Source organism: Weissella paramesenteroides, assembly GCF_051903945.1.
Taxonomy (GTDB): domain Bacteria; phylum Bacillota; class Bacilli; order Lactobacillales; family Lactobacillaceae; genus Weissella; species Weissella paramesenteroides_A.
Map to the genome: position 1 here is coordinate 1 of NZ_CP192268.1, position 57,671 is coordinate 57,671.

At 38.1% G+C, this 57,671-nt stretch carries 43 protein-coding genes, 2 tRNA genes, 3 rRNA genes and 1 other annotated feature (1 of these 49 running past the window's edge); of the genes, 41 read left to right on the forward strand and 7 right to left on the reverse strand.

The window, feature by feature from the left end:
- From dnaA to ACQ4QH_RS00035, 7 genes are all read left to right on the forward strand, one after another.
- On the forward strand, positions 1 to 1,404 hold the full coding sequence (gene dnaA / locus ACQ4QH_RS00005; protein ID WP_439818795.1) for a chromosomal replication initiator protein DnaA: 1,404 nt from the start codon (positions 1 to 3) through the stop codon (positions 1,402 to 1,404).
- Positions 1,405 to 1,608: 204 nt separating this feature from the next.
- Positions 1,609 to 2,739, forward strand: coding sequence for a DNA polymerase III subunit beta (dnaN, locus tag ACQ4QH_RS00010; RefSeq protein ID WP_439818796.1), 1,131 nt, complete (start codon positions 1,609 to 1,611; stop codon positions 2,737 to 2,739).
- 189 nt (positions 2,740 to 2,928) lie between these two features.
- The gene (gene yaaA, locus ACQ4QH_RS00015) at positions 2,929 to 3,171 is read left to right on the forward strand and encodes a S4 domain-containing protein YaaA (protein WP_439818797.1); all 243 of its coding nucleotides are present in this window, start codon (positions 2,929 to 2,931) and stop codon (positions 3,169 to 3,171) included.
- Positions 3,171 to 4,322, forward strand: a complete 1,152-nt coding sequence (recF, locus tag ACQ4QH_RS00020) for a DNA replication/repair protein RecF (protein WP_439818798.1) — start codon at positions 3,171 to 3,173, stop codon at positions 4,320 to 4,322. Before yaaA ends, recF begins: the two co-directional genes overlap by 1 nt.
- Positions 4,323 to 4,345: 23 nt before the next feature.
- The gene (gene gyrB, locus ACQ4QH_RS00025; protein WP_439818799.1) at positions 4,346 to 6,292 is read left to right on the forward strand and encodes a DNA topoisomerase (ATP-hydrolyzing) subunit B; all 1,947 of its coding nucleotides are present in this window, start codon (positions 4,346 to 4,348) and stop codon (positions 6,290 to 6,292) included.
- A gap of 36 nt (positions 6,293 to 6,328) precedes the next feature.
- A complete protein-coding gene (gene gyrA, locus ACQ4QH_RS00030) occupies positions 6,329 to 8,905 on the forward strand; it encodes a DNA gyrase subunit A (protein WP_439818800.1) in 2,577 nt (858 codons plus the stop codon).
- Between the two features lie 249 nt (positions 8,906 to 9,154).
- Positions 9,155 to 10,570, forward strand: a complete 1,416-nt coding sequence (locus ACQ4QH_RS00035; RefSeq protein ID WP_439818801.1) for a C69 family dipeptidase — start codon at positions 9,155 to 9,157, stop codon at positions 10,568 to 10,570.
- A 190-nt stretch (positions 10,571 to 10,760) separates the two neighbouring features.
- Here the strand turns inward: ACQ4QH_RS00035 and ACQ4QH_RS00040 are convergent, their stop codons facing one another.
- Positions 10,761 to 10,934, reverse strand: coding sequence for a hypothetical protein (locus ACQ4QH_RS00040; RefSeq protein ID WP_439818802.1), 174 nt, complete (start codon positions 10,932 to 10,934; stop codon positions 10,761 to 10,763).
- Positions 10,935 to 11,061: 127 nt separating this feature from the next.
- Positions 11,062 to 11,282 (forward strand) — a binding site (T-box leader).
- A 368-nt stretch (positions 11,283 to 11,650) separates the two neighbouring features.
- Between ACQ4QH_RS00040 and ACQ4QH_RS00045 the strand changes: the two genes are divergently transcribed.
- Genes ACQ4QH_RS00045 through ACQ4QH_RS00060 form a run of 4 tightly spaced genes read left to right on the forward strand, consistent with a single transcriptional unit; the run spans position 11,651 to position 15,127 of the window.
- Positions 11,651 to 12,421 carry an acetoin reductase gene (locus ACQ4QH_RS00045; RefSeq protein WP_439818803.1) on the forward strand — a complete coding sequence of 257 codons (771 nt, stop codon included), beginning with the start codon at positions 11,651 to 11,653 and terminating at the stop codon, positions 12,419 to 12,421.
- Between the two features lie 49 nt (positions 12,422 to 12,470).
- Complete coding sequence (locus tag ACQ4QH_RS00050) at positions 12,471 to 13,553, forward strand: methionine ABC transporter ATP-binding protein (protein WP_439818804.1); 1,083 nt, start codon at positions 12,471 to 12,473, stop codon at positions 13,551 to 13,553.
- A complete protein-coding gene (locus tag ACQ4QH_RS00055) occupies positions 13,543 to 14,217 on the forward strand; it encodes a methionine ABC transporter permease (RefSeq protein WP_439818805.1) in 675 nt (224 codons plus the stop codon). The genes ACQ4QH_RS00050 and ACQ4QH_RS00055 overlap by 11 nt, the downstream gene beginning before the upstream one ends.
- A 46-nt stretch (positions 14,218 to 14,263) precedes the next feature.
- The gene (locus ACQ4QH_RS00060; protein WP_439818806.1) at positions 14,264 to 15,127 is read left to right on the forward strand and encodes a MetQ/NlpA family ABC transporter substrate-binding protein; all 864 of its coding nucleotides are present in this window, start codon (positions 14,264 to 14,266) and stop codon (positions 15,125 to 15,127) included.
- A gap of 56 nt (positions 15,128 to 15,183) precedes the next feature.
- Here ACQ4QH_RS00060 and ACQ4QH_RS00065 read toward each other — a convergent pair whose 3' ends face one another.
- Positions 15,184 to 15,687 (reverse strand): TetR/AcrR family transcriptional regulator, encoded by a 504-nt coding sequence (locus ACQ4QH_RS00065; protein ID WP_439818807.1) that lies wholly within the window; start codon positions 15,685 to 15,687, stop codon positions 15,184 to 15,186.
- A gap of 124 nt (positions 15,688 to 15,811) precedes the next feature.
- Here ACQ4QH_RS00065 and ACQ4QH_RS00070 point away from each other — a divergent pair, with 124 nt between their 5' ends.
- The 3 genes from ACQ4QH_RS00070 to ACQ4QH_RS00080 all read left to right on the forward strand — a co-directional run bounded on the left by ACQ4QH_RS00070 (position 15,812) and on the right by ACQ4QH_RS00080 (position 20,735).
- A complete protein-coding gene (locus tag ACQ4QH_RS00070) occupies positions 15,812 to 18,187 on the forward strand; it encodes an MMPL family transporter (protein WP_439818808.1) in 2,376 nt (791 codons plus the stop codon).
- Between the two features lie 192 nt (positions 18,188 to 18,379).
- Entirely contained in the window at positions 18,380 to 19,612 is a 1,233-nt protein-coding gene (locus ACQ4QH_RS00075) for a polysaccharide deacetylase family protein (RefSeq protein WP_439818809.1), read from the forward strand.
- Between the two features lie 154 nt (positions 19,613 to 19,766).
- Entirely contained in the window at positions 19,767 to 20,735 is a 969-nt protein-coding gene (locus ACQ4QH_RS00080) for a helix-turn-helix domain-containing protein (RefSeq protein WP_439818810.1), read from the forward strand.
- Positions 20,736 to 20,809: 74 nt separating this feature from the next.
- On the opposite strand, the gene ACQ4QH_RS00085 is transcribed toward ACQ4QH_RS00080, so the two are convergent.
- A complete protein-coding gene (locus ACQ4QH_RS00085) occupies positions 20,810 to 21,256 on the reverse strand; it encodes a GNAT family N-acetyltransferase (RefSeq protein WP_439818811.1) in 447 nt (148 codons plus the stop codon).
- Between the two features lie 158 nt (positions 21,257 to 21,414).
- Here ACQ4QH_RS00085 and ACQ4QH_RS00090 point away from each other — a divergent pair, with 158 nt between their 5' ends.
- From ACQ4QH_RS00090 to rrf, 10 genes are all read left to right on the forward strand, one after another.
- Positions 21,415 to 23,586, forward strand: coding sequence for an LTA synthase family protein (locus tag ACQ4QH_RS00090; protein WP_439819488.1), 2,172 nt, complete (start codon positions 21,415 to 21,417; stop codon positions 23,584 to 23,586).
- Between the two features lie 238 nt (positions 23,587 to 23,824).
- Complete coding sequence (locus tag ACQ4QH_RS00095; RefSeq protein ID WP_439818812.1) at positions 23,825 to 24,298, forward strand: MerR family transcriptional regulator; 474 nt, start codon at positions 23,825 to 23,827, stop codon at positions 24,296 to 24,298.
- Positions 24,299 to 24,479: 181 nt separating this feature from the next.
- Positions 24,480 to 25,745, forward strand: a complete 1,266-nt coding sequence (locus tag ACQ4QH_RS00100) for a hydroxymethylglutaryl-CoA reductase, degradative (protein ID WP_439818813.1) — start codon at positions 24,480 to 24,482, stop codon at positions 25,743 to 25,745.
- Positions 25,746 to 25,761: 16 nt separating this feature from the next.
- Positions 25,762 to 26,712, forward strand: coding sequence for an IpaB/EvcA family protein (locus ACQ4QH_RS00105; protein ID WP_439818814.1), 951 nt, complete (start codon positions 25,762 to 25,764; stop codon positions 26,710 to 26,712).
- Positions 26,713 to 26,721: 9 nt separating this feature from the next.
- Positions 26,722 to 27,423 (forward strand): NAD-dependent protein deacylase, encoded by a 702-nt coding sequence (locus ACQ4QH_RS00110; RefSeq protein ID WP_439818815.1) that lies wholly within the window; start codon positions 26,722 to 26,724, stop codon positions 27,421 to 27,423.
- Positions 27,424 to 27,944: 521 nt separating this feature from the next.
- Positions 27,945 to 29,519, forward strand: a 16S ribosomal RNA gene (locus ACQ4QH_RS00115).
- A gap of 89 nt (positions 29,520 to 29,608) precedes the next feature.
- Positions 29,609 to 29,682, forward strand: a tRNA-Ile gene (locus tag ACQ4QH_RS00120).
- A gap of 6 nt (positions 29,683 to 29,688) precedes the next feature.
- A tRNA-Ala gene (locus tag ACQ4QH_RS00125) sits at positions 29,689 to 29,761 on the forward strand.
- A gap of 201 nt (positions 29,762 to 29,962) precedes the next feature.
- Positions 29,963 to 32,878: ribosomal RNA gene (locus ACQ4QH_RS00130) — 23S ribosomal RNA — on the forward strand.
- A gap of 76 nt (positions 32,879 to 32,954) precedes the next feature.
- A 5S ribosomal RNA gene (gene rrf / locus ACQ4QH_RS00135) occupies positions 32,955 to 33,071 on the forward strand.
- Together the 16S, 23S and 5S rRNA genes with 2 tRNA genes alongside form the textbook arrangement of a ribosomal RNA operon.
- Positions 33,072 to 33,238: 167 nt before the next feature.
- On the opposite strand, the gene ACQ4QH_RS00140 is transcribed toward rrf, so the two are convergent.
- On the reverse strand, positions 33,239 to 33,841 hold the full coding sequence (locus ACQ4QH_RS00140) for a MarR family winged helix-turn-helix transcriptional regulator (RefSeq protein ID WP_439818816.1): 603 nt from the start codon (positions 33,839 to 33,841) through the stop codon (positions 33,239 to 33,241).
- Positions 33,842 to 34,076: 235 nt separating this feature from the next.
- Here ACQ4QH_RS00140 and metG point away from each other — a divergent pair, with 235 nt between their 5' ends.
- From metG to ACQ4QH_RS00175, 7 genes are all read left to right on the forward strand, one after another.
- The gene (gene metG / locus ACQ4QH_RS00145) at positions 34,077 to 36,080 is read left to right on the forward strand and encodes a methionine--tRNA ligase (RefSeq protein WP_439818817.1); all 2,004 of its coding nucleotides are present in this window, start codon (positions 34,077 to 34,079) and stop codon (positions 36,078 to 36,080) included.
- A gap of 92 nt (positions 36,081 to 36,172) precedes the next feature.
- Positions 36,173 to 38,122, forward strand: coding sequence for a cation:proton antiporter (locus tag ACQ4QH_RS00150; RefSeq protein WP_439818818.1), 1,950 nt, complete (start codon positions 36,173 to 36,175; stop codon positions 38,120 to 38,122).
- Between the two features lie 166 nt (positions 38,123 to 38,288).
- Positions 38,289 to 39,098, forward strand: a complete 810-nt coding sequence (locus ACQ4QH_RS00155) for a TatD family hydrolase (RefSeq protein WP_439818819.1) — start codon at positions 38,289 to 38,291, stop codon at positions 39,096 to 39,098.
- Positions 39,099 to 39,656: a ribonuclease M5 gene (rnmV, locus tag ACQ4QH_RS00160; protein ID WP_439818820.1), complete on the forward strand. Its 558-nt coding sequence runs from the start codon at positions 39,099 to 39,101 to the stop codon at positions 39,654 to 39,656. It abuts the gene before it with no gap.
- Positions 39,656 to 40,552, forward strand: a complete 897-nt coding sequence (rsmA, locus tag ACQ4QH_RS00165) for a 16S rRNA (adenine(1518)-N(6)/adenine(1519)-N(6))-dimethyltransferase RsmA (RefSeq protein ID WP_439818821.1) — start codon at positions 39,656 to 39,658, stop codon at positions 40,550 to 40,552. The genes rnmV and rsmA overlap by 1 nt, the downstream gene beginning before the upstream one ends.
- A 50-nt stretch (positions 40,553 to 40,602) precedes the next feature.
- The gene (locus tag ACQ4QH_RS00170) at positions 40,603 to 41,979 is read left to right on the forward strand and encodes a hemolysin family protein (RefSeq protein WP_439818822.1); all 1,377 of its coding nucleotides are present in this window, start codon (positions 40,603 to 40,605) and stop codon (positions 41,977 to 41,979) included.
- Positions 41,980 to 42,070: 91 nt separating this feature from the next.
- Positions 42,071 to 43,429: a hemolysin family protein gene (locus tag ACQ4QH_RS00175; RefSeq protein ID WP_439818823.1), complete on the forward strand. Its 1,359-nt coding sequence runs from the start codon at positions 42,071 to 42,073 to the stop codon at positions 43,427 to 43,429.
- 172 nt (positions 43,430 to 43,601) lie between these two features.
- Here ACQ4QH_RS00175 and ACQ4QH_RS00180 read toward each other — a convergent pair whose 3' ends face one another.
- Positions 43,602 to 43,850, reverse strand: a complete 249-nt coding sequence (locus ACQ4QH_RS00180; protein ID WP_002829224.1) for a Veg family protein — start codon at positions 43,848 to 43,850, stop codon at positions 43,602 to 43,604.
- 313 nt (positions 43,851 to 44,163) lie between these two features.
- Between ACQ4QH_RS00180 and ACQ4QH_RS00185 the strand changes: the two genes are divergently transcribed.
- The 3 genes from ACQ4QH_RS00185 to ACQ4QH_RS00195 all read left to right on the forward strand — a co-directional run bounded on the left by ACQ4QH_RS00185 (position 44,164) and on the right by ACQ4QH_RS00195 (position 47,149).
- Complete coding sequence (locus ACQ4QH_RS00185) at positions 44,164 to 44,637, forward strand: deaminase (RefSeq protein WP_439818824.1); 474 nt, start codon at positions 44,164 to 44,166, stop codon at positions 44,635 to 44,637.
- Positions 44,638 to 44,657: 20 nt separating this feature from the next.
- Positions 44,658 to 45,614, forward strand: coding sequence for a thymidylate synthase (locus ACQ4QH_RS00190; protein ID WP_439818825.1), 957 nt, complete (start codon positions 44,658 to 44,660; stop codon positions 45,612 to 45,614).
- Between the two features lie 188 nt (positions 45,615 to 45,802).
- Positions 45,803 to 47,149, forward strand: a complete 1,347-nt coding sequence (locus tag ACQ4QH_RS00195; RefSeq protein ID WP_439818826.1) for an LCP family protein — start codon at positions 45,803 to 45,805, stop codon at positions 47,147 to 47,149.
- 138 nt (positions 47,150 to 47,287) lie between these two features.
- Here the strand turns inward: ACQ4QH_RS00195 and ACQ4QH_RS00200 are convergent, their stop codons facing one another.
- Together ACQ4QH_RS00200 and ACQ4QH_RS00205 are read right to left on the reverse strand one after the other, a co-directional pair.
- Entirely contained in the window at positions 47,288 to 48,628 is a 1,341-nt protein-coding gene (locus tag ACQ4QH_RS00200; protein ID WP_439818827.1) for an MFS transporter, read from the reverse strand.
- Positions 48,629 to 48,640: 12 nt separating this feature from the next.
- Positions 48,641 to 50,713, reverse strand: a complete 2,073-nt coding sequence (locus ACQ4QH_RS00205) for a beta-galactosidase (protein WP_439818828.1) — start codon at positions 50,711 to 50,713, stop codon at positions 48,641 to 48,643.
- 155 nt (positions 50,714 to 50,868) lie between these two features.
- Between ACQ4QH_RS00205 and ACQ4QH_RS00210 the strand changes: the two genes are divergently transcribed.
- From ACQ4QH_RS00210 to ACQ4QH_RS00240, 7 genes are all read left to right on the forward strand, one after another.
- On the forward strand, positions 50,869 to 51,747 hold the full coding sequence (locus tag ACQ4QH_RS00210; RefSeq protein ID WP_439818829.1) for a helix-turn-helix domain-containing protein: 879 nt from the start codon (positions 50,869 to 50,871) through the stop codon (positions 51,745 to 51,747).
- Positions 51,748 to 51,940: 193 nt separating this feature from the next.
- Positions 51,941 to 52,873: a phosphate/phosphite/phosphonate ABC transporter substrate-binding protein gene (locus ACQ4QH_RS00215; protein WP_439818830.1), complete on the forward strand. Its 933-nt coding sequence runs from the start codon at positions 51,941 to 51,943 to the stop codon at positions 52,871 to 52,873.
- A gap of 123 nt (positions 52,874 to 52,996) precedes the next feature.
- Positions 52,997 to 53,761 (forward strand): phosphonate ABC transporter ATP-binding protein, encoded by a 765-nt coding sequence (gene phnC / locus ACQ4QH_RS00220; RefSeq protein ID WP_251939410.1) that lies wholly within the window; start codon positions 52,997 to 52,999, stop codon positions 53,759 to 53,761.
- A 3-nt stretch (positions 53,762 to 53,764) separates the two neighbouring features.
- Positions 53,765 to 54,547 (forward strand): phosphonate ABC transporter, permease protein PhnE, encoded by a 783-nt coding sequence (gene phnE, locus ACQ4QH_RS00225; protein ID WP_002829216.1) that lies wholly within the window; start codon positions 53,765 to 53,767, stop codon positions 54,545 to 54,547.
- Complete coding sequence (gene phnE, locus ACQ4QH_RS00230; RefSeq protein ID WP_439818831.1) at positions 54,547 to 55,341, forward strand: phosphonate ABC transporter, permease protein PhnE; 795 nt, start codon at positions 54,547 to 54,549, stop codon at positions 55,339 to 55,341. The genes phnE (ACQ4QH_RS00225) and phnE (ACQ4QH_RS00230) overlap by 1 nt, the downstream gene beginning before the upstream one ends.
- An 80-nt stretch (positions 55,342 to 55,421) precedes the next feature.
- Complete coding sequence (locus ACQ4QH_RS00235) at positions 55,422 to 56,975, forward strand: bifunctional metallophosphatase/5'-nucleotidase (protein WP_439818832.1); 1,554 nt, start codon at positions 55,422 to 55,424, stop codon at positions 56,973 to 56,975.
- A gap of 161 nt (positions 56,976 to 57,136) precedes the next feature.
- A protein-coding gene (locus ACQ4QH_RS00240) for a FusB/FusC family EF-G-binding protein (RefSeq protein ID WP_439818833.1) crosses the window boundary here: on the forward strand, positions 57,137 to 57,671 show its 5' portion. Its footprint extends 110 nt past the window's final position; the window shows 535 of its 645 coding nt (coding positions 1-535); its start codon is at positions 57,137 to 57,139; its stop codon lies beyond the right edge, outside the window.

Here is a 57,671-nt window from a genome sequence, read left to right on the forward strand (position 1 = left end):
ATGGATCCTATCCAACTTTGGAACGCTATTAAAGAAGAACTGCGAAATTCAATCTCGCAAGGCTTTTCTTATACAAATTACGTTGATACACTCAAACCATTGCAACTGGTTGAAAACGAAAATAATACGGTAACCTTACAGTTGACAACTGCTTATGAACAAGTTGCATCAGAATGGTTAAACGCAAATAGTTCTTATTATCAAGCCTTCATGCAAGCTGCCATGACAGCTACATTAAAATTAACGGGACAACCAACGTTCATTATTCCTTCAGTAACGTATGTCTCTCCAACACCAACAACATTATTTGATCTACCAGAAGATGACGAAAACGTTCATCAACAAAACAATGCCAGCCTTGCATCTGAATTCGTCACACAATCTATTTTGAATCCAGAATTCCGCTTTGAAACATTTGTTTCATCAGATGAAAATCGTGAAGCCTACGCCGTAGCACAAGCTGTTGCTGATAAACCCGGTACACAATGGAATCCTTTACTTATCTATGGGGGTGTTGGTCTAGGTAAAACCCACTTAATGCAAGCAATTGGCAACAAAGTTCTAGAACGGACACCAAACGCAAACGTTAAATTTATTACTACTGAGGACTTCATTAATGACTTTACTGAAGCTTTACGTCGCGGACAAAAAGAAACTGAAGCTTTCAAACGTGAATATCGGTCAACTGATCTACTAATGGTTGACGATGTACAGTTCCTAGCTGGTAAAGAAAAAATCCAAGAAGAATTTTTCAACACATTTAATGCCATTACACGTGAAAATCATCAAATTGTACTAACATCTGATAAATTGCCAAAAGAAATCCCAGGTCTAGAAATGCGTTTAGTTACACGCTTTGGCCAAGGTTACTCGGCAAACATTACAAAGCCTGATTTACCAACACGTGTCGCCATCCTAAGAAATAAATCTGACCTTGAAAATCTCAGCATTCCAAATGATGTTATCGACGAAATTGCTGCCGCTGTAGATACCAATGTTCGTGATCTGGAAGGGGTCTTCAATCAAGTTGTCGGCAAGATGCGTTTTTCAAACGTACCAGTCACTGTTGAAACTGCTCGTACAATATTAGAAACAATGAACTTCAAAAGACAACGAGCAATTACCATTCCTATCATCCAAGAAGCAGTCGCTAACTTCTTTAACGTCACTGTCCAAGATTTAAATGGTAAAAAGCGTAATAAAGAAATCGTAGTACCACGACAAATTGCAATGTATATTGCCCGCGAATTAACACAAGACTCTTTGCCTCAAATTGGTCGTGCATTTGGTGGTAAAGATCATACAACGGTCATGCATTCAACTGAAAAAATTGAAAATGCCATCGAAAATGATAGTATTTTAGCTGAACAAGTGCAAAATATTCGTGAAGAATTGAGCAATTGATAAAAATGTCATTGTGAATAATTCACTAACTATACAAAAGTTATCCACAGGTTTGTATACATAGACCAATTCTTGGTGTAATGGTATAGGTTATAGTTATCCACAATTTCCACACCCCTTATTACTATTATTATCTTTTTTATTTATAATTAAGTAAGGCATTACGCACTTCATAATTATGTTTTTGTGCATTGAGGAGATCTTATGGAATTTACAATTAATCGAGCAGCTTTTATAAAAGCAATGAATAATGTTAATCGTGCGATTTCATCACGAACATCAATGACGATCTTAAAAGGGATCAAATTAGTTCTTGATGAAACCGGATTAATCTTAACTGGATCAAATACAGATATTTCAATTGAAATTTTAATTCCAGCTAATGATGATGAAGCTAAATTACAAATTATGGAGCCAGGTGCCATTGTTTTGCCAGCCACTTTCTTTTCAAATATTGTTAAGCGATTGCCAGGTGAAACATTTAAGTTAACCAATGCTTCTGGTTTACAAACGAAAATCACATCTGAAAATGCTGAATTTGATATTAATGGGCAAGATGCAAATAATTATCCACATTTACCTGAAGTTGAGGTACGTAATGATTTGACATTATCTGCTGATACATTAAATGAAATCATTGGTCAAACTGTTATTGCAGTTTCAAAACAATTAAGTCAACCCATTTTGACAGGTGTTCATTTTATTTTGGCAAGTGGTAATTTAACAGCAGTCGCTACTGATCGTCATCGCTTAGCCCAACGTTCTGCCGCATTCGATGATTCAGATGTTAATGCAGATATTATTGTACCTGGAGCTTCATTGACACAGTTGCAAGCCATGTTAGATGAGGTTGAGACTGTTGATGTTCGTGTTGCTGAAAATCAAGTTATTTTCCAATTAGGAGAAAATACAACTTTTTACTCACGATTATTAGAAGGAAATTATCCAGATGCGTCACGGTTAATTCCTACTGAAAAGCGAACGACTTTGACGATTAATGCTCGTGATTTGTTACAAACAATTGAACGTGCAGCTTTGTTAAGTCATGAAGGCCGTTCAAATGTTATCCAATTTGCAATCACAAGTGAAAAATCTTTAATTTCATCAAATTCACCAGAAGTTGGTCGTGTTGAGGAACAGATTTTTGCTGCTGAGACAGCCGGCGATGATTTAACCATTTCATTTAACCCAGACTATATGCGCGAAGCATTACGTTCATTTGGGGATGAACAGATTCAAATTGGTTTTAAAACAGCCCTGGACCCATTCACATTAGTACCAACAAATAATGAGACTAACTTTATTCAATTGATTACACCAGTTAGAACTTACTAAAAACATTTAAAAAGCCGAAAATTGCTAGTTTACGACGAAAAAGCAATTTTCGGCTTTTTTATTTAAACGTTGTTAAACAACCTGAGAGACGCTATGAAGCCGTAATTAGATTGTGAAAAGCTACAAAAAAGCGTATAATGTAAATAATATGGAACCGTGTAAATGCCATTTTAATTAATGGTAGGAAGGATGGAAAATTTGGCAACAGAAGTGCAAATTCAAGCACCCTTTATTACATTAGGGCAATTGTTAAAAGAAGAAAGTATTATTGCAACTGGTGGTCAGGCAAAATGGTTCTTACGAGAGAACACTGTTTTAGTGAATGAAGAGCCTGATGATCGACGTGGTCGTAAACTATATCCAGGAGACGTGATTGCAGTCCCATCTGGTGAACGTTTTGTTATTAATGGGACAGGTGCTAGTACGGACTAATGGAACTAATGTCGTTAAAACTAAACAACTTTCGAAATTATGAATCATTAGATGTTTCATTTTCATCGGGCGTTAATGTCTTTTTAGGTCCAAATGCACAAGGTAAGACCAATTTATTAGAAGCCATTTATGTTTTAGCTTTAACTCGTTCACATCGTACGTCAACTGATAAAGAATTAATTAGTTGGCAAGCAAAAGAAGCTCAAATTGCAGGTACGGTGGCGCGTCAGTATAGTGATGTACCATTATCGTTAAAATTTACAAATAAAGGTAAAAAGGCACGTATTAATCATTTAGATCAAGCAAAATTAGCTAATTATATTGGTCAATTAAACGTCATTTTATTTGCGCCAGAGGATTTAGATTTAGTAAAAGGTGCACCGAGTGTGCGACGCAATTTTATTGATCGAGAATTTAGTCAGATGAGTGCAAAATACTTATATACTGCAAATCAGTATAAAGAGGTATTAAAGCAACGCAATCGCTATTTAAAACAGTTACAAAGCAAACAAGCCTCAGATAAATTATATTTGGATGTTTTAACCGAACAATTGGTCAATTTTGCGAGCGAATTAATAACTCGTCGTGTCACATTAATTAAAAAGTTGGATGCTGCAGCCCAACCAATTCAAGCAGCAATTACACAAAATAATGAACAGTTACACATCCAGTATGTTTCACAGCTTAATAATGAATCGTTAGCTAATATTGAATCAGTTAAACAAGCAATGTTAACAAGATTCAAACAATTACGTGAACGTGAAATTATAATGGGGACGACATTGTTAGGACCACATCGTGATGATTTGCGTTTTGATGTTAATGAACATGATGTGGCTAATTTTGGCTCACAAGGCCAACAAAGAACGACTGCTTTAGCAGTTAAGTTAGCTGAAATTGATTTGATGAAAGAAGAGACAGGTGAATATCCAGTACTATTATTGGATGATGTTCTTTCTGAGTTAGATAGCGATCGGCAAACACATTTATTAGCTGCAATGCAAGATAAAGTGCAGACATTTATTACTACACCTTCGCTAAGTGATGTGGCACGTCAATTAATACATGAACCAAAGATATTTCATGTGGATTCAGGGCATTTAGTAGAAACTGAAGATGTTAAGGTGGACGATACTAGCGAAAATAACTAGTTGTTGAGTTTAAGGAGGGAAGCATGGCTGAAGAAGATGTATCACAAATGCATACACAGGCAGATGATTATGATGCCAGTCAAATTCAAGTTTTGGAAGGATTGGAAGCAGTTCGTAAGCGTCCAGGTATGTATATTGGATCGACATCAAGTCAAGGACTACACCATTTAGTGTGGGAAATTGTCGATAATGGTATTGATGAGGCCCTAGCAGGGTTTGCAAACCATATCACAGTAACGATTGAAAAAGATAATTCAATCACTGTTATTGATAATGGTCGTGGTATCCCGGTAGATATTCAAGTTAAGACTGGTAAGCCAGCTCTTGAAACCGTATTTACGATTTTACATGCTGGAGGAAAATTCGGCGGTGGCGGTTACAAGGTTTCAGGTGGGCTACATGGTGTTGGTGCTTCAGTTGTTAATGCGCTATCAACAAGCCTAGATGTACTGGTTGTGCGTGATGGTAAAGGCTTTGCAATGGACTTTGAACGCGGTCATGTAAAGACAGAAATGCATGAGATTTCCGTTGATGACAAACCTGTTTCACGTGGAACAATTGTTCATTTTGCGCCAGATCCAGATATTTTCCGTGAAACAACTGTATTTGATTATAAGACATTGATGAATCGTGTTCGCGAACTAGCTTTCTTGAATAAAGGACTACGTATTTCAATTACTGATATGCGTCCTGAAGAGCCAGTTGTTGAATCATTTCACTATGAAGGTGGTATTAAGGAATACGTTGATTTCTTGAATGTTAACAAAGATGTCATTTTTAATGAGCCAATTTATGTTGAAGGCATGGAAAATGATATTGATGTTGAAGTATCACTACAATATACAGACGATTTCCACAGCAATTTGCTATCATTTACCAATAATATTCACACGTATGAAGGTGGAACGCACGAAACTGGGTTCAAGTCAGCTCTAACTCGTGTTATTAACGATTATGCTCGTAAAAATAAAATACTAAAAGATAATGATGACCCACTTTCTGGAGATGATGTTCGCGAAGGATTGACAGCCATTGTGTCTGTGAAACACCCAGATCCACAATTTGAAGGTCAGACGAAAACAAAATTAGGTAATTCAGACGCACGAACAGCTGTTGATCGCATGTTCTCAGAAACATTTGCTCGTTTTATGATGGAAAATCCAACAACGGCTAAGCAAATAGTTGAAAAGGGAATTTTAGCTGGTAAGGCGCGTTTGGCAGCTAAACGTGCACGTGAGGCAACACGTAAGAAGTCAGGATTGGAAATTGCCAACTTACCTGGAAAACTTGCTGATAATACATCAAAAGACCCAGAAATTTCTGAACTATTTATCGTTGAGGGTGATTCAGCCGGTGGTTCTGCTAAGCAAGGACGTGAGCGTTTAACCCAAGCCATTCTGCCAATTCGTGGGAAAATTTTGAATGTTGAAAAGGCATCAATGGAAAAGATTTTGGGTAATGATGAAATTCGTTCATTATTTACGGCGATGGGAACGGGCTTTGGAACAGACTTTGATGTGACAAAGGCAAAGTATCATAAATTAATTATTATGACTGATGCCGATGTCGATGGGGCCCACATTCGTACATTGCTATTAACATTAATCTATCGTTATATGCGTCCACTATTGGAAGCAGGATATGTTTATATCGCACAGCCACCGCTTTACCAAGTACGTCAGGGTAAATTTATTAAATATTTGGATGCTGATTCTGAACTTGAAGCATTGTTGCCAACTTTACCAGCATCTCCTAAGCCAATTATTCAACGATACAAGGGTCTTGGGGAAATGGACGCTAGCCAATTGTGGGAAACAACCATGGATCCATCAGTTCGCCGTTTATTGCGTGTGGAAATGGATGATGCAATTGAAGCAGATATGGTTTTTTCAATGCTTATGGGTGATAAGGTTGAACCTCGTCGTAAATTCATTGAAGAAAATGCACAGTATGCTGAATTAGACGTCTAAACAGGCACACGATTACAGTAAGAGAAAGGAAGTCAAATGGCTGAAGAAGAACAAACAAACAGCCGCATTAAATCTGCTAAACTTGGCGAGCAAATGCGAACATCTTTCTTGGATTATGCCATGTCAGTTATTGTGGCACGTGCACTACCAGATGTACGAGATGGGTTAAAGCCAGTTCATCGTCGTATTTTGTATGGCATGAATGAGTTGGGTGTGACCCCTGATAAGCAACACAAGAAGTCAGCCCGTATTGTTGGGGATGTTATGGGAAAGTATCACCCACACGGAGACTCAGCGATTTATGAATCAATGGTCCGTATGGCGCAAGACTTTTCATATCGTTACATGTTGGTTGATGGTCACGGTAACTTTGGATCTGTCGATGGTGATCCAGCTGCCGCCATGCGTTATACTGAGGCGCGATTGAGCAAAATTGCGACTGAAATGTTACGTGATATCAACAAAGATACGATTGATTTCCAAGAAAACTATGATGGTACTGATCGTGAACCAGTTGTTTTACCAGCTCGTTTTCCTAACTTACTAGTTAATGGAGCAAATGGTATCGCTGTTGGAATGGCAACGAATATTCCACCTCATAATTTGGGTGAAGTTATTTCGGGACTTCATATGTTGATGAAGAATCCAGATGTGACGACAGCTGAATTAATGGAGGCTATTCCAGGACCTGATTTCCCAACGGGTGCAATCGTCATGGGAAAATCAGGTATTCGTAAGGCTTACGAAACTGGAAAAGGTGTGGTTACCGTCCGTGCAAAAACGGAAATAGAGACTGAAAAATCAGGTAAAGAACATATTATTGTGACTGAGTTACCTTATATGGTTAACAAGGCCAAATTGATTGAGCGCATTGCTGAATTGGGCCGTGATAAGCGTATTGAAGGTATCACTGGTGTTAATGATGAATCTGATCAAGAAGGAAATCGAATTGCGATTGAAATTCGTCGTGATGTGTCAGCATCTGTTGTATTGAACAATTTGTATAAAAATACGTTGATGCAAACAGGATTTAGTTTCAATATGCTTGCAGTGCAAGATGGTCGACCAAAGTTACTCAGTTTGAAGGATATGTTGGTCGCTTATCTGGATCATCAGCAAAAAGTTGTTCGTCGTCGAACAGAATTTGAATTACGTAAAGCACAGGCACGTGCCCACATTCTTGAAGGGTTACGTATTGCTTTAGATCATATTGATGCCATTATTAATATTATTCGACATTCAGAAACATCAGAAATTGCTAAGCAAAAGTTGATGGTTGACTATGCCTTATCTGACAAGCAATCACAAGCTATTTTGGATATGCGTTTGGTTCGTCTAACTGGCTTGGAACGTGACAAGATAGAAAAAGAATATCAAGGATTATTAACAGCAATTGCTGATTTCCAGGATATTTTAGCTAAACCTGAACGTATTGATGAAATTATCTACACGGAATTACTTGAAGTACAATCAAAGTATGGTGATGAACGTCGTACTGAACTACAAATTGGTGACGTCACGAGCATTGAAGATGAAGACTTAATTGAAGAAGAAGATATTATTGTTTCATTGACACATGCTGGCTATATTAAGCGCATGCTACAATCGGAGTTCCGTGCGCAAAACCGTGGTGGTCGTGGTATTCAAGGTATGGGTGTTAACGATGATGACTTTATTGATGAATTGATTGGTACGTCAACCCATGATACGTTGTTGTTCTTTACAAATTCAGGTAAAGTTTACAAGATGAAGGGATATGAGATACCAGAATATGGTCGTACGGCCAAGGGTATTCCAGTTGTCAATTTGCTCGGCATTGAATCTGGCGAGAGTATTCAAACGGTTATTAATGTCCGTGGTGATGCTAGCGAGAGTAGTGACTATCTCTTCTTCACAACACGTCAAGGTGTGGTGAAGCGTACACCAGTTAATGAATTTGGCAATATTCGTGCGCATGGTTTGAAGGCAATTAACCTACACGATGGTGATGAATTAATTAATGTTCTTGTTACTGATGGTGATCAAAATATCATTATTGGGACACATGGTGGTTATGCAGTGTCATTCAATAGTGAAGCGGTTCGTTCAATGGGACGTTCTGCTGCCGGTGTTCGTGGTATTACCTTGCGTCCTGATGATTATGTTGTGGGTGCCCAAGTATTAATTGATAACGGACATGTCCTCATTATTACTGAAAAGGGTTATGGTAAGCAAACGCTAGTCGACCAATATCCAATTAAGGGACGTGGTGGTAAAGGGATTAAAACCGCACAAGTCACAGAAAAGAACGGTCCATTAGCTGGTCTAAAGGTTGTAGATGGTAGTGAAGACATTATGCTAACGACCAATAAGGGTGTCATGATTCGCTTTACAGTTGATTCTATCTCTGAAACGGGTCGTGCCACACAAGGTGTACGTGTTATTCGTTTGGATGATGATTCATCTGTGGCAACTTTTGCCAAAGTAGAGCACGTTGTTGCCGAAGATGTCGATGCTGAAGATACTAATTTATCTGAAACATCTTCTGACTTACCAACTGCACCTGCTGAAGGTGAACAACCAGCAGAAGTAACTGAATTATTACATCGTGCTGAAAACGATGATCAAGAGTAGTATTATTTTAATTGAATTTTAGAGGCTGGAACAAAAAAATTGTTCCAGCTTTTTTGTGCTAAAATGTATTAATTATAAGCATGTCAGTTTTATAGCATAAACGCGCTCCAAAAGTCTGAATCTTCAATGTAACGCAATTTGCGCAATTCCTGTCCTTCGCTTTTACGACCAAAAATTACGCAAACTACGTTACACACCGGCTTTAAAACGACTTTTGTCGCGCTCTCAAAATTATCTGGGGGTAAAATAATGAACAAAGTAGGATATCAAGCACATCAAAAAACTTGTACAACTATTCTAGTCGGCAAAAATGCAACAATTGATGGCTCAACCATGATTGCGCGTAATGAAGATGGTGGTGATCAGCCTAATCCACAAAAATTTGTTGTCTATCCAGCAAATGCTGCTAGTACAATTTATGAATCTGGGGCTAATCATGTCAAAATTCCGTTGCCCAGCAATAGTTTACGATATACTGCAACACCGGATGCAGATGATTCATTTGGTATTTGGGCAGGAGCCGGCATTAACAGTGAAAATGTTGCAATGACAGCAACTGAAACAAGTACAACGAATACGCACGTGCTTGCTGCCGATCCTTTGACTGATGATGGGATTGGTGAAGCTGATATTACGACGTTAGTATTGCCATATATCAAGTCTGCACGTGAAGGGGTTATTCGTTTGGGAGAATTACTCACAAAATATGGTACCTATGAATCTAATGGTATTGCCTTTTCTGATCATGATGAGGTTTGGTATTTTGAATCAATAGGTGGTCATCATTGGGCAGCTATCCGAATTCCAGATGATGCGTTTGTTGTGGCACCAAACCGTTTTAATATCGATTATTTTGATTTTAATTCAAATGATACGATGTCATCAGCAGATTTAGAACAATTTATCGCTGACTATCACCTTAATCCAGATATTGATGAGACAAACGTCAATCTTCGTCATATTTTTGGTAGTGCAACTGATAAAGATCGCATTTATAACAATCCACGTGCTTGGTATGTGCATCAATTATTTGCCAAGGATAGTGAGAATGAACAACCGGAAGATCAAGATTTACCATTTATAGTTTATCCAAAGAAAAAATTGTCAGTTGATGATGTGAAATTTGCCTTAAGTTCGCATTACCAAGGCACAGCTTTTGATCCATATGATCATGTAGAGAAGCCAATAAAGTATCGACCAATTGGAATTAATCGTAATCAGGAATCACATATCCTACAAATTAGACCAAATGTTCCGGCTGATATTGCAGGCGTTCATTGGTTAGGATATGGTCCGAATACCTTTAACGCATTTGTGCCTTTTTATGTCAGCGTGTCAGCTACGCCAGCCAGTTTTGAAAAGACAACCCCAACATTTGATGTATCAACGAGCTACTGGTTGACACGAGTCATTGCAGTCATTGCTGATAAAGATTTTTCAACCTATCAAGATATGCAAGCCAGGTTTGAACAACAAATTGTCGCAGATAATGTACGATTACAACAACAGACGGATGAAGCTATCCAATTAGGCCAAACGGTTGATTTAGAAGTGGTCAATCAAAAAATGGCTGACAATTATATGCAGGCAGCCAATACGTTACTTGGCCAAATGACTATTTTGGGAACAAAGAAGATGCATCTACGTTTTTCAGTAGCAGATTAAGGATAGATATTTAGTTGCTTATTATGTCAATGAGAATGTTTAGAAAAGATGCCAAGTGTGCAACCAATGAAAATCCCAATTAGTTGAAAGAGAGATGATTCGGAAATAATAGGTTCACCCATTTTCCATTTAATGATGGTTAAACAAATAGCAAAAAGAAAAATGGTATAAAGCAAATTTTTCCACCAAATCATTTCGGTACCTTTTTTAGCGGATGAACCTTGTTTAAAATACCAATCAAAGTAAATGCGCTGGTAAATATGATAATAACTGGCCACCAAAATGAGTTAGTTAAAACATAAAGAATTAGAGAAATAACTAGCGCAATAAATAATATTAATTCATGTCGATTTTGTCTTGTCATGAAGCGAGTCCTTATATTCAATGATATGTGCCCCTAAACTACCATAATGTGATAGTTAGTTCAAATATATTTCACCTTGACAGTCGCGGTTAATGAGTTTAAAATTCATATCAGATTAAAATAAGATTAAAAAGCAATGAAAAGATGAGTAAGCGCGTAATGTTTTCAGAGAACTTGTGGTGGGTGTGAACAAGTAACTAAGCGGACTGAAGATGGTCTTTGAGCGAAAGATAGTGAGCTTTAGTAAGCTATCAATGGTTGACTGCCAATATCAAGTTAATTATGGCAACATGATAAGCTGGTTTTTACCAGGAATTAAGGTGGTACCGCGTACAAAACGCCCTTAGGAAAGATATATTTCTTGAGGGTGTTTTTTTAATCTGTCTATCAAGTTAAATAATGTGAGTCGGAAAGTAGTTACAAAACAAATTTACAGAAAAACGATAAATGATGAGAGTCGTGATTTAGTTTGTAAACGAAAAATGGCCGATGATTAAGCAGTGTGAGCAATCATGTTAGCACTGTTCGGGTTGTCTCCGTTAATGGACAGACCGAAATATAGGTAAATGATCTATATTTTTTCGGTTAATAAGGTTTGTCTGAGTAATCGACAAACGAATCAGAATGGTAACGTGATGCCCTCACTTCTGTTGTTACAAGCAGAAGTGGGGGTTTTTAATTTGTTATAAAAATGGCATTGAAAAGGGGATATAAACATGGGAAAAACAGCAATTATTACTGGTGCGGGTCAAGGAATCGGTGAAGCTGCGGCTTATCGTTTAGCTAAAGACGGTTTTAGCATTGCGGCAGCAGATATTAATCAACCAACGGTCACCAAAGTTGTTCAAAATTTACGTGATCAAGGGTTCCAGGCAAAGGCTTACGTATTAGATGTTGCTGACCGGCAAGCCGTATTTGATTTAGTTGATGAGGCTGTTAGTGACTTGGGTGAATTAGCAGTATTTATCAATAATGCGGGGATTGCTTTTATTGATTCAGTGATTGATTCAGATCCAGAAAAAATATCTAGATTGTTTGATGTTAATTTAAAAGGAACTTATTGGGGAATTCAAGCCGCTGCAACAAAATTTAAACAGCAAGGTCATGGTGGTCATATTATTAATGCAGCTTCACTTGCTGGTATTGAAGCATCAGCTTTGCAAAGTGCTTATTCGGCTTCAAAATTTGGTATCCGTGGCTTAACACAATCTGCGGCAAAGGAACTTGCACCAGATCAAATTACTGTGAATGCATACTGTCCTGGTATTGTTCGAACGCCGCTACGTGATGCAATCGATGAAAAGACATCGCAAATTAAAGGCATCTCCGTTGCACAACAGCGGGCAAATTGCTTAACAGAAATTGGATTAGGTCGTGAAGCAACTTCAGAAGATGTGGCTGAAATTATTGCTTGGTTTGCATCACCAAGTGCGGCCTACATTACCGGTCAATCATTATTGGTTGACGGTGGTATGCATTTTAGTTGATTAATAGTCTTTATTGTCAGCAACAAAGAAAATAAAGGGGGACCATGCAATGGGTGTAGCAGATATTGCAATTGATCTGCAAGATATTAATGTTACTTTTCAGCGAAAAAATGAAACAGTAACTGCTGTCGATAATGTCTCATTACAAGTAAAAAAAGGGAGTATCTATGGCATTATTGGCTATTCAGGTGCTGGTAAAAGTACTTTGGTACGTGTGATTAATTTATTACAACGACCTACCAGTGGCAAAGTGACAGTATCTGGTAAAGATTTACAGCAATTAACTGATAAAAAATTACGGGGCGTCCGACAGAAAGTAGGGATGATTTTCCAACACTTTAATTTATTACGTTCACGAACAGTTTTGAATAACGTTGAATATCCATTACTTAGTCGAAAAATATCACGTAAAGAACGTCAGGATAAAGCTCTTGAATTGCTGAAATTAGTAGGATTAGCAGAATATGCACAATCATATCCTGAAGAACTTTCGGGCGGTCAAAAACAACGTGTTGCAATCGCACGTGCTTTAGCAAATGACCCTGATATATTAATTAGCGATGAAGCTACCAGTGCGTTAGACCCACAAACGACAGAATCTATTTTGAAGTTATTAAAAAAATTGAATGATGAGTTGGGACTAACAATTGTGTTGATCACTCATGAAATGCAAGTGATTAAATCAGTTTGTCAGGAAGTTGCAGTAATGGAAAATGGACAAATTATTGAGCAAGGTTCCGTTGGTGACCTATTCACCGAACCAAAGCAACCATTAACAAAGAAGTTTGTTGAATCAGCAGCAAATGTAACTGAAATGCGCCAACAGATCGTAGAAGATGAATTAGTAGAGAAATTGCAGCCAAATGAACGTTTGCTCTATCTAAGGTTTTCAAGCAAGTCAACGAGTGAATCAGTTATTTCAGAATTGGCTATTCAGTACGACGTGAAGGCAAATATTATCTTTGCGAACGTACAAAAAGTAGCCCAATTATCATTAGGTTACATGTTAGTTATTTTATCTACAGCAGATGGTCAATTTGATCAAACATTCCATTATTTAGAGACAGCTGATGTGAAAGTCACTGATTTTTCTAATGATGTAAAAGAGAAAGGGGCAGCATATGTTAGCTAATTGGTTTCCAAATGTTGCTAGTATCTGGCCACAATTTGTTCAGGCTACTTGGGAAACATTGTATATGACATTTTGGTCAGCATTAATTGCTGGCGTATTGGGTCTTGGCACTGGAATTTTTCTTGTGGTTACCCAACCAGGTGGCATTAATGCTGATCCACCATTTTATAGTTTTCTAGATAAAGTCGTTAATTTATTGCGATCGGTCCCATTTATTATCTTGTTAGCAGTGATGGCACCAGTTACAAAGTATATTGTCGGTACAACAGTAGGCACACCGGCAGCTTTAGTGCCATTAATTGTTGGTATCTTCCCATTTTATGCGCGTCAGGTTCAAAATGCGTTACTAAGTATTGAACCATCAGTCATTGAAGCTGCACAAGCAATGGGATCAAGTACAACTGAAATTATTTTTCGAATTTATTTACGGGAGTGTTTACCAGATATTATTCGCGTCTCAGTTGTTACGATCATTAGTTTACTTGGCCTGACAACGATGGCTGGTGCTATTGGATCAGGTGGACTTGGTGATATTGCAATTAGTGTTGGTTATGCTCGCTTTGAAAATGATGTGACAATTGCGGCACTGTTGGTCATTTTAGTTTTGGTATTTATGACACAAATTATTGGTGATTGGGTCGCTCGTCGAGTTGAACGACTATAGTATCAAACAATTCATATCTAGGTATCATAGTAAGGAGGGGCAGAAAGTGAAGATAAAAAATTGGTTGATATTAATTGGTAGTTTGGTGATACTTGGTGTTATTTCAGTCGGCTTGCATACGTTTAATACTTATAAAATAGCAAATGCACCTGACCAAATTACAGTTGGTTCAATGGGGAGTGATTATGAAGTCTGGCAGTACATTGCCAAAAGCAAAGAGGCTAAGGCGCTTAATTTAAAAATTCGTGTGAAGCAAATCAATGATGGGGTGCAGCTAAATAATGCGACTTCAGAGCATAATGTCAACGTGAATGCTTTTCAATCATATTCATATTATGAGGCTTACAATCATGAAAATCCAAAGCATAAATTAGCGACGTTAGGAACCACTTATTTGGAGCCAATGGGTATATATTCAGATAAGTATCAGTCAATTAAAGATATTGGGACTGGTGCAACCATTGCTATTGCGGATAATCCAGCAAATACAGCACGAGGACTGTTGCTACTACAAGATGCTGGATTAATTAAATTGAAAGCAGGTTTCAATTCATTAGGGAATGTGGGTGACATTGTTTCAAATCCACGCCATTTACAGTTCAAGAAGATTGACGACACAACAGGTCCACGTGTATTAAAAAGTGTTGGTGCGGCTTTGATCTCGAATACAGTTGCGCTGGAAGGACATCTTAATGTATTGAAAGATTCACTTTATCATGAAAAAATTAATCAAAGCACACGCCAAAATATTAATATTTTAGCAACAGCGGCTGATATTTCTAATAAAGACAAAAAAGTGTATCAGAAATTGGTTAAGCTTTATCATGAACCAGCTATTCAAAAGCATGTGAAAGATAAATATCAAGGTACAAAGATTGATGTACAAAAACCGATTTCGTATTTGAAGTAGTATAAAAAAGAAGGTAAATCATTTATTAGTTGCGATTTACCTGCTTTTGTTTTGGGCTAGTTACTTTCTGGAAATGCTTCTGTTTGGTAAATACTGTCTAATATTTGATAATCATTAAACATATCATATTTATTTTCATGCATTTCATTCCAAAGTAAAATACCAACCATTTTACCAATATCCCAAAAAATCTTATCGTCTTTTTGCGTTGTAATTAACAATTCAATAAAATTACTTTGGATGGTTTTATTAAAGTCATGATCATTTTGTTGCTGGGTGATGATTTGTTCTAAAGCAGAAAAATAGACATCATGGATACTTTTAAATGGTTGTTGCTTGAAATGTTTAAGATTGATCGATTGATTTTCAAATAGGAAAGTTACCCCTTGTGATAATAAATCATATTTATCATTAAAGTACTTGTAAACGGTATTACGATGAACTAATGCTTTTGCAGCAATTTCAGTCATTGTGATCTCAGAAAATCTTTTTATAGCTAATAATTCACCAAAACTTTCCAAAATTATTTTTTTAGTACGTTGTTGGCTTAAATTACTCATACAATTATCCTCCATTGCCTATTTTGTGTGCACTTCACATTAATTGTACATGGAATCTTTTTGTGAAATCAATTAAATTAAGTAAATGATAATATAGTCATGTATTGTTAGAAGGAGAGAGCGTATGAAAAATGGTTTAGCCAAGTTTGGAAAATGGGTTTATAACAATAAGTTTAAATCCATCCTTGCTTGGATTGTTATATTAATTGTTTTTGTAGGTAGTTTGGCCACAATGGGCTCAAACTTTAATACGAATTTGAAGATTTCAGGTGTACCATCAACTGATATACAGAGCGTTTTAAAGAAAGAATTTAATCAGTCTGTTGATGCTGGGACAATGAATATTGTTGTCCAGAACAAAGATGATCATAGTATTAAATCATCAGCTGATAAGCAACGTATAAACGCAGCAGTTGCGAAAATAAAGTCAGAACATAAGGATGATATCAAAACAATTACGAGTCCTTATGATTCACAAACAATTAGTTCAGATAATACAACTGGTATTATTGCTGTAACTTTTAAAAAAGAAGCGAATAATGTTTCAAAAAGCGTCGTTCATGATATTGAAAAAATTGGTAACGACAAAATTAAATCACAAAATCTAAAGGTTGCTTACTCGGGAAATACGGTCGCTAGTTATGACATCGGTGGTACTTCTGAAATTATTGGTATTGCGATTGCCTTTGTTTTGCTATTAGTTTTGTTCCGTTCTTTTGTCACAGCTGGTTTGCCAATTATTTCAGCGCTTGTCGGTCTAGTAAGTGGGCTAGTGCTAGTTATGATTGGTACGAATTTCTTCTCAATAGCTAGTGTGGCACAAACACTATCAATTATGATCAGTTTGGCTGTTGGTATTGATTACGCGTTATTCATTATTCATCGTTTTATTGGGGAGCTGCGCACAAGTCGCCAGCATGAAATGGATAACTCAGGAAAGGTACTTGCGCCAGATGAAGCGATGGGAGTAACTTTAGCTAGTGCAGGAAGTTCAGTATTATTTGCTGGAATTACGGTTATTATTGCTCTAGTTGGGTTGTCGTTAGTACGCATTAGTTTCTTAACTCAAATGGGAATTGCGGCAGCTGTGGGGGTCGTGTTTGCAGTCCTTTCAGCCATGACCTTGTTACCAGCACTGATTTCACTACTGCATAAGTTCGTTAAACCATCAGAAAAGTCAGTTAAAGTAGCGAAGAATAAGAAAGATGGCTGGTTTACAAAGTCAATTATTCAGCATCCAATTATTATGAGTATTTTGAGTATCGTTGTCTTGGTTGCCTTTATGCTACCAGCAGGTCATATGCGATTAGGAATGCCATTTGATGGTGTGTTACCTAAGAATAATACACAACGACAGGCTTATGATATGACTGCGGACAAGTTTGGGGATGGGTATAATGCGACATTAGTTGGTGTTGTTAAGTTAGACACCTCTAACACTGATGCTCAAAATAATAAAATTTTAGAGAAGGTCACAAACCACATTAAAAACATGGACAATGTGAAGATGTTGGCCCCAGTTGTTAATGAAGCAGCGGTCGCTAAGTTTAAGACACCAGAAATGCAACAAAAGTTGAAGGCAGAAGGTCAACAATATGTCCAAACTAAGGTGATGGACTATATGAAGGCTAATCCAACAGCTAGTCAAGCAGAACAACAAAGTGTGACGAAAAAGTATACCAATGAATATCAGGCAAAAGTAAAAGCCGATATGAAAAAGGCAGCTATGTCAGGCATACCAGCCAAAATCAGTAAGGATAAAAAGTATGCTTTGATTGTTGTGATGCCAAAAACAAATACGGCGTCAGCTAAGACAGAAAATCTAGCAAAGAAGATTAATAGTTATTCTGATTTGCTAAAAAAGAGCGATGATACGAAGATTACATTAACAGGAACCAATGCAGTTAATATTGACATTACTGAAAAATTAAATAATGCTATTCCGATGTTTATGGGAATTGTTATGCTATTAGCATTCATTTTGTTGATGTTCATGTTTAAGTCATTTATTATTCCGCTAATGGCGATCATCGGCTTTGGTTTATCACTGGTTGCATCATTAGGATTAACGACATTGATTATGCAAGATGGTGTTTTCCATATTAGCGAAGGGTCACCGATTATTGCATTCTTACCAGTGATTATGATCGGAATTGTCTTTGGTTTGGCAATGGACTATGAAGTGTTTATGGTTTCACGGATTAGAGAGACATATATTGCTACTGGTGATACAAACCGTGCTGTTAAAACAGGGTTGCAAGAAAGTGGACCAGTCATTGTTACAGCTGCCTTGATTATGATTGCCGTCTTTGGTAGCTTTGCCTTAGTTGATGATCCAACAATTAAGTCAATTGGTATTTCTTTGGCCAGTGGTGTCTTATTCGATGCCTTCTTGGTTCGTCTGATTATTATTCCAGCGACAATCAAGATATTTGGTCGAGCTAACTGGGTATTTCCAGGAGCAAATTACTATAATAAGTTTAAGGACAATGCCGAGTAATTAGGTACTTTGAAATTAAAAATATTTTTTAAGGAGTGATTTTGTTCACTCCTTTTTTTATATGTTTATGTTGCACTTTTGATGGCTTTAATATTTATAAAGCAATGCGAATAATTTTATTTTTAGGGTAATAAGATATAGAATAATACTAACTTGGCATTTGATATTTATAAAAGTTATGGGGGAGTAGCTGTGATAAAAACCAAAAGAACGAGCCTTTTCATTGGATTGATTTTGGGGGTAAGCTTGGGAATATATGGCAATATTGATGATGATGTTATGGCGGCAAAAACTGATAGTCAAACAACTAAAGCAGTAAAGCAGGCAAAATCATTGAGCCAACAGTACCAATATAAAGAAGCAAAAGCAGTGTTATCCGGGCATAAAGGATCAATCGTTAATCATCTGAAAAAGAGCATTAATAATCAACAGTCGAAGTTAGTCACATGGAATGATCCAACAAAAATTTCACATCTTTTTTACCATTCATTAATTGTTGACCCTGGAAAGGCTTTTTCATCTAAGCAGGCACAAGGATACAAAGATTATATGGTGACCATCGACGAATTTATGCCGATGCTGAATCAGTTATATGATAATGGCTATGTATTAATTAACTTTAAAGATATCATTTCGATTGATAAACAAGGGAAGGTGACTTTCAAACCAATTAAATTACCTGAAGGCAAGAAACCTTTAATTATCTCACAAGATGATGTTAACTATTATGAGTATATGAAAAACTCGGGATTTGCAGATAAATTAGTCGTCAATAAGCAAGGTGATGTTAAAAATCAATATATTGATAAAGGCCAGAAGAAAACTGGTGATTATGATATGGTACCGATTATTGATACTTTCATCAAAAAACATCCAGATTTCTCATACGGTGGATCAAAGGGTGTGATTGCCGAAACGGGTTATAATGGAGCGCTAGGTTATCGTTCATCAGAGAGTCAATATGGTGATACAAAAAAGACACATCGTGAAGCTAAGAAGGCGACAAAGGTTGCTAATGCCATGAAAAAGGAAGGTTGGCAGTTTGCATCGCATTCATGGGGTCATATAAATATGACTACGGCCAGTGTTGATGATATCAAAAAGGATACTGCGCTTTGGCAAAAGGAAGTACAACCAATTGTTGGTAAAACACCAGTATTGATTTTCCCATTTGGAGCAGATATTGGGTCATTTACAAATTATACAAATGATAATGCAAAGTACACTTATCTTAAGAGTAGCGGTTTCAGTATTTTCGATAATGTTGATGCGTCGCAGACATCATGGGGTCAATTAACAAATGACTATTATCGTAACGCACGAATAAATGTCGATGGTATTCGTTTACATGAAACGATGACTGGTGAGAACACGGTCCTAAATGACTTCTTTAATACGAAAGATTTTTATCATCGTGATAAATAATGAAGCTAGTGAGACAAGAGTTGTTTATGATTATTCAACGACTTATAACTCAGTTATTTAAATTAATAGAAAAATAGTTAAGATTCACTATTGATTTGTAAATTCGCGGTATAATGGTACGCAAGAGCAATATGTAGTGGAGGAAAGATTTATCATGGGAAAAAATCGCGTACCTGCTGAGGCAGTTCGGAATGCGTTAATACATTTTATTAAGAAACGTAATATTTCCATTCCGATTATTTTAAAGTCTGTTGATATCTCTAGATCGCGTTTGTATGACTATTTAAATGGTAATGGTCGAGTTAGCGCAACGACGTTTGTGAATTTGTTGAGCACAATTGGTGTATCTTACGATGAGCTTTTACTACATATTTATTTGAATCAGCCCGAATTGGTTGATTCAACGATTAAAGAATTGGGATTAGACCCAAATTCTTATACGCAAACACCAAATGAAGATATGGTGTATCGGGTCTTGGCATTATTTGAAGAAACTCAAGATACTCGATTATTGCTAAATGTAGTACGCGCAATTAATGCGCAAGTGGTTGATTTTGGGCAACGTTACCGCTTAGTTGAAATCGCTCGTCCTGCAATTGTGAAGTTATTAGGTCATCGTGATTCATATTCTTCGACAGATATGCTGTTATTTGCAAATATCATTCGTCATGAACCATACGAAACGGTCAAGGTCATGGTAAAAAAGATGTCTGATCAAGTGCAACAAATTGCAACATTAGAAGGCTATGGACTAGTGGAGATGGATAACTTTTTACCAGCAGCTGTTTGGAATGTGGGTCTCTTAAACTTCCAGATGCTACTAATAGCTTTGGAAAATGGTGATCAGGAAACAGTTGAAGGGACATTGACCTTTATTAGAGACTGTCAATTACCAGACTTTGGTAGTTACTTTACATTCGTTAAGAAATTATCAGAAGTGGTTAAATTAACCTTGGATGATCAGCAAAATGAAGCAGAAGAACTTTGGCAATCAACAGTTCATGCTTTGAAATTTATGGTTGATGATCGTTTCTGGCCAAGTTTTACATACTTGTCACAGCAATCGTATCACGAGTTTATCAAGCCAGTTATCGATTATCGTCGTGTGATCGATGCAAAATAATATGAAAAAAAGAGAGCAAGACAAAAATCGTTTCGTTGATTTTTGTCTTGCTTTCTTTTTAGCTTTTATCTACTTTATAAAGTTAGAATCATATGGCGGTGATCAATGTTGGCATCTTTGAAAACAGGACCTTCAGCAATGAACCCAAGTTTTTCATAAAAACCAATTGCTAATACTTGAGCACCTAAATCAAGTGTCTGCACCTGTGCTTGTTGGGCATCAGCAATAATTTGTTTTAGTAGGGTTGCGGCATAACCTTTACCACGAGCATCACGTAGTGTGGCAACACGTTGAATATGCCAATTTTTGGTCGCTTCATTAATAGCTACTCGAGCAGTTGTTACTGGCGTGTGTGATAGAAAACCAACATAGTGATTGGTTTGGTGATCAAGATTATCTATTTCAATAGTTGTTGGTACACCTTGTTCTTCGATGAAGACACGTTTGCGAATAGTTAGGGCAGCGTCGTTGATGGCACCAAGACCTTGCGCATGTTTAATTTCTAATTGATTTTCTGACATAATATGATCCCCGTTTAATGATGTTTTTATTATTTTAACGCATATTTCTTAATTTAGAAAAAGTCTAAGGTGTATCAATCAAAATTACGCTATAATGGAAAAGATTATTATTTTTGGAAGTAATGAAACAAGATTTAGAAAGAAGAGAACAGACAACTATGATGCATAAGGGTCGTTTTTCTTGGATCAATACACGTTTTGGTTTTGTTATGGTATTGATTGTATTGGTCTGGGCAAAAACACAACTAGCAAATATAATGGATTTTCATCTCTATTCAGGTGCATCTATTATTCAAGTAATCACCTTGTTGCTCAATCCAATACCGATTGCTGCGTTACTAATCGGAATAGCTTTTTATTTTCGGAAATCTAAGTTATTTTATCCCGTAGCAATTGTTATGTATCTTATCAATACACTGATGGTACATTTAAATATTATTTATTATCGTGAATTCACGGATTTTATGTCTGTGGCCACGATGCTGGGATATAACAAGGTTAATCAAGGGTTAGGCGCCTCTGGATTTGCGTTAACTAACATTCATGACCTACTGTACTGGATTGATGTACCTATTTTTATTGTATTGTTCTTATTAAAGAAGATACATTTTGATAAGCAAGCAACAACGAAATTCATGGGCTTTGCATTTTCAACTTTTGCAATTTTTGGTGCTATGACGGTACTAGTGCTAGGCGAGGCTGATCGTCCACAACTAATTACGCGCCAATTCGATAGTAAGATGTTAGTGAAATATTTGGGAATCGATACTTATACCGTGCTAGATGGCATTAAAACGCACGGTGTGACAGAGATGCGTAAATCAGCGAAAAAGTCTGACATTGATAATGTGTTATCGTATGTTAATAAACATTACGCGGATGCCAATGCAAAGTATGCTGGGATGGCTAAAGGAAAGAATGTTTTTGTGATTCATTTGGAATCATTCCAACAATTTTCGATTGATTTGAAAGTCAATAATCAAGCGGTCACACCAAATTTGAATAATATTTATCATTCAGATTCAACAATAGCCTTTGATAATTTCTTCCACCAGGTTGGACAGGGTAAGACTTCTGATGCTGAAAATATGCTAGAAACTTCAACGTTTGGCTTACCACAGGGATCGCTATTTGCTACCCAAGGGAATAATCAAACATTTGAAGCAATGCCTAATATTTTGAAACAAAATGGTGGTTATTCATCAGCAGTATTCCATGGTAATAATGCTAGCTTCTGGAACCGCAGTAATGTGTATAAGAATATGGGGTATCAATATTTCTTTGATGCTAGCTATTACGATACTTCTGGTGATAAGGCGACCGGATATGGTTTGAAGGATAAATTATTGTTCTATGATTCAATTCCATATTTGGAAAAAATGCAGCAGCCGTTCTATGCAAAGTACATTACAGTAACGAACCATTTCCCTTACAGTCTTGATGACGAAGATAAGGATCCTAATTTTACAACAACAAATACAGATTCAGACGTTGTTAACGGATATTTTGAAACAAATCATTATCTAGATCAGTCAATTGGTGAATTCTTTAACTATCTGAAGAAATCGGGATTATATAATAAATCAATTATTGTATTATATGGTGACCATTATGGTATTTCAAATTCTGAAAATAAGCAGTTAGCATCAGTATTAGGAAAAGATCCTAGTGATTGGAATGATTTTGATAATGCCCAATTACAACGTGTGCCATTTATGATTAATATTCCTGGTTGGCATGGTGGTGGTATTAATCACACATACGGTGGTGAGATCGATGTTATGCCAACATTGCTTCATCTTCTAGGTGTTAATACCAAGAAGTATGTACAGTTAGGGCAAGACTTACTAAGTACTAAGCGTCAACAAGTTGTTGCTTTCCGTGATAAGGACTTTGTCACATCGAAGTATACGTATACTAACCACGTGTTGTATGATAATGCCACAGGTGAAGCGATTAAAAATCCTTCTAAGAAGGTAAAAGCGCAAGTTGCTAAGTATAAACAAGAAGTTCGTCAACAATTAAGTGTTTCAGACAATTTGAACCAAAAAGATTTGTTACGTTTTTACAAACCAAAGGGTTATAAATCAGTCAATGCTTCGAACTACAATTACTCAAATGGACTTGCCAAACTACAAAGGCTTGATAAACAGTTAGGAACTGGTTCAACCTCATTATGGCATGAACGTGGTGACAAGAAATCACAATCGCTATATCAAACAGATGCACCAGAAAAGGATAAACCAAAGTCTGATACATCACGTATCCAACAGGTCAATCCAGACGGTGGTGATGATACTGATGGTGGCGATGATACGCCAAATCCATAATAGTAAGATAACGAGACAAAATCGTTTTGAAGTTGTTACATTGAGGCTTTAGACTTTGGAACGCGTCTAAGATCATCAATTTACCAAATTTAAATTGGTAGATTGGTGATTTTTTTAAATACTATCGTGAAAATGCTTGGATAGTTTTTGATTTAAAGTAAATTGTGCTGTTTTTAACGAAGTTGACAAATTTGTTAGATAACCTGACAATAAAGGCGATGATATTTGAAGGAGATAGATGATGGCATTTTCAGGAGAACATCACTTACGAATGAAAGCTTTAGCATCTGAATTGTTTCAATTCCGTATCGGTGAATTAGCGACTATGACTGGTGTGTCAACTCGCCAATTACGGTATTGGGAGAGTAAGGGCATTATTTCCTCATTAGAACGTGAGGGAGAACAAGATGCACGTGTCTATAATTATACGGCTTACGTTACCGTTGCTGCGATTAAGGAATTTTTAGATGATGGCTACACATTAAAAGGTGCTGTTAAAAAAACAAAAGAGTATCAAGAGAACTGGCAGGTCTTGCATGATGTGATGCATAATGCGGTAAAGGGCGTTGTTTTGTTAGACAATAAACCAGTGGTTGATTTGGGCTTTTTCGATGAAGATGAAACCCAGCGTTTGTATGCAACTATAGATAAAAACAACCAGGTGAAGTATTTAGTCCAAGCTTGGCCAAGTAATGCAGAGAGCATTGAATAGATAGAGGTTTCAGATTTTTGGAACGTGTTTATACTGTAAAACTAACATACTTTTAATTACTACTTTTTGGCACAAAAATTAGAGGCTGAGACAACATCTGTCTCAGCCTTTTTTTATAAAAGCGCAAAATCTTGTGAAGAACTGTTAAACTAATAATAGATTAAATAAAGAGGGATAATGTATGACAAATTGGCATAGTTTTTATAAACGACCATGGTCAGAACGTCTAACTATTTTGACCGATAATCAAAATTTAACGATTGATGAACAGCAATTAATACAGGACCAGTATGATGATATCGGTGCCCAACAAGTTGAAAATTATATTTATAATTTTGGTGTGCCGACAGGTCTATTATTACAATTACCAGTAGACGGTCAAGAATTTATTGTGCCTATGACAACTGAAGAGCCTAGTGTGATTGCGGCTGCTAATAATGGTGCTCGTATGATGCGACAAGGTTCTGGCGTGAAAACGAAACGACGGGAACATCTTATGCGTGGCCAGATTATGATTGTTAATCTATCGGACATGGCGGCACTGCAGCAATTCATCCAGCATCAGGAGTTACGATTGTTGCAAATTGCAAATGATGCTCATCCATCAATGGCGGCTCGTGGCGGTGGCGCAAAGCGGTTGACCATCGATGTGTTAGATGAAAAGACAGCGGCGGTCAATGTGTTGGTAGATACTAAAGAAGCTATGGGTGCAAATACAGTAAACACAATGGCAGAGGCTGTAGCAACACAATTACGCCAGCAAGGCTATCAGGTTTTGATGGCTATTTTGTCTAATTATGGCACAGAGGCGTTGGTGGAAGCAGAAGTAGCCATACCGGTGACGGCATTAGCAACGAAACAAGGGTTGTCAGGACAGGTGATTGCAGAAAAAATTGCCTCAGCAAGTTATTTAGAAGAATTATCCCCACATCGGGCAGTCACATCCAATAAGGGGATTTTGAATGGTATTGAAGCAGTTGTATTAGCAAGTGGAAATGATACAAGGGCTGTTAATGCTGCTTTGCACGCATATGCCGCACATACTGGTCAATACAGTGGTTTGATCTCATGGCAAGTAGAACATGATCAATTAGTTGGTCGTACTGTCATGCCAATGTCTATTGGTGTTGTTGGCGGATCGATTGGTATCGTGCCAGCAGTGAAATTAAATCACCATATTATGGGCAATCCAAGTGCAGAACAATTAGCAGGTATTATCATTGCCACTGGATTAGCACAGAATTTAGCAGCTTTGCGAGCACTTGTTTCAACGGGTATTCAGGCAGGTCATATGGCTTTGCAAGCGAAATCACTGGCTATACAAGTCGGCGCAAAGAGTGATGAAGTTGAACAGCTAGTGGCGCAGCTAAATCAAACTAATCAGATCAACGCAGCGATGGCGCGTCAATTATTACAGAAGATGCGTGATTCACACGCAGAGAACTAAAGATAGGACAGAAAAAATGAAATTTGCGAAAGAAACAATGACATTGTTAGACCAGGTCAATGCACTATATCCTGGCTCAGTTGTCTTACGAGGTAACGAAGACGCTAGTGGCATAATTACTCACGATCAAGTATCAACATCAATGTTAGGTACACGACTAATGGTTGAAGTAAATGATGGGACTGCACCTGATTTTTTGGCAACATCAGAATTATTGCTGATGCTTTTGACATTGAACGGGTACCCACAGGTTTATTTCCAATTGAAAGATGATGATGTGGAATTAACGAACCAATTAATGGTTATGGCAACCTATCTTTATCAACCAGCATTACGTGCCATTGTTTATCGTGAGCAGGCAGCGCATGGGTTACTTACGGATGATGTTGTGGAAGGCGTAGTTACTGGTGTACAGCAGACGATTTCAAAAGAGACTGCGGATGATAATGGCGAAGCAGCACTACGATTATTGACATTATTAGATTTCCAAGTATTTTTGCATGCTGTGCCAAATGATACGACGGCAATCGTTGAAAAACTAGCGGCACTTTATCCAAAATCATGGTCAGCAGCTGAAAAAATAGCAATTGCCATGAAGATTGATGATATTAAAGATCCATTTAGCGTTCATCGTGCAGTTGTGACAGCTTTTTCAATGTTTGATGAGCAAATGGTTGCTTGGGACTTGCCAGAAATTTATGCTAGCGAATTTGCAACATTGACACCAGTTCTATCGGAACGTCAATTACGGTTACCACTCGCGCAAGTATTTGATATCAAGCACATGACAATGAAAGATCGTCATACAGATAAAGATGCTTATGCAGGATTATTAAAGGCCTCAGGTCAAAATAGTTTTGTACTTACTGCACCAGAAGATAAAATGGCTGACTTTTTTAAGGAACTCTATCAAACACCTGTTAAAGAGGTACTGACTAAACTTGGACAACCATTTGCAATGCGATAGGAGGAAGTGATGGTATTGGTAACATCAGATGTACAACAACTATTTGATGATGCAAAAAATATTGTTTTTTTGACGGGTGCAGGTGTATCTACTGCTTCAGGTATTCCGGATTACCGATCAAAAGGTGGTATCTATGATGGTATGACATTACGTCCCGAGTATTTATTGAGTACAGAGGCATTAGCAAAAGAACCAGAGAAAATGTATGCGTTTGCTAAGGAAAACATGTATTTTCCAGATGCACAACCAAATATTATTCACCAAAAAATGGCTGAATTGACGCAAAAGAATCGTGCACGTATTATTACGCAAAATGTTGATGGCTTGCACTTAAAGGCTGGGGCTAAGAATGTTATTGAATTCCACGGGTCACTTTATAACATTTACGCAACGAAGGATGGTAAACCTAGTGATGTGAATACCTATTTACATTCACTTTATCGTGAAGATGGTGCGTTATTACGACCAGCAATTACATTGTATGGCGAGATTCCATTTAGAGTGGATGAGGCAGCCCAATGGATGTCGCAAGCAGATTTGGTTGTAATCGTTGGGACTAGCTTTGTTGTTTACCCATTTGCCGGCTTGCTACAGTATGCTCGTCCGAATGTACCGATACTAGCAGTTAATTTGGAGAAAATTCCTGCACCAGCTCATGTTGAGCAAATCGTTGGGGATGCACGCAAGTTTTTCTCAGAATTGCAAGTATAGGGTGTGCTTGTTAGCAATTATACTAATTGTTATTACAGTAAGAATTCAATCTCTATAGAGCACGTTTAAGGTCATTGATCTGCCAAATTTATATAGGTAGATTGATGGCTTTTTCGTTATATAAAATCACAACTGATGTTCCAGACTCTTTCTGTTCAATAAGTCATAATTTTATATAATGTTCGTAAAAAAATAAAAACGATAATCTATTGACGAACATTATGATTGCTGGTATGATATTTAAGTGGTCGTGTGAGACAACTTGGTTACTAAAACTATTAATTAATAATTATATTAATTAATAGTTGACAATCATTTGATTGTACTGTAATATTAATTAAGTTGTCAGCGAGACGACAAAGATGTAGATCATTGAAAACTGAATATCGTTTCGATGAAACAAATGTGTAGGGTCATCAAGTATTTTACTTGATACAAAAACATTTGCGAAGTCAATTCGCTAGTAAATTCGTTTAACTTCTGTTAAACAACAAATAACAAATGAGTTATACTCAAGCTTTTAAAATGAGAGTTTGATCCTGGCTCAGGATGAACGCTGGCGGCGTGCCTAATACATGCAAGTCGAACGCTTTGTCTTTAACTGATATGAAGAGCTTGCTCTGATTTGATTTTATCTGACAAAGAGTGGCGAACGGGTGAGTAACACGTGGGTAACCTACCTCTTAGCAGGGGATAACATTTGGAAACAAGTGCTAATACCGTATAATACCAACAACCGCATGGTTGTTGGTTGAAAGATGGTTCTGCTATCACTAAGAGATGGACCCGCGGTGCATTAGCTAGTTGGTAAGGTAACGGCTTACCAAGGCAATGATGCATAGCCGAGTTGAGAGACTGATCGGCCACAATGGGACTGAGACACGGCCCATACTCCTACGGGAGGCAGCAGTAGGGAATCTTCCACAATGGGCGCAAGCCTGATGGAGCAACGCCGCGTGTGTGATGAAGGGTTTCGGCTCGTAAAACACTGTTATAAGAGAAGAACGGCACTGAGAGTAACTGTTCAGTGTGTGACGGTATCTTACCAGAAAGGAACGGCTAAATACGTGCCAGCAGCCGCGGTAATACGTATGTTCCAAGCGTTATCCGGATTTATTGGGCGTAAAGCGAGCGCAGACGGTTATTTAAGTCTGAAGTGAAAGCCCTCAGCTCAACTGAGGAATGGCTTTGGAAACTGGATGACTTGAGTGCAGTAGAGGAAAGTGGAACTCCATGTGTAGCGGTGAAATGCGTAGATATATGGAAGAACACCAGTGGCGAAGGCGGCTTTCTGGACTGTAACTGACGTTGAGGCTCGAAAGTGTGGGTAGCAAACAGGATTAGATACCCTGGTAGTCCACACCGTAAACGATGAGTGCTAGATGTTCGAGGGTTTCCGCCCTTGAGTGTCGCAGCTAACGCATTAAGCACTCCGCCTGGGGAGTACGACCGCAAGGTTGAAACTCAAAGGAATTGACGGGGACCCGCACAAGCGGTGGAGCATGTGGTTTAATTCGAAGCAACGCGAAGAACCTTACCAGGTCTTGACATCCCTTGCTAATCCTAGAAATAGGACGTTCCCTTCGGGGACAAGGTGACAGGTGGTGCATGGTTGTCGTCAGCTCGTGTCGTGAGATGTTGGGTTAAGTCCCGCAACGAGCGCAACCCTTATTATTAGTTGCCAGCATTCAGTTGGGCACTCTAGTGAGACTGCCGGTGACAAACCGGAGGAAGGTGGGGATGACGTCAAATCATCATGCCCCTTATGACCTGGGCTACACACGTGCTACAATGGCATATACAACGAGTCGCCAACCCGCGAGGGTGCGCTAATCTCTTAAAGTATGTCTCAGTTCGGATTGTAGGCTGCAACTCGCCTACATGAAGTCGGAATCGCTAGTAATCGCGGATCAGCACGCCGCGGTGAATACGTTCCCGGGTCTTGTACACACCGCCCGTCACACCATGAGAGTTTGTAACACCCAAAGCCGGTGGGGTAACCTTTTAGGAGCCAGCCGTCTAAGGTGGGACAGATGATTAGGGTGAAGTCGTAACAAGGTAGCCGTAGGAGAACCTGCGGCTGGATCACCTCCTTTCTAAGGAAAATCGGAAGCCTACACATTCAACGAAACGATATTTAGTTTTGAGTGATTTACACTCAATGAAGACAGAGAGTCGAATCTCTGGGACTGTAGCTCAGCTGGTTAGAGCGCACCCCTGATAAGGGTGAGGTCGGAGGTTCGAGTCCTCTCAGTCCCATGATATGGGGAATTAGCTCAGCTGGGAGAGCACCTGCTTTGCAAGCAGGGGGTCATCGGTTCGAACCCGATATTCTCCATAACAACCATCTGGTTGTTAATTAGTTCTTTGAAAACTGAATCATAATTGTAAATTTTTAAATTCATTATAATTGATCAAATCAATTAAATTGAGCCGAAAAAATACACCGCGTAATTTTTTGAGTTTTTTAAATAAGTTTAAAATCGCTTGTGACCATTGAGTCACAATACTCAAACGAAATCATCAACGAAAGTTGATCGGTTAAGTTATTAAGGGCGCATGGTGAATGCCTTGGCACTAGGAGCCGATGAAGGACGGGACTAACACCGATATGCCTCGGGGAGCTGTAAGTAAGCTGTGATCCGGGGATTTCCGAATGGGGGAACCCAACTTGTGATGCAAGTTATCGTTTAATGAATACATAGTTAAACGAAGGTAGACGTTGTGAACTGAAACATCTCATTAGCAACAGGAGAAGAAAGAAAAATCGATTCCGTCAGTAGCGGCGAGCGAACGCGGAGGAGCCCAAACCAGAGTGCTTGCACTCTGGGGTTGTAGGACTACCGTTGTGGAGTTACAAATTTGTTTATTAGCAGAATCAGCTGGGAAGCTGAGCGAAACAGGGTGATAGCCCCGTATGCGAAAGTAAGCAAACTCCCGTGTAGGATCCTGAGTACGGCCGGACACGTGAAATCCGGTCGGAAACTGCGAGGACCATCTCGTAAGGCTAAATACTCCCTAGTGACCGATAGTGAACCAGTACCGTGAGGGAAAGGTGAAAAGCACCCCGGAAGGGGAGTGAAAAAGTTCCTGAAACCATGTGCCTACAACAAGTTAGAGCCCGTTAATGGGTGATAGCGTGCCTTTTGTAGAATGAACCGGCGAGTTACGATACCATGCAAGGTTAAGGTGGAAAGACCGGAGCCGTAGCGAAAGCGAGTCTGAAATGGGCGTTTTAGTATGTTGTTGTAGACCCGAAACCAGGTGACCTACCCATGTCCAGGGTGAAGGTGCGGTAAAACGCACTGGAGGCCCGAACCCGTACATGTTGAAAAATGTTGGGATGAGGTGTGGGTAGCGGTGAAATTCCAATCGAACTTGGAGATAGCTGGTTCTCTCCGAAATAGCTTTAGGGCTAGCCTCGGAAGATAGCGTGTTGGAGGTAGAGCACTGTTTTGGTGCGGGGCCCATCTCGGGTTACTAAATTAAGATAAACTCCGAATGCCAATCACGTATGTCCGGGAGTCAGACAGTGAGTGATAAGATCCATTGTCGAAAGGGGAACAGCCCAGATCGTCAGTTAAGGTCCCTAAGTGTGTGTTAAGTGGAAAAGGATGTGAAGTTGCATAGACAACTAGGATGTTGGCTCAGAAGCAGCCACCATTTAAAGAGTGCGTAATAGCTCACTAGTCGAGTGATTCTGCGCCGAAAATGTACCGGGGCTAAACACACCACCGAAACTACGGGTGCCACATTAGTGGCGCGATAGGAGAGCGTTCTAAGGGCAATGAAGTCAGACCGTGAGGACTGGTGGAGCGCTTAGAAGTGAGAATGCCGGTATGAGTAGCGAAAGACAGGTGAGAATCCTGTCCACCGTATGACTAAGGTTTCCTGGGGAAGGCTCGTCCTCCCAGGGTTAGTCGGGACCTAAGGCGAGGCCGAAAGGCGTAGTCGATGGCTAACAGGTTGAGATTCCTGTACCAGGTGAACATGTTTGAACGATGGAGGGACGCAGAAGGCTAACAGAACCCAGCGGCTGGAAATGCTGGGCCAAGCAACAAGTCTTAGTGTGAGTCAAATGCTTGCACTTATACGGACAAGTTGTGATGGGGACCGAAATAAAGTAGGGAAGTCTGTGATGTCACGCTGCCGAGAAAAGCTTCTAGTTAGTGTTTACCTGCCCGTACCGCAAACCGACACAGGTAGTCGAGGAGAGCATCCTAAGGTGAGCGAGTGAACTCTCGTTAAGGAACTCGGCAAAATGACCCCGTAACTTCGGGAGAAGGGGTGCTCAGCGCAAGCTGAGCCGCAGTGAATAGGCCCAGGCGACTGTTTATCAAAAACACAGGTTTCTGCAAAATCGTAAGATGACGTATAGGGGCTGACGCCTGCCCGGTGCTGGAAGGTTAAAAGGAGTGCTTAGCTTCGGCGAAGGTACGAATTGAAGCCCCAGTAAACGGCGGCCGTAACTATAACGGTCCTAAGGTAGCGAAATTCCTTGTCGGGTAAGTTCCGACCCGCACGAAAGGCGTAACGATCTGGGCGCTGTCTCAACGAGAGACTCGGTGAAATTTAAAGACCCGTGAAGATGCGGGTTACCCGCGACAGGACGGAAAGACCCCATGGAGCTTTACTGTAGCTTGATATTGAGTGTTTGTGCAGCTTGTACAGCATAGGTAGGAGCCGTAGAAATCGGGACGCTAGTTTCGATGGAGGCAAACGTGGGATACTACCCTCGTTGTATGAACACTCTAACTCACACCACTAAGCGTGGTGGAAGACAGTGTCTGGCAGGCAGTTTGACTGGGGCGGTCGCCTCCTAAAAGGTAACGGAGGCGCCCAAAGGTTCCCTCAGAATGGTTGGAAATCATTCGCAGAGTGTAAAGGCACAAGGGAGCTTGACTGTGAGACTTACCAGTCGAGCAGGTACGAAAGTAGGGCTTAGTGATCCGGTGGTTCCGCATGGAAGGGCCATCGCTCAACGGACAAAAGCTACCCTGGGGATAACAGGCTTATCTCCCCCAAGAGTCCACATCGACGGGGAGGTTTGGCACCTCGATGTCGGCTCATCGCATCCTGGGGCTGTAGTCGGTCCCAAGGGTTGGGCTGTTCGCCCATTAAAGCGGTACGCGAGCTGGGTTCAGAACGTCGTGAGACAGTTCGGTCCCTATCCGTCGCGGGCGTAGGAAATTTGAGAGGAGCTGCCCTTAGTACGAGAGGACCGGGGTGGACGTACCACTGGTGTATCAGTTGTTCCGCCAGGAGCATCGCTGAGTAGCTATGTACGGATGAGATAAACGCTGAAAGCATCTAAGTGTGAAACTCGCCTCGAGATGAGATTTCCCATTCAGAAATGAAGTAAGACCCCTCAGAGATGATGAGGTAGATAGGCTAGAAGTGGACGTGCGGTGACGCATGGAGCGGACTAGTACTAATGGTTCGAGGACTTAACCAAGTAGCAAGTGGTGTAAGGCAAGAAAAACGCAATTATGATTCAGTTTTGAGGGAACTAAGTTCACTCAATAAAAACGTGTCGTGATGATGGCACTGAGGTCACACCTGTTCCCATACCGAACACAGTAGTTAAGCTCAGTAGCGCCAAAAGTAGTTGGAGGATCGCCTCCTGCGAGGATAGGACATCGCGATGCAAATGAAAGCAGCTCACAGTAAAATGTGAGCTGCTTTTTTGTATAAATTATAAGCCTGTAATTTTTATAGCATAAACGCGTTCCAAAAGTCTGAAGCCTCAATATAACGTAATTTATGCTATATTGAGGCTTCAAAACAATTTTTGGAACGCGCTCTCTATACTAACTTAAAAATGTGGTCGTTGGCCGTCACCAAATCCACCATGAAAATGATGTGGATGTGGATGTCCATGATGGTGGGCATGTTCTGCATCTAACATACGTGAACGCTCACGTTCAAAACGGGCACTCATTCTATCGAAGTGATTCCAACGTTCATCATCACTAAATACATCATGTAATTGCTTTTTAAAGTCGTCATTTGAAATATTATCTATTAATCTTGTAAGATAACTATCAAAATTCGTCAGTTCCTCGTCAGTGAAGTCTTTAAACAAGGCATCTTGCAATGACTGTCCCGTTGCATTACTTTCGATTAAGCTTTCACGTCCTTTATCAGTTAGTTTTAAATAATTGATTCGAGAATCCGTGCCAGATTTTTCACGCGTAACCATACCACTGTCCTCCAATTTCTTAACGATCTGTGAGACACTTGAGGGTTTGATATCAAATTTTTCTGATAGGTAACTTGCAGTTACGTTCTCAGTAGTTGATAAAATTTTTAATGTTTCAATTGACTTGTCATTCCGTGTATCTATTTTTGTAGAAAAGACAACATATGGTTGATGAGCAATAGTCAAAATATTTTTGATAATAGTTTCTTTTTTCATAATATCCTCCATTGGGTTTGTTTTATTATTTAGTTCGCTAATATATTAACTAACTAAATAATAAAACAAGTTAGTTAGATTGTCAAATATTAAACTAAGTATTAATGGACAAATTAATTTAGAATTTGATTTTTCAGCGAGAAGTTCTAAACTTTGCTATAATTATTGTCAGACAAACAATATAGATACTAAATTAACACCTTACTCATTTGTAAGGTGGGAGGTAAAACGGAACATGGCAGAAGAGAAAAAAACTTTTTACATTACGACACCAATCTACTATCCATCTGGTAAATTGCATATTGGTAATACATACACGACAGTGCTTGCTGATGCAGCAGCACGTTACCACCGCTTGTTAAATGAAGATGTATATTTCCTAACAGGAACTGATGAACACGGGCTAAAGATTGAGCAAAAAGCAGAAAAGCTAAATATTTCACCAAAAGAATATGTAGATCAGATGGCCACAGATATTAAAAAATTATGGTCTGATTTGGAAATCAGTAACGATGGATTTATCCGAACAACTGATGATTATCATGAAAAAGCAGTTCAAAAGATTTTCCAGAAGTTTTTAGATCAAGGTGACATCTACAAAGGCCAATATGAAGGTTGGTATTCAGTTGATGATGAAGAGTATTTTACAGAGTCACAATTAGCTGAAGTATATCGTGATGATGATGGTAATGTGATTGGTGGGAAAGCACCTTCTGGTCATGAAGTTGAATTAGTAAAGGAAGAGTCATATTTCTTCAATATGAGCAAGTATGCTGATTGGCTACTTGATTACTATAAGACACACCCTAACTTCATTCAGCCTTCTGCTCGTATGAATGAAATGATCAAGAACTTTATTGAACCCGGTTTGGAAGACTTAGCTGTGACACGTACAGCATTTAAGTGGGGTGTTCCTGTAGCATCAGATCCAGATCATGTAGTTTATGTGTGGATTGATGCATTATCTAATTACATTACCAAGTTAGGTTATATGTCTGATGACACCACCATGTTTGATAAATATTGGCCAGCTAATGTGCATCTAGTTGGTAAAGAAATTGTTCGTTTCCACACCATTTACTGGCCAATTATGCTACATGCATTGGGTCTAGAATTACCAGAAACAATTGTTGGTCATGGTTGGTTGACGATGCGTGATGGTAAGATGTCAAAGTCTAAGGGAAATGTTGTTTATCCAGACACATTGGCTGATCGCTATGGTATTGATGCTGTTCGTTACTATTTGCTTCGTGCAATGCCGTTTGGAAATGATGGTATCTTTACACCAGAAGATTTTGTGTCAAAGTTAAACTATGACTTGGCAAATGATTTGGGTAATTTGCTAAATCGTACGGTTGCGATGATTAATAAATATGAAGACGGTGTAATTCCTAAACTAAATACAGGATTGACTGATTTTGATCGCGAATTAGTACAGACAGCTCAAGACACAATTGCAACGTATAATGCTAATATGCAATCAATGCATACTGCGGATGCTTTGGCAGCAATCTGGCAACTTATTTCACGTGCTAATAAGTACATTGATGAAACAACACCATGGACCTTAGCTAAAGATGACAGCCAAGCAGATGTTTTGGCATCAGTTATGGCACACTTAGCCGCTGCGCTTCGTGTTGTTGCTATCCTATTACAACCAATTTTGACACAGGCACCACAAAAGATTTTCCAACAATTAGGTTTGCAAGATTCTAATGTACAAATTTCTGAATTACAATTTGAAGATTTACCTACGGGTGGCAAGGTTGTTGAAAAAGGTCAACCTATTTTCCCACGTGTTGATGTTGAGGCTGAAGTTGAATACATTCGTAACAACATGACAGGTAACGGTGGCAAGCAGACACGCTCAAGTACTAATCCAAAGGCACCAAAGAAGATAACAACCAAGGACGAGATTGTGTTTGATGACTTTGATAAGGTTGAGTTACGTGTTGCTGAAATCAAAGAAGTATCAGAAGTTGAAAAATCTAACAAGCTCTTACGCTTTAAGTTGGATGATGGTTCAGCTGATGGGCGAACAATCCTATCCGGAATTAAAAAATTCTATCCAGAATATGGAAAATTAGTTGGTAAGAAAGTTGCTTATGTTGCTAACCTAAAACCACGTAAGATGATGGGTGAGCTATCTGAAGGAATGTTACTTTCCGCAGAAAAAGATGGTAAGGTAACCTTATCAATTTTACCGGATGAGATTGCGGCTGGTTCAGAATTAGGATAATTATTTATATCTATTGAATGATTAAAAGGATTGGGATTTTTCTCAATCCTTTTTTATTAAAACGGTCTACCAAATCCGAGGAGGAGATTGTTATGGCGACATTTTATGCATTAGCCTATGTATGTTTAACGATTATTATTGCTAATTTTTTAACACAAGCATTTCCAAAAATGCCCCAAGCTCTCTGGCAAATTATTGGCGGTATTTTATTGGCTAGTTTACCGATGATCAATAAGTTTGTGATTATGTTAGATCCCGAATGGTTTATGATGTTAGTCATTGCACCATTATTGTTTTATGAAGGGCAGCGAACACAAGCAAAGTTAATTTCAAGACATTTTCGTTCAATTATTGAATTAGCAGGTGTCTTGGCGGTCTTAACAGTTGTTGTTTTAATGACTTTTGGTCATTTTGCAATTGGTTGGGCTTTGCCATTTGCGTTAGCGTTGGCAGCAATTGTTACACCAACTGATGCAACTGCCCTTGAATCAGTTACAAACGGATTGGACATGCCAAAGAATATTAAAAGATCGCTGAGTTTGGAATCTTTGTTTAATGATGCAACTGGATTGGTTATTTTAGAGTTAGCGATTTTGTGGATGAATACAGGAAAGTTTTCTTTCGTGCATGGATTTGGTCAATTCTTGATTGTTGCATTAGGTGGTGTTATTGCGGGTGGCGTTGCTGGATTTATATATATATATATCCGTCAACACCTATTAAAAGGGGAGTTTGACGATACAGTTGCACATGTTTTAATATATTTTATTGCACCAATCATAGTTTTTGGAATCGCAGAACATGTTTTGGGCGTCTCAGGAATTATTGCTGTTGTTGTGATGGGTGTGATGTCAAATATTGAGCAACAACAAACACAATTTATGGCGCCAAAATTAAATCATTTAACGTTGCAACTAACGGATATTATTGCACAACTCCTAAATGGATTAGTATTTGTATTGCTAGGTACATCACTGGTTAAGGTTGCAAAAGAGTACATTCTTCAACCAGTTAGAACATGGTTAACGCTGATTGGTGTGGGGTTAGCATTATATATTGTTATGACGGCGTTTAGATATCTTGCACGACGTTACAGTGATCGGCGTAGCAATGATCCAAATACTAAAATGAATAGTTTTGTATTTGCTATTGGTGGTGTTCATGGAGCGGTTACGATGTCAATGGCGTTCTCATTACCATTTACATTAAGTCATGGTGTTGCTTTCACGGAAAGAAATGACTTGTTATTGGTTGCATCGACTGTCATCATTTTGAGTTTGCTAGTGCCAGTAATTTTGTTACCTAAATTATTAAAGCGGTCAGCACCTTCTTTTGAAGAATCGGCATATTTCCAAGTGCATACAAGCATGGTAAATGCGGCCATTACCTATGTTGGTGATGTTGAGGCCTCTCAAAACACAAAGCATGAGGTTATGAAACAATTGCAAGATCAGCTTGGCTACGGTGATTTACAAATAAACAAATCCGAACGTAAGCAAGCGTACCGTACGTTATTTGAGGTTGCTGATAATGCAATGGCGAAAGCTACTGATAATAATGAAGTTTCAGATCAGGCGCTCACATTATATAACCGTATGCAATCGTTACAAAATGGTTATGGAAAAATTGGTAAGCACCGATTCAAAATTTGGCAGGGGATTATTAAGCGATTGTTTATCCATAAATCAATCAATAATCAAAGGTTGCGAGCATATAGTCATAGTCAAGCTGTAGAAGAAGTGATTAACATCATGAATGTTGCAATGACGGATTATATACAACAACTACCAAAGGAGACAGATAATCCACGACAATTAATTGCTTTACGAAACGCTTATACACAACAACAAGCAATGCTACAAAATCAAAAATCAAATTCAGCAGACCAACAACGTATTTTATTGGAAGCCTTTCAAGTTGAATTAAATTATATCCAAGAACAACGTGTGAGTGGCGAGAGTAATCCAAATTTGCTAAAAACACTGTATGATGAAGTGGTTAATGCGGAAGCAATTACATTGGCAAATAGCATCGAAGAATAAATGGCTAAAAAACGAAATTACTATGTTGTGGCATTGGCTGTCGTGTTATGCTTAATACACTGGTATGAGTGAGTTTTTTGGTATTTTTAAAAGACATTTGCTAGAATGATAGAGGTCTAGCATTAAAAAATAAAGAAAAAATAAGTAATGATACAGAGGAGTCGAAATGGCAATTTATAATTCTGGTAATCAGCCAGCAGATGGCTATGATACACATACACATTTGAATGATGATACATTCTGGCACGATGTTGCTGCTTACTGGGCACGTGCACGTGAATTTCGAATTGTCGAAATGAATATTGTGGGCTATGATATGCAATCAAATGAACGTGCGCTTCAATTAGCTCGTGAATTTAAGGGCATGCATGCGATTATTGGATGGCAGCCTGAAGACATTTCAGAAATTAAGGATGACACATTAGCTGTTTATCGCGAACAATTACAAGATGATCATGTTATCGGTGTTGGTGAAACGGGTTTAGATTATTATTGGGATGAAAATCCATCAGCAACTAGTCAAAAAGAAGCTTTCCGTCAACAATTAGCATTGGCGCGTGAATTCAAACTACCAGTGACAGTTCATACACGTAATGCGATGAATGATACGTACAACCTATTAACAGAGGCCCATGTTGAAGAATTTGGTGGTGTTATGCACTCATTTACGGGAACACCAGAGGAAGCGAAACAGTTTCTTGACTTAGGCATGTATATTTCATTCTCGGGGATTGCAACATTTAAGAATGCTAAGGATGTCCAAGAGACAGTTAAGTCAGTACCTTTGGATAGATTGTTGGTAGAAACAGATGCGCCGTATTTGGCACCCACACCTATGCGTGGTAAACCTAATGAACCGATGTATGTACATTATACAATTGCATATATTGCTGAGCTATTAGGCAAAAGTTACGATGAAATTGCTGAAATTACGACAAATAATGCCCATCGCTTATGGCATTTAGATCAAAAGTAGATGAAAATTAGAGAAGTTATTGTCGTAGAAGGACGTGCAGATACGGAAGCACTTCGACGGGCAGTTGTTGCTGATACGATTGAGACAAATGGGTCTGCATTAAACGAGCAGACGGTTGCAGCAATCAAACAAGCGTCTGAAACGAGAGGCGTGATTATATTTACTGATCCCGATTTCAATGGTGAACGTTTACGAAAATTAATTAGTAAATCTGTTCCTGAAGCAAAACATGCTTTTTTGACCAAAGATGAAGCTGGACGCTTAATTAAGCATCATAGTCTAGGTATTGAATATGCCACACCAGAGACTTTACGCGCAGCACTAAAATCAGTTTATACTGCTGAAACTGCTACCGTAACATCTGACATTACGTTATCGGATTTACACCATTTGGGATTGATTGCTGGTCGTGAATCTGCCAAGCGCCGTGAGCATGTAGCTGAGAAAATGGGGCTAGGATACGTTAATGGCAAACAATTAATGAATCGATTAACAATGTTTGGTATTAAAAAGCAAACCTTGTTAAAGGTTTTGAAAGAATTAGATGAGGAAAAATAATGACAGATGTACCAGATATTGCGACGCCAATGCGGACGCAAGCCATTATGAATAGTTTTGGTATTAATACTAAAAAGTCTTTAGGTCAAAATTTTTTGACTGATATTAATATACTAAAAAACATTGTTGCAGCTGGGGATGTACAACCAACGGACAATGTTATTGAAATTGGGCCAGGAATTGGAGCTTTAACAGAACAATTAGCGCGGGCAGCTAAACAAGTTGTCGCATTTGAAATTGATGATCGTTTAATTCCGGTTTTGGAACATACAATGGCACCATATGATAACGTGACAGTGGTCAATCAAGATATTTTAACGGTTGATTTAGAACAAGCAATTAAAGAACATTTTACTGATCCTGAGGCGCCATTAAAGCTTGTTGCGAATCTACCTTATTACATCACAACGCCAATTTTGATGCAGGTATTACAGTCGGATGTAAAATTTGCAAATATTGTGGTGATGATGCAAAAAGAAGTGGCTAGCCGGTTGTCAGCCGAGGTCGGGACAAAAGATTATGGTGCGCTAACTTTGGCAGTACAATATCGCATGAATGCAACGCTAGCATTTACAGTCTCACGAACAGCATTTGTCCCTAATCCAAATGTAGATTCCGCAATTATTTCTTTGACACCACGGGAACCATTAAAAGTCCTACCACATAATGAAAAGCAACTATTTAACTTATTTAAAGTAGGCTTTACAATGCGTCGCAAGACACTATGGAATAATTTGATTACAGCCTTTGGTAAGGATGATGTGATGAAGGCGAAATTAACAGCAGCACTAGCTGACATTGATTTAGATCCACGAATTAGAGCCGAAAAATTGTCATTAGAAAAATTTATTGATTTACACAATGCTTTAGTAAAAACAGGTGTGTACAGTAAGTAGCGCTGTTTGGTATAATCATAATTAGAACTAATTTTGAAAGAAGGTATATCATGGATTCCGGTCCGTCTATTATCACTAACTTAGTGATTATTATAATTATTTTGCTGTTAGCTGTTTTGTTCACTTTAACGGAGTATTCTTTAGTTAAAGTGCGTCCAAGTTCTTTGCGTGCGATGCAAGAAGCACGTGAGAAACCTTCAGGTAAGATTTCTCATGCATTGAACATGTTGGATCATTTATCAGAGTATCTATCAACTGCTCAGGTCGGCATTACATTGACGTCATTGATTTTAGGTTGGTTGGGTGAAGATTTCATCGCCACACTTATTATTAATGCAGAAATATTGCCAGCTGCGATTGCGCATAGTGTGTCATCTGTGGCTGCTATTTTGATTTTTACATTCATACACGCGGTGTTTACGGATTTGGTTCCTAAGAATATTGCGATTGATCAACCGGTCAAGATGTTGTTAGCAATTGTACGTCCAGTGATGTTTTTCCACGTTATTCTATATCCATTAATTTGGTTATTTGATCGTGCAGCTGCATTTTTTACCAAAATTTTGGGGTTCAGTGCACATCCTGATGAAGACATTTATTCAGAAGCCGAGATTCTGTCACTATCAAGAGATGCTGCCGATGCGGGTGAGCTTGATGAGGAAGACTTGACTTTCATGAAGCGTGCCTTTGCAATGAATGATAAAGAAGCAATTGATATTATGATTGATCGAACACAATTAACGGTTGTTAATGTGACGGATTCTATTTCAGATGCTTTGAATTTGTATTTGGAAGAAAAGTTTTCAAGAATGCCAGTAGTTGCAGACAATGATAAGGATAAGATTCTAGGCTACGTCTTCTCATATGATTTAGTACGTCAAGGACGTATTAGTCCAGATGCTTCTATTCGAACTGTTTTGCGTAATTTACCGGTTGTCTCTGAAACACAACCAATTACAGAAGTTTTACAAGAAATGATTGAGCATCGTGCACCTATCGTTGTTGTAAAGGATGAATTCGGTGGTACGTCAGGAATTGTTACTGATAAAGATATTTATGAAGAATTATTCGGTTCTGTTCGTGATGAAGTGGATGATGTTGCTGATGACCTAGTTGAAAAATTAGGTTCTGATGCGGCAGGTAACATGCATTACAAAGTATCTGGTAAAATGACGCTATACGATTTTGAGCGTTTCTTTAAAACAGAAATTCAATCTTTCGAAAACTCAGAAAAGGTTACTTTGACAGGATATGTGTTAGATGAACATCCAAACTTCCAAGTTGGTCAAGGTATTCGTATTGCAAACTTTGAGATTACAGCACTTGATTTTAAAGACGCTTATATCGAAGAATTCGAAGTTGTTGCATTACCAATTGAGCAAGAGGAAGATGCAGAAGAAGTCAATGAAAAGTCAGTACGTGCTTAATTGACTAACTCATGAAACGCTCGATAAGTGTCGGGTGTTTTTTGCTATAATTTGCTTTATAAACAACTATATTCGAAAGTAGGAAATTAATTTGAGTGAAGGAAGATTAATTCTATCAATTATTGTGATAATCTTAGTGTTAATGTTCGCAGCATTGTGTGTTTCGGCAGAATTTGCTTTAGTAAAAGTTCGGCGCAGCGCATTAGTCGAGTTGCAAGAGGCACGTGAACGACCATCGCGTAAAATTGCGGCTACAATTCACATGATTGATAATTTAAATGAGTATTTGTCAACAACCCAGGTTGGTATTACAGTTACTGGATTGGTACTAGGTTGGATGGGTGAAGAAACCATTGCCCATTTATTACTAATTGGTGGTGTGCTAAAAGAGATGACCGGACCTAGTGCAGCAGCGATTGCATCAATTGTGGCATTAATTTTGTTAACCTACATCGAAGTGGTGTTGACTGAATTAGTACCAAAAAATGTATCAATCGAATTTCCTGTCAAGGTTGCGTTATTTGTTTCTGGACCCTTACGTTTTTTCCATGTGATTTTCTATCCGTTTGTTTGGTTGTTAAATAAATCAGCAACTGGTGTCACTCATTTGATGGGACTACGTACGGCTTCCGAAGAAAACGAAGTCTATTCAGAAGCAGAAATTCTGAGCTTGTCACGTAATGCGGCACGGCTTGGACAGTTACAAGATGAAGACTATGTCTTTATGGAACGTGCCTTTGAAATGAATGATAAAGTGGTCAATGATATTATGATTGATCGTACCCAATTATTCGTTGTAGATGTTCAAGATAATATTGATGACGCTTTACATGCCTATTTTGAAACCAAACACTCACGCTTTCCAGTCGTAGCGGATGGTGATAAAGATAAGATTCTAGGCTATGTTTTTAATTACGACATTATGCGTCAAGCAGAAGTTGACCGTCAGGCACCTGTTCGTAAAATTATCCGTAATATGCCAAATGTACCTGAAAACATGCCAATTCAAGATGTTTTGAAGTTGATGATTTCAAAACGAACACCTATGATTGTCGTGAAGGATGAGTACGGTGGTACATCGGGAATTGTGACTGATAAGGATATCTATGAAGAGCTATTTGGCTCAGTTCGTGATGAAGTTGATTGGGTTGTTGATGATTTAGTCGAAAAGCTAGGATCTGATGATAAACAACAAATGCATTATAAAGTATCTGGAAAAATGACAGTTTATGATTTTGAACGTTATTTTAAAACGGATATTCGGGCTTTTGATAAATCAGATATGGTAACATTGACAGGATTTATCATTGAACAGTTCCCAGAGACCAGAGCTGGGGATACAGTGCGACTAGAGAATTTTGAAATTACACCGCTAGATTATGAAGCAGCATATATTAACGAATTTGAAATTGTTCGTTTGGCTAAAAAAGATGCTGAACTAACAGAATAAATAAAAAAAGCGAGACAAAAGTTGTTTTGAAGGCGGTGCGTAAATTCCGGGACAGTACGGCTTCAGACTTTTGGAACGCGTTTATGCGATAACAATTTCATGCTGATAATTAATACATTGTTGGCACAAAAAGGCCGAGACATTTTCGTATGTCCCGGCCTTTTTTTCAATATTATGCAAAAGCAATTTCAATGTTTTCGGTTAAAATATCAGTGTAACTAAATGAAGCGCGATCGAATTCGTGACCGTCTTGCTCTAAATCAAGGACAAAAACTGAACGGAAGGTATCTCGAACGATTGCTTGGTGTTCAATGGTGCGGTGACGACTTTCATGGGTTGTCAAAGTAATTTGTTCACCGATGTGTGCATCTAATTGTTGCTTAATTTCTGCTAATGCTGCAGGCATAAGAACTCCTCTCATGGGGCACCCCCATAGCCAGCGACAAATGAAATCGCTGCGTGAATATTATCTAAAATTAGATAAACCAAAGTTAATCTAATTTTAACATAAATGAAATTTAAAATCAATTGTGTGTATGTTAGATATTTGAAACAATGAAATTCTGTAAATTTATAGACTTGGATAAGAAATTTTGATACAAAAAATTAATTTCAGGTTGTAGGTTTGATTGTATAGAGGCTTTTTACTTATTTAAAAAATTTCAAGACTTTTATTTCGGTTCTATCCTTGCTAAGATTAGGAACAACTAAGACAAACAAGAAGGTTCTTTAAAATGACGGATGAACGAATAGCTTGGGAAAAATATTTTATGCTACAGGCCATTATGTTGGCGGCACGTAGTACCTGTACACGACTACATGTTGGAGCTGTAGTAGTAAAAGATGGTCGGATAATTGCCAGTGGTTATAATGGATCAGTATCAGGGACACCACACTGTACAGAAGTTGGCGATTTAATTGTTGACGGACATTGTATTCGTGCAGTACATGCCGAGCAAAATGCATTGATGCAACTTGCCAAAATGGGAATAAGTGCTGATGGTGCACAAGTTTTTGTGACGGACTTTCCATGTGTACATTGCACAAAACTTTTGTTGCAAGCAGGTATTACAAAAATTAATTATTTACGGAACTATCATAATGATGATTTCGTGGCAGAATTACTACAAACTAAAAATGTGGCAATTGAACAAATTAACGTGATATCAGCAGATTTACAAAAAATTGATTTTGATGCTTATCTATAAGAAAGGTTGTATAAACTAATATGAGTAAAAACGAACAAGGATATTTAGACTTGGCACAGGATATACTAGATAATGGTGCCGTCAAAGGAGATCGTACAGGGACGGGTACACGCTCAGTTTTTGGTCGCCAATTACGTTTTGATATGAGTGAAGGTTTTCCGCTATTAACAACAAAACGTGTACCATTTGGCTTGATTAAAAGTGAGTTATTATGGTTCTTACGTGGTGATACTAATATTAAGTTTTTATTGGAGCATAAGAATCATATTTGGGATGAGTGGGCTTTTAAAAATTGGATCGAATCAGCAGACTATGATGGTCCGGATATGACTGATTTTGGTCGTCGTTCCTTAGTAGACGAATCATTTAAAGTACAATATGATGAACAGCATGCAATATTTGTCGATCGTATTCTAAACGATGATGAGTTCGCACAAAAGTATGGCGAGTTGGGAGATGTATACGGTGCCCAATGGCGGCATTGGCGTTGTGTGCAAGGTGGATTTATCGACCAAATCAAAGATGTGATTGACCAAATAAAAACGAACCCGAATTCACGTCGGTTAATTGTAACAGCTTGGAATCCAGAAGATGTCCCAACACAGGCTCTACCACCATGCCACACGTTATTTCAGTTTTATGTGGCAGATGGCAAGTTAAGTCTACAATTGTATCAACGTTCAGCTGATGTTTTCTTAGGGGTTCCATTTAACATTGCTTCATACTCATTGTTATTACACATGGTCGCTGCTCAGACTGGTTTAGAGCCAGGTGAATTTGTGCATACCTTTGGAGATACTCATATTTATTCAAACCATATTGAGCAAGTGACAGAACAATTACAACGTGAAATGCGTGAATTGCCTACTATCACGCTAAATCCAGATGTTCAGGACATTGCAGAATATACAATGGCTGATATTAAGATTAATAATTACGATCCGCATGCTAGTATTAAGGCACCCGTAGCAGTTTAATGGTATAAATTATCACAAACTACTTAATTTTGATTAATGGTTATACATGTTAGATTTCAAATTATGGTAAGATATATAAGTTACTATAAGCTTTTTCAAAGAAATCTTTTATAAAATCAAAAAGATTAATTCTTGAACAAAGTCATTATGTGAATAATCAATTATTGAAGTTAAGAGAGGAGATGCTCATGGATAATGAGCCACAAACTCGATCGGCTCGTCGTGAAGCTGAAAATAAACAGAATAGGCGTAAAAAACGTGAAGGTGGACCGCGTGATCATAAAGATTCGTTGCCAGGCGGTGGTGGAAAAGGTCCGCGGAAACGCCACACTATTCGTAATGCAATTCTGTTTGTAATCGCATTAATTGTTCTGGCAGTCGGTGCAATGTTTGGTATCGCTTATAATAATACAAAAAATGCGGTTGATAACTCCTTTCAAGGGACTGGCCTAACTAAAGAACGAAATGTCTCAAATGTTATTAAAAATGGTAAGCCATTTTCAATTCTATTATTAGGGACTGATACTGGAGAATTAGATCGAACTTATAAAGGGCGTACTGATTCATTAATGTTAGTTACCGTTAATCCGAAAAAAGAAAAGGTGACAATTATGTCACTACCTCGTGATTCGGTGATTGCGCCAGTAGGATTTGAAGATCAATTCCCACAAAAGCTGAATTCAGCATATGAATATGGATCAGCCAAAACAACGATCCAAACGATTCAAAAATGGTTAAATGTTCCCATTGATTACTATGCGTTAGTTAATATGAATGGTTTAGAGAAGGTTATTGACCAATTAGGTGGTGTTCAAGTAAAGTCACCATTAACGTTCGGTTATAACCCATATACTGCTCATGATAATGGTGATGTCATTTATAACTTTACCAAGGGGTCATCTACTTATACGTTAAATAAGAATGGTTCTACAAAAACATACACGAAAATGGATGGGGCTGCTGCACTAGCATTTTCTCGTATGCGATATGATGATCCACAAGGTGATTACGGTCGTCAAGCTCGGCAACGTTTAGTTTTGCAGGCGATTGTTGATAAGGCAAAGAGTAATCCAACTAAGTTAATTAATCAAAAGTTTTTGAGTACAATTTCTGACTCTACAAAGACTGATTTGACCTTTGGTGATATGTTGACAGCTGCTTCAAAGTACTTGGGTGCTGCGAAAACAATTAAGACGGATCATGCGCAAGGAACGTCAGTGTCGTTAACTTCTGGTTCTTCAGAGTTAATTACACAAAGTGAGAAACAGCGTGTAACGAATGTTTTGCGTTCTTCATTGGGCTTGAAGCATAAGAAAACAGGAACACTTTACGGTGGTAATGTTTCTGAATCAACATTGGCAGCTAATGGGTTACCATCAGATAGTAGTTCTTCATCAACGTCAACTGCTAGCACGTACGGTACAACATCGACAGATAGTACCTACGGGACAACAGATAGTACGTATGGTGGTACTGGGACAACTGGTACAGGTACTGATTATTATGGTGGCGGCGGAGCCGGCGCAGGCTATTAGAAGTTTAAAATTATTGAAAGTAGTAAACGAATTTCGTTTACTACTTTTTTTGTATGGTGAATTTCCACTCAGATTGACAATTTAAGATGAAAAAATCTGCAATATATTCATTATATAAGCAGACTTTTATTTAAATATTTAAATGTTTTGTGTAGATTCTTCTTGTTGCTTAGGTTCTTTAATTCCCAAAACTAGTATGGCACCTAAGATTGCTAACCCGGATAACCAAGGTAAGATTGGCAGATATTGTTTACCAACAGCATCAAATAGTAAAGCCCCCATAACAGGTGCAAGAATTTGTGCACCGGTATTTGCAAAGTTTAAGATGCCTAAGTCCTTAGCAGCTGTTTCAGGATTAGGCAATACTTCAAGATTCAACGCCTGATCAACGGCGAAGAAAATACCTGCACCAGTACCAGCGATAATTCCATACCAAACCATCGAAGTTGGTGCCTTAGTCAAGAAGGGTAGAATAGTTCCGATTGCAGTTAATAGTGCTGAAAAGGCAACGGGCCATTTACGGGTTTTTAATTTATCAGAAATCATTCCAGATGTAGATGAAAGAACAATAGCTGTAATCATTGTGGCTGTTCCCATTAAAGTAATGTATCTTCCAGCATGTGATTGATCTATTCCCATTCCAGATGTGAGAAAGAAAATTTGGTAGGTTGCAAATGCCGTAACAGCGATGTTAATCATCATTTTACCAAATAGAGCCAGGTAAAAATTTCTAACTTGATGAATTGGGAAAATGAATGCATTGACAAACCCACTCCAGTCAAGTTTTTCAACTGGCATAGATTTACTTGATCGTTCACGTACCAGAACAGCAGCTACTGGTCCAGATAGTAACATAAGAACAGCAAGACCATAATAACCCATGTTAATTAAACTAGAATTTGATGAACTTAGGAATTGGCTCCCCATCACTGGTCCACCATATTGTCCAATAACGTAGCCAATAGCATAAATTGAAGAAATCGTTCCTCGGTGCTTAGGTGCAACTAAGTCAGCCATAACAGCAATTAAAGGAGCAACAATCATATTAATAAAAGTTTGAATACCACACCATAAAAGGATGAAAAGCCATAGGTGATTTTCAGAATTAATTGTACCAAGTGCACACATGTCTGCTGCGGTTAAAATTGATCCCCATAGTAACCAAGGTGTACGTCGTCCCCAACGAGATCTCGTACGATCAGAAAGCGCACCAATGATTATAGTTGTAATGGTTGAGGTGATAGCTCCTAATGTGCCAAGTAAAGCAAGAAAGTTATTAACTTTAGAACCTGGTCCACCAAAAATGTCTGCTAACTTTGCGGGGTTTAAAACAGAATTAAGTCCCATAAATGGTGCTAACCAAAGGAAAGCACCAATAGCGACACCAAGTCCAACCAGAATGGGAACTTTAGGTTGTTGTACATCAGTAACACTAGCAGTCCAATTGGTAGTACTAGTGGTGTTATTATTTTTAGCCATTATTATTTTCCTCTATTCTTGATTAACTTTGAATATTTGTAGGCCCCATGGTTGAAGTTCAAATTTATCACCTTCATTGATTTCAAAATGATTTATTAGTTCTGTTCCATGTGTTGATTTGAAAATAACGTCAGATGATGAATTGGAGTAATTAAAATAAAAATCTAAGTAGGTACCATCATTCCTGAAAAGTTGTTTATTGATAATTGGGAAATGCTGCTTTTGTCGGGATTCCCATAATCCGATTTTCTTTAGGATATATTTATATAATTCAGAAATAGATTTTTCATTTAGATAGGTTCCAACATAGAACGCATGACCTTTGCCGAAATTGTTTTCGGTAATAGCAGCATACTCTCCCCAATAAGGGTGATTGTATTTTGCTAAAGTCGTTCCAGTTGTAGGAGATAATAATTCTGCCCAATATTGAACTGGTTCATTTTGTATCGTTGGAACTTTATCTAAACCTGAAATTGTCATATTTTCTACTGGCAGGTCAGTACCATAGTGCTTGTCAGGCTCTACAAATAACGAATATTCAGCTCCAACAGATTTAGAGATAATAGCTGGTTGAGTATCGGTTCGAACTTTTACGTTTTCATCCGAAAAACCGGATCTAAATGAATACAAAATTGTGCCACCATTTTGTACAAATGTATTCAGATTTTCAAGTTGTTTACTTGTTACTGAATAAAGCATTGGCACAACTAATAAATCATAGTTTTCATTAGTGATTCTAGAATTACCCACTTGCAAGATATCAGCTTCAATATTTAGTTTATATAGCGGGTCATAGTATGAACGCAGTACATCGTTGTACTGATGCTCGACCGTTTTATCAAAAATAGTATCTTTGTATGGAAACCAATCGACTGCACTCAGGGCTTCGTTGCTTACTATAAATGCAACTTTATTATTCTTAGTGGTATTTAAAAACTCAGAACCAATTTCTTTTAATTCAGAACCAATTATTTTAGCCTCGTTGTAAACGGGATTTGGTTGAAAATCATGACTGAGCAAGCCTTTCCAATATGTTTCATAACTATTATGAATGGATGACCAATGCCAATAACTAACCATGTTTGCACCCGAAGCGATGTGTGAATACGCTTGTAGCTTTAATTGACCAGGATATGGGACCCAGTGTCTAAATGCCTGAGCTTCAGTTTCCATAACAATATAATTTTTATTTTTAGTCGAACGAGCAATATCACCAACAAATGAAATTGTTGTTCCAGTTAAGCTATCTTGGGTTGGATGATAGATATCTACAGAGGTAACATCAAGGGGCTTAGAAACTTCGTAGTGATTTGCGTCAGGATTCATGCCAAAAGATAATTTGCGCCACTCCATGTCAAAATTATTAGTAACAAATTGATTTGGATGCTTATATTCATTTACTAAATTTGTTTGCCAGGTTATAAAATCTGTCACTAAAGTTCGTTTATATTCTTCAAAAGCAGAACCAAGGCTACCGTTGATAGTTGAGTTAATGGGTGGAAAATCTTCCCACGAGTTAATACGGTTACTCCAATAATCTAAACCGTAAGCAGCGTTGAGTTTATCTAAATCGTTGTTAAATTTGTCTTTTAACCATTTTTGGAAACCAATATAGACATTTTCGCTGCTGGTATTAAAGTGTTTTGTTTCGTTATCTACTTGAAATCCAATCACGCCAGGTTTATCAGCAGTACGAGCAATCATTTTACGAATGATACGTTCAGAAAAAAATTTAAAAGTGGGATTAGTTATATCAATTAATTGTCGACTACCATAACTTTGCTTGCCATCTTGATTTGTTAGCATGACTTCAGGATGTTTTTTTGCCATCCATGTTGGTATGGCATAAGTGGGAGTTCCAACGATAACCTGGATATTAGCATCTGTCATTGCATCAACGACTTTATCTAATTTTGAAAAATCAAAAACGCCTTCCTGTGGTTCATAGGTACTCCAAGTGCTTTCACCTATTCGCACGACATTAATATTTGCATCTTTCATCATTTGAATATCTTTGTCTAATCGTTCATAGGGAAGATATTCAAAATAATATGCTGCACCGTATAGAAAAGAATCAAAGTTCATAAACAACCTCCTGTTTTATATGAAAACGCTTTCTTGTATTTAAATTATGACAATCTAATCAAATGTTGTACATGGGTATATCAACTTTACATTTATCCAAATATGACATATTCTAAGCGTAATAATAGCGAGTGTTCAGTGAAAGGGATTTTAAAATGGATTTTTTAAAAAATGCAAAACGATTACCCGTGATTGACTGGAATTTAACTTTTTTTGGTGGACATGAACAATTGGTTGATAATGGGTGGACAGTACCAATTGAAAAACATTATGCATTTGAATGTGTTTATTGTTTAGAAGGTACAGAATCAGTAAAAATTCGAGACAATTTGTTTTTGCTTAATCCAGGTGATTTTGTTATCATTCCACCTGAATTTACACATCGTGTTTGGACTGAAACGTCTTTAAAGTATTTTTGTTTTCATTTTGATCTTGATGACCCTAATTTAAAGATACAGTTAATTAAGGGATTAGATTATTTTTATGACAGTAACAGTCAGTTATGTCGGGCGTTAACGCCACATTTGAATAAATTGGATGATTTAACAAAAAATTTGAATTATAACTTTGATACGAAAATGGTTATTCAAATTGAATTATCGAAAATATTGCAAATATTTTATCAATTAGCAGATCAGCGAATCAGTAAAAGCACAACTACACAAGCTGAATATGCAAGAATGATTGCTGAATTTTTAAAAAATAATCTGATTGACCAAATCATTTTGTATTCTAAAAACGGATTTGAAAATAGGGATTTAGGTAGAAATTTGGTTCAAGAAGCCATTGCGCATGCTGAAATTAGTGATGGATATGGATTTCGTGTTTTTAAGCAAACTTATGGTATTTCACCACGAGAATATTTATCTAAGTTGAAAATTAATGAAGCTAAAAAATTATTAATGAAGCCAAATTATTCTATATTAGAGATTGGTGAGTCATTAGGATATACGTCAATTTCTAATTTTAGTCGCCAGTTTAAAAGATGGACGGGTTTGTCACCGCGAGAATTTCAACAAAAATCTAGAAGATAGAGAATAAATAAGGGATTTTTTGCATAAAAATGCGAACAATAAATTGGTACTATCCAATTTTTACTTTTATTTCTAAATATAACTGAACGATTTAAGTGTTGACGTTTTTATCGTTCGTTGTTATCATTTAAGTAACCTTTAAGAAATCGTATACGCGGGTATACAAGACAAAAATTTAAGGAGCACATAGGGCATGTTTAAGAGACTTGTTGCGGGAGCCACGGTTGCAATGTTGGCAACGACAGTAGTATCAGCTGTACCAGCACTATCAGCAGATGCAGCATCAAAGAAGGTTGATTTGAAAGAGTTGAATGTACAATTCGTACCATCATCTCAAGCAGACACAATTCAGGCGAAGGCAAAGCCATTGGAGAAATTGTTAAAGAAGCAATTGGGTATTCCAGTACACGTAACAATTTCAACTGATTACAACACAGTTGTTGAGGCAATGGGTTCAGGAAAGGTTGATATGGGATTCTTACCACCTGACCCATACGTACAAGCCCACAAGCAATATGGTGCTAAAGTTATTTTGCAATCACAACGTTATGGTATTAACGATAAGAAGAATGATGGTTCTAATACAGATAAGCTAGTTGATTACTACCGTGCATTGGTTGTCGTTAAGAAGGATTCAGGTATTAAGAATGTTAAGGATTTGAAGGGTAAGAAGATTGCTGTTCAAAACCCAACTTCTGATGCAGGTTACATCTTCCCAGTTGTCGATTTGAACAAGAAGGGCATGAATGTTATCAAAAATTCTAAGCTTGTGAATGTAAAGGGTCATGATCAAGGAGTTATTTCAGTTGTCAACGGTGACACGGATGCCGCCTTCATCTTTGATGATGCCCGTAACCTAGTTAAGAAGGATAATCCTGACGTCTTTAAGGATACACGTGTTCTAAAGTACACAGCCAAGATTCCTAACGATACGATTACTTTGCGTAAGGGTATCTCAAAGGCTGATGCAAAGACTATCCAAAATGCTATGATTAAGGTTTCAAAGACTGAAAAGGGTAAGAAAGTCTTGAATGATGTTTATAGCTGGGCTGGTGTGACAAAGTCAAAGGATTCAAACTTTGATACTGTTCGTAAGTACCAAAACAAGGTTGAAGATATTAAGTAATCTTTTATAACAGCATTTCTGAAAGTGAGGCTTGTCATACAATAAAGCTATGGCGAGTCTCGCTTTGTACATATTTGAAAAATATATTATTTGTAGAGCTATATAGGATTGGATGGCAGAAGTATGAGCAATGGTGTAGGCACCATAAAAGTTAATGATGTTTCAAAGATTTATCCTAATGGAACGATTGGTTTAGATCATATCAACTTGGATATACAATCAGGTGAGTTTGTCGTGATTGTTGGATTATCTGGTGCAGGTAAAAGTACGTTACTAAGAGCAATTAATCGTTTACATGATGTGAGCGAAGGTGAAATTTTACTTGATGGTGTTGATATTACTAAGGCTAAGGGTAAAGAATTACGTCAACAACGACGTAATATTGCGATGATATTCCAAAATTTCAATTTGGTGAAGCGTGCAACAGTTGCTCGTAATGTTTTAGCTGGTCGAGTTGGTTATTATTCAACGTTTAGAAGTACGTTCGGTTTATTTTCAAAAGAAGATAAAGAAAAGGCAGCTGCTAATTTAGATCGTGTGAATATGTTAGACAAGTATTACACACGTGCTGATGAACTATCAGGTGGACAACAACAACGTGTGGCGATTGCACGCTCAATGATGCAATCACCAAACATTGTTTTAGCTGATGAACCGATTGCCTCGCTTGATCCAAAAACAACCAAGATGGTTATGGATGATTTACAGCATTTGAACGATATGGGTATGACGGTGGTTGTTAATTTGCACAGTGTGGAATTAGCAATGGCATATGCAACGCGTATTGTTGGATTACGTGGGGGCAAATTAGTTTACGATAAACCAATTGCTGAAGTGAATGCTGACGACTTTGATGGTATTTATGCTGAAGCAGGAGATGAGGAGTAGGATATGAACGCAACTTTACCTGAACGCCAATTCAGTGAAAAGTGGCATGTTAAGGGCATTTTGTCTGTCCTCCTATTTGTCTTAATTTTTATTGGATCAGGTTATAATACTGGTGCGACCGCAAACTTTAGTTGGGATCAATTTTGGGATTTATTATTGCGGATGATGCACCCAGATTGGACATTTGTTTCAGCAATTATTACCCCCATTGCTGAAACCATTCAAATGGCTCTAGTTGGTACGTTGTTGGGAACAATCATTGCAGTACCTTTTAGTTTGTTAGCAGCACGAAATATTGTAAAAAACACTTATTTACGTGGTATTATTCGTTTCTTTTTGAATTTAGTACGTGCATTACCAGATTTATTGTTGGCAGCGGTCTTCGTAGCTATCGTTGGTATTGGTCCAATGGCCGGAGTTGGTGCGTTAACTATTTTTAGTTTTGGTATGATTTCTAAGTTATTCTATGAGGCAATCGAAACAATTGATGATGGACCTATTGAAGCATTAACGTCTGTTGGTGCGAATGGTATTCAGAAAATTGTCTTTGCGGTGATTCCACAAGTTATGAATCAATTCCTAAGTTACTTCCTGTACACATTAGAAATCAATGTGCGTGCATCAACCGTATTAGGTTATTTGGGAGCCGGTGGTGTTGGTTTGTACCTAGATCAGACACTATCACTATTCCGTTACGATCGAACAGCTGTGGTTATTTTGGCCATTTTGGTTGTTGTTATTATCGTTGACGGTATTTCTAATCGACTACGGGAGGCGTTGGCATAATGCAAAAAATTCAACGAAATCCGTGGCAAAAATATGGTCCATGGATCATAGCAACTTTGGTGGTGTTACTATTTATTTGGGCTTTCTCAGGTATTCCTTTATCAACAGTGAAGCCGCAAGCGATGCAGGTAACGAAATCCATTATTCACGGACTATTCCATCCAGACTGGTCATACGTTTATTCGGGTGATGGTGAAGATCTTGTTAGTGCCTTGATTGAAACATTGGCGATTGCTTTCCTAGGAACGTTTATTTCAGCTGTGTTGACGTTACCATTTGCATTTTTGGCAGCGCGCACAAAGAAGGGGTTCTTTACACCACGTTCAACGATTGGTAAGCTAATTTTGACGATTATCCGTGTCTTCCCAGAAATCGTTCTGGCAATTATGTTTATTAAGGCGGTTGGTCCTGGTGCTTATGCAGGTGTTTTGGCCGTGTCGATCCACTCGATTGGTATGCTAGGAAAGCTATTCTCAGAAGCTATTGAAAATATTGATCGTGGACCGAATGAAGCAATTGTCGCTGCCGGTGGATCTGCCCTTGATGGCTTAACTTTAGCGACTATTCCTGCAGTTATGCCAGAGTTTATGAACTATACACTTTACCGATTTGAGATTGCAGTTCGTTCTGCAGCCATTTTGGGAATTGTTGGTGCTGGTGGTATTGGAGCACCATTGATTTTCGCTTTGCAAACACGTCAGTGGTCAAAGGTTGGTATTATTCTTTTGGGGATTATCGTGATGGTCACAGTGATAGATTTCTTATCTGGACAATTACGTAAGCGTTTGGTCTAACTAGTAACGATACGAGATGATGAAGGCTGGCACACAATGTGGTACCAGCTTTTTTATTATTTATAATTAAGGAGAACAAAATGCAACTATCAATTTTGTCAACGTCAGATGTCCATGGTTATATACGAGCAGATGATTTTCGTCGACCATTATTAAATGATGGACTAGGACTATCACGTGCGGCGGCGGTCATTTCAGATTATCAACAGCAGGCACAACAATCAGGAAATATTGCTCTAACCATTGAAAATGGTGATTTCATTCAAGGGTCACCATTAACCAACTATATTGAAAAAGTTGCAACTGATCAGACTAATGTCTATCAAAAATTAGCTGATACAGTGAAATACGATGTGCGTATTCTGGGAAATCATGAATTTAATTTCGGTCGTGCGTATATTGAAAATGTGTTTGCAGAGACGCCTAATTTATTGAATGCTAATATTTTGGATGAAACAACACAACAACCGTTTGTGGGCGAGCCATATAAAATTTTTGAACGTCAGGGGGTGAACATTGGTGTCATTGGGCTAACAACGCAATTCATTCCTCACTGGGAACAACCGGCACATATTAAAGGACTGATTTTTGAAGATCCAGTCGCAATTGCCAAAAAGTATATTGCAGAAGTACGACCAAACGTTGATGTATTAGTGCTAGCTTATCATGGTGGCTTTGCCGAAGATTTAAAAACTGGACAGCCTTTAGAGCGGGTAACTTCAGAAAATCAAGGCTATCAATTGTTGCAACTAGCAGGAGTTGATGCACTTGTAACAGGTCATCAACATCGTGAAATTGCTGAAGTTGTTCATGGTGTGCCAACGACACAGCCAGGCTATCGGGGCGATCATGTTGGCTTGATGACACTAACCCTTAACGAATCAAATCAATGTGTTTCAGCAACAGCAGAATTATTGGCGACAGGTACTGCACCAGAACGTGAAGATATTGTTGCAATCATCGAACCTTTGCAAGAGAAGGTGAATCAATGGTTAGACACGCCTGTTGGTCATGTTGGTGATAATATGCAGGTGGTTGATCACTTTGCAGCACGTGCACATAATCATCCGTTTATTGAATTAGTCAATCAGGTGCAAATGGCTGCAACGGGTACGGATATTTCTAATACAGCATTGTTCAATGATGAAGTTCGCGGTCTAGGAAATGCCGTGTCACAACGTGATATTATGACGAACTATATTTTTCCCAATACATTAGTTGTTGAAAAACTGACGGGGCAAGATATTAAAGATGCTTTAGAAGTAAATGCCCGATACTTTAAGATTGCAGATGATGGGCAGTTAACTATTAATCCACTATTCACAACGCCTAAAGTCCAGCACTATAATTACGATATTTGGAGTGGGATAGATTATACCTTTGATATTAGTCAACCAATGGGACAACGAGTAGTTGCTATTAAAAAAGATGGCCAACCATTGGACATGATGGCCACTTATGAAGTTGCTATGAATAATTATCGTGCTGGTGGTGCTGGTAACTTCCCAATGTTTTCGGCCGATAAAATCGTTCGTGAGGTGCAACGCGAAACGGCAGATTTAATTGGTGAGTATATTATGGCTCATCCTGAAATTCATATTGAACAATCAACGAATTTAACAGTTATCTTCTAAATTGCTTTTTTTAAGGGAGTTTGTTAAACTAAGACGACCTTAGGAGGTGATAAGATGATACGTTTAGTATCTTCTAGTGACGCGGTTAACAATTGTTAACTGAATCACTAGAAACTTTCTTTCTAATGATTCTGATCGGAAGAAAAGAAAGGAATTAAAAAATGACATTAACTATGCAACCCTACCAATACATGAAAATCAATGAAATTGTGTATAATTTAGTTCACCAATATCAATCGGTAAATGATTTAAGTACTGTTGCCGCTTTGCAAGAATTAGCAGCAGAAGAAATTCATGAAACGGTACCAGGGAATTATCCAGAGATTGATCAATTATTGACAAATATTATGGATCGTCGTTTGCGTCATCGTGCAACCGAGAAGATGGTGCAAGAACTGAAGCCATTTGTTACACCATTTGTTGCACCTAACAAGAAGCAAATTGCACAGGTCTTTCGTAAAACGAAAAAATTAACATTACCTGATTTGACGGTGATTGATTGGCGTGATTATACATTTTTTGCTTGGAATAATATTGCAACGCAACGTAAGTATATCTTGTATTATGAGGATGAACAGCTATTAGGACTTGTTGGTGATGTTTCAAGTCCAGTTGTTAAAGGGTATTGCGCTATTTGTCATCATGAAGAAAATGTGTCAATGTTCTTGGCGTTAAATAAACGGCGAGGAGACGGTC

Excerpts from the sequence above, each read along its gene's own strand:
- dnaA (WP_439818795.1), top strand. The coding sequence starts at position 1 with ATGGATCCTATCCAACTTTGGAACGCTATTAAAGAAGAACTGCGAAAT.
- dnaN (WP_439818796.1), top strand. The coding sequence starts at position 1,609 with ATGGAATTTACAATTAATCGAGCAGCTTTTATAAAAGCAATGAATAAT.
- yaaA (WP_439818797.1), top strand. The coding sequence starts at position 2,929 with ATGGAAAATTTGGCAACAGAAGTGCAAATTCAAGCACCCTTTATTACA.
- recF (WP_439818798.1), top strand. The coding sequence starts at position 3,171 with ATGGAACTAATGTCGTTAAAACTAAACAACTTTCGAAATTATGAATCA.
- gyrB (WP_439818799.1), top strand. The coding sequence starts at position 4,346 with ATGGCTGAAGAAGATGTATCACAAATGCATACACAGGCAGATGATTAT.
- gyrA (WP_439818800.1), top strand. The coding sequence starts at position 6,329 with ATGGCTGAAGAAGAACAAACAAACAGCCGCATTAAATCTGCTAAACTT.
- ACQ4QH_RS00035 (WP_439818801.1), top strand. The coding sequence starts at position 9,155 with ATGAACAAAGTAGGATATCAAGCACATCAAAAAACTTGTACAACTATT.
- ACQ4QH_RS00040 (WP_439818802.1), bottom strand. The coding sequence starts at position 10,934 with ATGACAAGACAAAATCGACATGAATTAATATTATTTATTGCGCTAGTT.
- ACQ4QH_RS00045 (WP_439818803.1), top strand. The coding sequence starts at position 11,651 with ATGGGAAAAACAGCAATTATTACTGGTGCGGGTCAAGGAATCGGTGAA.
- ACQ4QH_RS00050 (WP_439818804.1), top strand. The coding sequence starts at position 12,471 with ATGGGTGTAGCAGATATTGCAATTGATCTGCAAGATATTAATGTTACT.
- ACQ4QH_RS00055 (WP_439818805.1), top strand. The coding sequence starts at position 13,543 with ATGTTAGCTAATTGGTTTCCAAATGTTGCTAGTATCTGGCCACAATTT.
- ACQ4QH_RS00065 (WP_439818807.1), bottom strand. The coding sequence starts at position 15,687 with ATGAGTAATTTAAGCCAACAACGTACTAAAAAAATAATTTTGGAAAGT.
- ACQ4QH_RS00070 (WP_439818808.1), top strand. The coding sequence starts at position 15,812 with ATGAAAAATGGTTTAGCCAAGTTTGGAAAATGGGTTTATAACAATAAG.
- ACQ4QH_RS00080 (WP_439818810.1), top strand. The coding sequence starts at position 19,767 with ATGGGAAAAAATCGCGTACCTGCTGAGGCAGTTCGGAATGCGTTAATA.
- ACQ4QH_RS00085 (WP_439818811.1), bottom strand. The coding sequence starts at position 21,256 with ATGTCAGAAAATCAATTAGAAATTAAACATGCGCAAGGTCTTGGTGCC.
- ACQ4QH_RS00090 (WP_439819488.1), top strand. The coding sequence starts at position 21,415 with ATGATGCATAAGGGTCGTTTTTCTTGGATCAATACACGTTTTGGTTTT.
- ACQ4QH_RS00095 (WP_439818812.1), top strand. The coding sequence starts at position 23,825 with ATGATGGCATTTTCAGGAGAACATCACTTACGAATGAAAGCTTTAGCA.
- ACQ4QH_RS00100 (WP_439818813.1), top strand. The coding sequence starts at position 24,480 with ATGACAAATTGGCATAGTTTTTATAAACGACCATGGTCAGAACGTCTA.
- ACQ4QH_RS00105 (WP_439818814.1), top strand. The coding sequence starts at position 25,762 with ATGAAATTTGCGAAAGAAACAATGACATTGTTAGACCAGGTCAATGCA.
- ACQ4QH_RS00110 (WP_439818815.1), top strand. The coding sequence starts at position 26,722 with ATGGTATTGGTAACATCAGATGTACAACAACTATTTGATGATGCAAAA.
- ACQ4QH_RS00140 (WP_439818816.1), bottom strand. The coding sequence starts at position 33,841 with ATGAAAAAAGAAACTATTATCAAAAATATTTTGACTATTGCTCATCAA.
- metG (WP_439818817.1), top strand. The coding sequence starts at position 34,077 with ATGGCAGAAGAGAAAAAAACTTTTTACATTACGACACCAATCTACTAT.
- ACQ4QH_RS00150 (WP_439818818.1), top strand. The coding sequence starts at position 36,173 with ATGGCGACATTTTATGCATTAGCCTATGTATGTTTAACGATTATTATT.
- ACQ4QH_RS00155 (WP_439818819.1), top strand. The coding sequence starts at position 38,289 with ATGGCAATTTATAATTCTGGTAATCAGCCAGCAGATGGCTATGATACA.
- rnmV (WP_439818820.1), top strand. The coding sequence starts at position 39,099 with ATGAAAATTAGAGAAGTTATTGTCGTAGAAGGACGTGCAGATACGGAA.
- rsmA (WP_439818821.1), top strand. The coding sequence starts at position 39,656 with ATGACAGATGTACCAGATATTGCGACGCCAATGCGGACGCAAGCCATT.
- ACQ4QH_RS00170 (WP_439818822.1), top strand. The coding sequence starts at position 40,603 with ATGGATTCCGGTCCGTCTATTATCACTAACTTAGTGATTATTATAATT.
- ACQ4QH_RS00180 (WP_002829224.1), bottom strand. The coding sequence starts at position 43,850 with ATGAGAGGAGTTCTTATGCCTGCAGCATTAGCAGAAATTAAGCAACAA.
- ACQ4QH_RS00185 (WP_439818824.1), top strand. The coding sequence starts at position 44,164 with ATGACGGATGAACGAATAGCTTGGGAAAAATATTTTATGCTACAGGCC.
- ACQ4QH_RS00190 (WP_439818825.1), top strand. The coding sequence starts at position 44,658 with ATGAGTAAAAACGAACAAGGATATTTAGACTTGGCACAGGATATACTA.
- ACQ4QH_RS00195 (WP_439818826.1), top strand. The coding sequence starts at position 45,803 with ATGGATAATGAGCCACAAACTCGATCGGCTCGTCGTGAAGCTGAAAAT.
- ACQ4QH_RS00200 (WP_439818827.1), bottom strand. The coding sequence starts at position 48,628 with ATGGCTAAAAATAATAACACCACTAGTACTACCAATTGGACTGCTAGT.
- ACQ4QH_RS00205 (WP_439818828.1), bottom strand. The coding sequence starts at position 50,713 with ATGAACTTTGATTCTTTTCTATACGGTGCAGCATATTATTTTGAATAT.
- ACQ4QH_RS00210 (WP_439818829.1), top strand. The coding sequence starts at position 50,869 with ATGGATTTTTTAAAAAATGCAAAACGATTACCCGTGATTGACTGGAAT.
- ACQ4QH_RS00215 (WP_439818830.1), top strand. The coding sequence starts at position 51,941 with ATGTTTAAGAGACTTGTTGCGGGAGCCACGGTTGCAATGTTGGCAACG.
- phnC (WP_251939410.1), top strand. The coding sequence starts at position 52,997 with ATGAGCAATGGTGTAGGCACCATAAAAGTTAATGATGTTTCAAAGATT.
- phnE (WP_002829216.1), top strand. The coding sequence starts at position 53,765 with ATGAACGCAACTTTACCTGAACGCCAATTCAGTGAAAAGTGGCATGTT.
- phnE (WP_439818831.1), top strand. The coding sequence starts at position 54,547 with ATGCAAAAAATTCAACGAAATCCGTGGCAAAAATATGGTCCATGGATC.
- ACQ4QH_RS00235 (WP_439818832.1), top strand. The coding sequence starts at position 55,422 with ATGCAACTATCAATTTTGTCAACGTCAGATGTCCATGGTTATATACGA.